Annotated in this window: 47 protein-coding genes (2 of these 47 cut by a window edge); 11 read left to right on the top strand and 36 right to left on the bottom strand. The window is 51.8% G+C overall.

What is annotated here, in order from left to right; translation table 11 throughout:
- From IPM31_06755 to IPM31_06600, 32 genes are all read right to left on the bottom strand, one after another.
- Window positions 1-442: the beginning of a hypothetical protein gene (locus tag IPM31_06755; GenBank protein ID MBK9006680.1), read on the bottom strand. It extends 1547 nt beyond the left edge of the window; only the first 442 of its 1989 coding nucleotides appear in the window; its start codon is at window positions 440-442; its stop codon lies beyond the left edge, outside the window.
- 99 nt (window positions 443-541) lie between these two features.
- Window positions 542-1357, bottom strand: a complete 816-nt coding sequence (locus IPM31_06750; GenBank protein ID MBK9006679.1) for a hypothetical protein — start codon at window positions 1355-1357, stop codon at window positions 542-544.
- Between the two features lie 197 nt (window positions 1358-1554).
- A complete protein-coding gene (rffA, locus tag IPM31_06745) occupies window positions 1555-2685 on the bottom strand; it encodes a dTDP-4-amino-4,6-dideoxygalactose transaminase (GenBank protein ID MBK9006678.1) in 1131 nt (376 codons plus the stop codon).
- A 121-nt stretch (window positions 2686-2806) separates the two neighbouring features.
- A complete protein-coding gene (locus IPM31_06740; GenBank protein ID MBK9006677.1) occupies window positions 2807-4993 on the bottom strand; it encodes a hypothetical protein in 2187 nt (728 codons plus the stop codon).
- Between the two features lie 247 nt (window positions 4994-5240).
- Window positions 5241-6359 (bottom strand): glycosyltransferase family 4 protein, encoded by a 1119-nt coding sequence (locus IPM31_06735; protein MBK9006676.1) that lies wholly within the window; start codon window positions 6357-6359, stop codon window positions 5241-5243.
- Window positions 6359-7510 carry an N-acetyl sugar amidotransferase gene (locus IPM31_06730; protein ID MBK9006675.1) on the bottom strand — a complete coding sequence of 384 codons (1152 nt, stop codon included), beginning with the start codon at window positions 7508-7510 and terminating at the stop codon, window positions 6359-6361. Before IPM31_06730 ends, IPM31_06735 begins: the two co-directional genes overlap by 1 nt.
- Window positions 7511-7603: 93 nt before the next feature.
- Window positions 7604-8362, bottom strand: coding sequence for an imidazole glycerol phosphate synthase subunit HisF (hisF, locus tag IPM31_06725; protein MBK9006674.1), 759 nt, complete (start codon window positions 8360-8362; stop codon window positions 7604-7606).
- On the bottom strand, window positions 8359-8979 hold the full coding sequence (hisH, locus tag IPM31_06720) for an imidazole glycerol phosphate synthase subunit HisH (GenBank protein ID MBK9006673.1): 621 nt from the start codon (window positions 8977-8979) through the stop codon (window positions 8359-8361). The genes hisF and hisH overlap by 4 nt, the downstream gene beginning before the upstream one ends.
- 55 nt (window positions 8980-9034) lie before the next feature.
- A complete protein-coding gene (locus IPM31_06715; protein MBK9006672.1) occupies window positions 9035-10486 on the bottom strand; it encodes a lipopolysaccharide biosynthesis protein in 1452 nt (483 codons plus the stop codon).
- A gap of 203 nt (window positions 10487-10689) precedes the next feature.
- Window positions 10690-11982 carry an oligosaccharide flippase family protein gene (locus IPM31_06710; protein ID MBK9006671.1) on the bottom strand — a complete coding sequence of 431 codons (1293 nt, stop codon included), beginning with the start codon at window positions 11980-11982 and terminating at the stop codon, window positions 10690-10692.
- A 188-nt stretch (window positions 11983-12170) separates the two neighbouring features.
- Entirely contained in the window at window positions 12171-14198 is a 2028-nt protein-coding gene (locus IPM31_06705) for a hypothetical protein (protein MBK9006670.1), read from the bottom strand.
- Window positions 14199-14311: 113 nt separating this feature from the next.
- Entirely contained in the window at window positions 14312-15550 is a 1239-nt protein-coding gene (locus IPM31_06700; protein ID MBK9006669.1) for a hypothetical protein, read from the bottom strand.
- A gap of 22 nt (window positions 15551-15572) precedes the next feature.
- Window positions 15573-20204, bottom strand: coding sequence for a hypothetical protein (locus tag IPM31_06695; GenBank protein ID MBK9006668.1), 4632 nt, complete (start codon window positions 20202-20204; stop codon window positions 15573-15575).
- Window positions 20205-20282: 78 nt separating this feature from the next.
- Window positions 20283-21236, bottom strand: coding sequence for a glycosyltransferase family 2 protein (locus IPM31_06690; protein ID MBK9006667.1), 954 nt, complete (start codon window positions 21234-21236; stop codon window positions 20283-20285).
- Window positions 21237-21580: 344 nt separating this feature from the next.
- Entirely contained in the window at window positions 21581-23932 is a 2352-nt protein-coding gene (locus tag IPM31_06685; GenBank protein MBK9006666.1) for a fused MFS/spermidine synthase, read from the bottom strand.
- A 323-nt stretch (window positions 23933-24255) separates the two neighbouring features.
- Window positions 24256-25578: a nucleotide sugar dehydrogenase gene (locus IPM31_06680; protein ID MBK9006665.1), complete on the bottom strand. Its 1323-nt coding sequence runs from the start codon at window positions 25576-25578 to the stop codon at window positions 24256-24258.
- On the bottom strand, window positions 25575-26570 hold the full coding sequence (locus IPM31_06675; GenBank protein MBK9006664.1) for a Gfo/Idh/MocA family oxidoreductase: 996 nt from the start codon (window positions 26568-26570) through the stop codon (window positions 25575-25577). Before IPM31_06675 ends, IPM31_06680 begins: the two co-directional genes overlap by 4 nt.
- Window positions 26567-27652, bottom strand: a complete 1086-nt coding sequence (locus IPM31_06670; GenBank protein MBK9006663.1) for a DegT/DnrJ/EryC1/StrS family aminotransferase — start codon at window positions 27650-27652, stop codon at window positions 26567-26569. The genes IPM31_06675 and IPM31_06670 overlap by 4 nt, the downstream gene beginning before the upstream one ends.
- The gene (locus IPM31_06665) at window positions 27649-28254 is read right to left on the bottom strand and encodes an N-acetyltransferase (protein ID MBK9006662.1); all 606 of its coding nucleotides are present in this window, start codon (window positions 28252-28254) and stop codon (window positions 27649-27651) included. The genes IPM31_06670 and IPM31_06665 overlap by 4 nt, the downstream gene beginning before the upstream one ends.
- The gene (locus IPM31_06660; protein ID MBK9006661.1) at window positions 28254-28733 is read right to left on the bottom strand and encodes a winged helix-turn-helix transcriptional regulator; all 480 of its coding nucleotides are present in this window, start codon (window positions 28731-28733) and stop codon (window positions 28254-28256) included. Before IPM31_06660 ends, IPM31_06665 begins: the two co-directional genes overlap by 1 nt.
- A 120-nt stretch (window positions 28734-28853) precedes the next feature.
- The gene (gene wecB, locus IPM31_06655) at window positions 28854-29918 is read right to left on the bottom strand and encodes a UDP-N-acetylglucosamine 2-epimerase (non-hydrolyzing) (GenBank protein ID MBK9006660.1); all 1065 of its coding nucleotides are present in this window, start codon (window positions 29916-29918) and stop codon (window positions 28854-28856) included.
- Between the two features lie 3 nt (window positions 29919-29921).
- Window positions 29922-30329: a MaoC family dehydratase gene (locus IPM31_06650; protein MBK9006659.1), complete on the bottom strand. Its 408-nt coding sequence runs from the start codon at window positions 30327-30329 to the stop codon at window positions 29922-29924.
- Window positions 30329-31201 carry a glucose-1-phosphate thymidylyltransferase RfbA gene (gene rfbA, locus IPM31_06645; GenBank protein ID MBK9006658.1) on the bottom strand — a complete coding sequence of 291 codons (873 nt, stop codon included), beginning with the start codon at window positions 31199-31201 and terminating at the stop codon, window positions 30329-30331. Before rfbA ends, IPM31_06650 begins: the two co-directional genes overlap by 1 nt.
- Complete coding sequence (rfbB, locus tag IPM31_06640) at window positions 31198-32313, bottom strand: dTDP-glucose 4,6-dehydratase (protein MBK9006657.1); 1116 nt, start codon at window positions 32311-32313, stop codon at window positions 31198-31200. The genes rfbA and rfbB overlap by 4 nt, the downstream gene beginning before the upstream one ends.
- A 224-nt stretch (window positions 32314-32537) precedes the next feature.
- Complete coding sequence (locus IPM31_06635; protein ID MBK9006656.1) at window positions 32538-33665, bottom strand: glycosyltransferase family 4 protein; 1128 nt, start codon at window positions 33663-33665, stop codon at window positions 32538-32540.
- A 2-nt stretch (window positions 33666-33667) separates the two neighbouring features.
- Window positions 33668-34588 (bottom strand): flippase-like domain-containing protein, encoded by a 921-nt coding sequence (locus IPM31_06630; GenBank protein ID MBK9006655.1) that lies wholly within the window; start codon window positions 34586-34588, stop codon window positions 33668-33670.
- Window positions 34585-35544, bottom strand: coding sequence for a glycosyltransferase family 2 protein (locus IPM31_06625; GenBank protein ID MBK9006654.1), 960 nt, complete (start codon window positions 35542-35544; stop codon window positions 34585-34587). Before IPM31_06625 ends, IPM31_06630 begins: the two co-directional genes overlap by 4 nt.
- Complete coding sequence (locus IPM31_06620) at window positions 35541-37379, bottom strand: hypothetical protein (protein ID MBK9006653.1); 1839 nt, start codon at window positions 37377-37379, stop codon at window positions 35541-35543. Before IPM31_06620 ends, IPM31_06625 begins: the two co-directional genes overlap by 4 nt.
- 6 nt (window positions 37380-37385) lie before the next feature.
- Entirely contained in the window at window positions 37386-38348 is a 963-nt protein-coding gene (gene gmd, locus IPM31_06615) for a GDP-mannose 4,6-dehydratase (GenBank protein MBK9006652.1), read from the bottom strand.
- 66 nt (window positions 38349-38414) lie between these two features.
- Window positions 38415-40040, bottom strand: a complete 1626-nt coding sequence (locus IPM31_06610) for a hypothetical protein (protein MBK9006651.1) — start codon at window positions 40038-40040, stop codon at window positions 38415-38417.
- A 35-nt stretch (window positions 40041-40075) separates the two neighbouring features.
- A complete protein-coding gene (locus tag IPM31_06605) occupies window positions 40076-40498 on the bottom strand; it encodes a CoA-binding protein (protein MBK9006650.1) in 423 nt (140 codons plus the stop codon).
- Window positions 40499-40708: 210 nt separating this feature from the next.
- A complete protein-coding gene (locus tag IPM31_06600; protein ID MBK9006649.1) occupies window positions 40709-42088 on the bottom strand; it encodes a cyclic nucleotide-binding domain-containing protein in 1380 nt (459 codons plus the stop codon).
- Window positions 42089-42132: 44 nt separating this feature from the next.
- On the opposite strand from IPM31_06600, the gene IPM31_06595 reads away from it, so the two are divergent.
- Window positions 42133-42426 (top strand): BrnT family toxin, encoded by a 294-nt coding sequence (locus IPM31_06595; GenBank protein MBK9006648.1) that lies wholly within the window; start codon window positions 42133-42135, stop codon window positions 42424-42426.
- Window positions 42374-42640, top strand: coding sequence for a BrnA antitoxin family protein (locus tag IPM31_06590; protein ID MBK9006647.1), 267 nt, complete (start codon window positions 42374-42376; stop codon window positions 42638-42640). The genes IPM31_06595 and IPM31_06590 overlap by 53 nt, the downstream gene beginning before the upstream one ends.
- A gap of 189 nt (window positions 42641-42829) precedes the next feature.
- On the opposite strand, the gene IPM31_06585 is transcribed toward IPM31_06590, so the two are convergent.
- Window positions 42830-44482, bottom strand: a complete 1653-nt coding sequence (locus tag IPM31_06585; GenBank protein MBK9006646.1) for an FAD-dependent oxidoreductase — start codon at window positions 44480-44482, stop codon at window positions 42830-42832.
- A 170-nt stretch (window positions 44483-44652) separates the two neighbouring features.
- On the opposite strand from IPM31_06585, the gene IPM31_06580 reads away from it, so the two are divergent.
- A complete protein-coding gene (locus IPM31_06580) occupies window positions 44653-45567 on the top strand; it encodes a VOC family protein (GenBank protein ID MBK9006645.1) in 915 nt (304 codons plus the stop codon).
- A gap of 108 nt (window positions 45568-45675) precedes the next feature.
- On the opposite strand, the gene IPM31_06575 is transcribed toward IPM31_06580, so the two are convergent.
- Window positions 45676-47268: an NAD(P)/FAD-dependent oxidoreductase gene (locus tag IPM31_06575; GenBank protein MBK9006644.1), complete on the bottom strand. Its 1593-nt coding sequence runs from the start codon at window positions 47266-47268 to the stop codon at window positions 45676-45678.
- A gap of 306 nt (window positions 47269-47574) precedes the next feature.
- Here IPM31_06575 and IPM31_06570 point away from each other — a divergent pair, with 306 nt between their 5' ends.
- Window positions 47575-48120 carry a hypothetical protein gene (locus IPM31_06570; GenBank protein ID MBK9006643.1) on the top strand — a complete coding sequence of 182 codons (546 nt, stop codon included), beginning with the start codon at window positions 47575-47577 and terminating at the stop codon, window positions 48118-48120.
- 168 nt (window positions 48121-48288) lie between these two features.
- Here IPM31_06570 and IPM31_06565 read toward each other — a convergent pair whose 3' ends face one another.
- The gene (locus IPM31_06565; protein MBK9006642.1) at window positions 48289-49884 is read right to left on the bottom strand and encodes an NAD(P)/FAD-dependent oxidoreductase; all 1596 of its coding nucleotides are present in this window, start codon (window positions 49882-49884) and stop codon (window positions 48289-48291) included.
- Window positions 49885-50651: 767 nt separating this feature from the next.
- Window positions 50652-51413, bottom strand: a complete 762-nt coding sequence (gene pstB / locus IPM31_06560) for a phosphate ABC transporter ATP-binding protein (GenBank protein MBK9006641.1) — start codon at window positions 51411-51413, stop codon at window positions 50652-50654.
- 435 nt (window positions 51414-51848) lie between these two features.
- On the opposite strand from pstB, the gene IPM31_06555 reads away from it, so the two are divergent.
- The 7 genes from IPM31_06555 to IPM31_06525 all read left to right on the top strand — a co-directional run.
- The gene (locus IPM31_06555; GenBank protein ID MBK9006640.1) at window positions 51849-52718 is read left to right on the top strand and encodes a phosphate ABC transporter substrate-binding protein; all 870 of its coding nucleotides are present in this window, start codon (window positions 51849-51851) and stop codon (window positions 52716-52718) included.
- A 172-nt stretch (window positions 52719-52890) separates the two neighbouring features.
- The gene (gene pstC, locus IPM31_06550) at window positions 52891-53787 is read left to right on the top strand and encodes a phosphate ABC transporter permease subunit PstC (GenBank protein ID MBK9006639.1); all 897 of its coding nucleotides are present in this window, start codon (window positions 52891-52893) and stop codon (window positions 53785-53787) included.
- A 159-nt stretch (window positions 53788-53946) separates the two neighbouring features.
- Complete coding sequence (locus IPM31_06545) at window positions 53947-55113, top strand: ATP-binding protein (GenBank protein ID MBK9006638.1); 1167 nt, start codon at window positions 53947-53949, stop codon at window positions 55111-55113.
- Window positions 55110-55982 carry a phosphate ABC transporter permease PstA gene (gene pstA, locus IPM31_06540; protein MBK9006637.1) on the top strand — a complete coding sequence of 291 codons (873 nt, stop codon included), beginning with the start codon at window positions 55110-55112 and terminating at the stop codon, window positions 55980-55982. The genes IPM31_06545 and pstA overlap by 4 nt, the downstream gene beginning before the upstream one ends.
- Before the next feature lie 59 nt (window positions 55983-56041).
- Entirely contained in the window at window positions 56042-56797 is a 756-nt protein-coding gene (locus IPM31_06535; protein MBK9006636.1) for a phosphate ABC transporter ATP-binding protein, read from the top strand.
- A gap of 350 nt (window positions 56798-57147) precedes the next feature.
- Window positions 57148-57378 (top strand): DUF433 domain-containing protein, encoded by a 231-nt coding sequence (locus IPM31_06530; GenBank protein ID MBK9006635.1) that lies wholly within the window; start codon window positions 57148-57150, stop codon window positions 57376-57378.
- Window positions 57375-57671 carry the 5' portion of a DUF5615 family PIN-like protein gene (locus tag IPM31_06525; protein ID MBK9006634.1) on the top strand. Its footprint extends 66 nt past the window's final position, so only the first 297 of its 363 coding nucleotides appear in the window; the start codon lies at window positions 57375-57377; its stop codon lies beyond the right edge, outside the window. The genes IPM31_06530 and IPM31_06525 overlap by 4 nt, the downstream gene beginning before the upstream one ends.

Raw genomic sequence — 57671 nt, 5'->3', positions numbered from 1 at the left:
ACCAATCGATTTCTTTGCGAAAAATTTTTACGCCCCACATGCCCGCGAGCGCGCACATCCAAAAGACGAGCAGTCGCACCCACGCCTCGCCGCCGAGAATTTGTTGAAAAAAAGAATTTGCGATGACAAGCGGGAAGCCCGCCAATGCGACGACGATGATAACGATGCCAAACTTTTTTTGGATGAAACCCAACGCTTCGACTCGACCCCATAGCTGGTCGCCCGCTTTCGTGAAACTGACTCCCAGCCCCAACAGCGCCAGCAACGCGAGAATCGCAAGCGCGGCGATCCCCGCCTGCCATGAGGTTTGTGTTGAAAGATTTACATCCAACTTCGCGGCGAGATTAATGAGATTCCAAATCGAAAGGAGAGGAAGCGCGGCGGTGATGATGAGGATCACGCGCCAGAATGTTGAACGGGAGGGAGGGGTGATGAGGTTCATAAATTCTTGGGCATGTCACCCTGAGCGTTAGCGAAGGGTCTCCAAGATTATCGTGGAGATTCTTCGCCGCAAAAACCAAGAGCGCGGCTCAGAATGACATTACCTTGAAGCAATCACCCGAATCGTTGCGGCGGTGTCTTCGTCCATGTTTCCGCTGACGAACTCGGGTTTGACGTGCGGCTGAAGTTTGATGAACGCATCTTTTTCACTGGTGAGGATCTCGATCTCGACATTGGCAAAACAATCCTCGAACGCTTTGCGATAATTCCACAAGCGATAGCGGTTGTGATTGCTGGACGGGTTCAGCCAATTCCTCCACACACTTTCGGAGAACCTCAGCATCTCGAAAGGATATTTGAAGAAGTGGTCGCGCAAGTCCACAAAATGGATGTGCAGACCGTTGGGCTTGGTCAACGCGGCGAGGGCGCGCGTGATGCCTTCCACATCGTCCACGTGTTCGTAGACCGAACTGCTCAACACAAAATCCACTGGCGGGATGTCGCCGCGTTTCTGCAGATCGCGGATGTCATCTTCGAGCAAGGTCATCCACTCAGGGCGCGGACGCCATCCGCTTTTGTCGGCGAAGAAATATTTATCTTCTGCGCCATACAAACGACGGTTGTGCGGTTCATCGGGCGGCGCGTACTTGTCGCACAGAATGACATGTTCCGCGCCTTCTTTCAGCAAGCCGAAGCCCATGTCGAAGCGACCGCCGTAGCCGAAGACGAGGACGCGTTTATCTTTGAACGAGAGTCCGCGCGCCGACAGCACATCCGCGTAACGTTGGACGGCGGCGAACGGGTTGCTCGTTTCAAGCCCAGGGCGGATGATGATGCTCCGCAACAACAATGCCCGCACAAGTTTTTCGGGCATGAAGTGACGGATGAGGCGAGGGAGGAGGTAGGAGAGGTTCAATGAAAAAACCAAAAATTATTTTCAATCGTACTTCGGTAGTTGAGTAGGGCGAAGCCCGTATCGAGACCACCACGCCGTAAAGTAATTTCGTAACAAAAGTTTGTATGCATACTTGTGGTTTCGATACGTCCTTCGACTTCGTGGCGCGAACATCACGCGCCACTCCGCTCAGGACTACTCAACCACCGAGGTAGGAATCAAACGGAAAATTCTTTCAACGCGGCGATGACGGTCTTCTGTTCATCTTCGGTCATGTTCGTATAAAACGGCAGGCGGATCAATTGGTCGCTGACCTGTTCGGTGACGGGACAATCGCCTGCTTTGCCGCCGTACTTCTCACCCATCGGCGAGAGATGCAACGGCAAATAATGGAACACCGCTTGAATGCCGCGTTCTTTGAGGTGAGCGATGGCTTTTGTCCGCGCTTCGAGGTTGGGGAAGAGCATGTAGAACATGTGATAGGTCTGTTCGCAATGCGCGGGGACGAACGGCATCTGCACGTGGTTCTCCTCCGCCCAGTCGGCGAGTTCCTTGTAGTACGTTTCCCAAATCCGTTTTCGCGCGGACTGAATCTCCTCGCGCTTCTCGAGTTGCGCCAGCAAATGCGCCGCGAGAATTTCGGAGGGCAGATAACTCGAACCGAGATTCACCCACGTGTATTTATCCACCTGTCCGCGGAAGAAGCGACTGCGGTTCGTCCCTTTTTCGCGCAGGATTTCGGCGTCCTCAAAATATTTCTCGTCGTTGATCAGCAACGCGCCTCCCTCTCCCGACGTGAGATTCTTCGTCTCGTGGAAGGACTGCGTCGCCATCACGCCGAACGTGCCGAGGTCTTTGCCTTTGTACTTGCCGAACAGTCCGTGCGCGTTGTCTTCGATGACGGGGATGTTGTGACGGTTCGCGATCTCCATGATCGCGTCCATTTCACAGCCGACGCCTGCGTAATGGACGACAACGATGGCGCGCGTCTGCGGCGTGATCAACGCCTCCAGCTTGGATTCGTCGAGGTTGAGCGTGTCAGGTCGAACGTCGGCAAAGACCGCTTTCGCGCCGCGCAGGACGAACGCGTTGATCGTCGAAACGAATGTGAACGAAGGGACGATGACTTCATCCCCTTCTTTTAAATCCAACAACAGCGCGGACATTTCCAGCGCATGCGTGCAGGAGGTGGTGAGCAACGCTTTGGGAACGTTCATCGCTTCTTCGAGGATCGCGTGCGACTTTTTAGTGAAGTTCCCATCGCCCGCAAGATGCGACGATTGAACGGCTTGCTGAATGTATTCGAGTTCGTTGCCGACGTTGGTGGGTCGGTTGAATGGAATGGGCATTAACTGATCTCCTTGAACTATTTGATCTATTCCTCAGCCACAGAGTCCACAGAGACCTTTGAGAAAAAACTCTTGTTTTCTCTGCGCGCTCTGTGGCGAAAAGACTTTGGCAAAAGGTCTATTATTCCAAATATTTCGCGCACGCTGAAATATCTTCTTTCGGCACGAGCAATTGGATTCTAACTTTTTTCAGCGTGTTCACAGGTTCATAAAAACACAACACAGGCGCGGAAACCCACTCGACCCAGGCATTATTTTCCTCGCCGAAATTATCTTCTTCGGTTTGAATCCGTTCGTGGAGGGGGTTGGTGATGATGAGCGAGAAACGATGCGCGGCGAGGTCGCGATAAAAATTTTGAAAATACGATTCGCTCGCGCTCATCGCTTCGTTGATCAGCACCTTTTTATCATACTCTGGCACAAGCGGAACGCCCGTGACGTATTTGAACGTGAGCAGTTGCCGCTGGTCAATAAAAAGAATGTCGCCGTTCGGCGCGGCTTCCTCGATCGCGTTGCGGATATCTTTCAACGCCTTATCTGAATCATTTTCATACGGAAGCAATTCAGGGAACGGACCTTGCGGCGGGATGTCGGCGAGAGTCATCACCCACGTCATATCTTCCTCCGCCACGCGATTCGGCGCGAGAAATTTCATCGGGTAATATGCGGGGTACACAACCATGAAGAGCAACACGAGTCGCATCCACACAGGCGAGGCGGCGCTTTCGAGAATCCATTTCGCGCCCGACTGATGCCACGCCATCGCGCCCGCGAATAGCAAGCCGATGATAAACATGTCCATGTTGTGCAGGTCGCCGCCGCCGCCGATCTTCACGCTGACGATCAAGCCGACGACGAGAAACGCAAGCAACGGCAGGATGACCGCGAGTTTCTGCAAAAAGGTCAACGCCCAGCGCCGCGTCACAGATAAATAAACGAGAACCGCGATCAACGGCACCACCGCGAACAGTAAGCCGAGCAAAATCCCTTCGGGGTATGTGGCATTCGGGAATAGGCGATACCATAACAACTCTTGCGAACCCGCCTCCGAACTAACGCCCGACAACGTCACACCCGAACCAAGACTGGAGACATCTGTCGATTCTGTCCCACCTGCGATTAACGTCGTTATTCGAGTAATCCACGCGGGGATAAAGAACGGCGCGGCATATCCGCCGAGTATGCCTGCCACGCCGACTGAAATTGCGCGCGCCCAGACGGTACGATCCGTCGAACCGCTAAGCCCGCTAAGCGCGCGAAGTTTTAAATCTTTCTTTGCGCTCTTCGCGCTCTTAGCGGTTAATTTTGACGCACTGCTGAACTCCAGCATCGCCGCCCACATGCCTGGCGCGAACATCCATGTGTAGCGACTCACTTCCGCAAAATAACTTGTGACAAAGATCAACGGAACTGCCAGCCACAACGGTTTGCCCCACGCGAACGCGACGAAGATCGCGCACCACAACAACGGCGGGTGGATGGGACCTTGAAGCACAAAGATCATCGTCCACAACGAAACGAGAATCCATTGCCAGCGTTTAAATTGCGCGGACTTGAACGCGACGAGACCGAGGATGAAATATGGAACAGCGTTTACCAGTCCCGTCCACAAACGGGCTTGCATGATGGTGACGTTCGGGAGCAGGAACGGAATCCCGCCGATGAACTGCCTGCCCACATCGAGCAACACAGGGATGGACTTGTCTTCGGGGTAGATATAAATGTCGCGCCCGAACATGATCGAATAATCCCACCAGCGATTTCCCTCCGACCAGCCCAGCGAGAACGGATAACTTGTCACGTTACCCAGCGAGAGGATAAAGACCGCCGCACCTGAGATCAGCGTCAACGCGGAGACTATCCCAAGCCATTCAATCGCGTTTTCATCAGAGCGAGTCAACAAGAAGCCGAGCAGAATCGCAGAGACCGCCCACAACAGCCAGCGGAGATATTGTCCGTGCAGGACGAGTCCCCAGGCGGTGTATTGCAGGATCCAAATGGGAAGGACGAGCACGACCGCACTCAACACCCAGCGCAACGCGCCAAGTTTGTTACGGAGTTTCGCAACGCGGGCGAGCGCAGAATTGAATTTTTCATTGCGCCAAGCCGCGAGGATCGTCCCTTCGAGGCAGAGTATGCAGAACAACTCGAACAGCACAAACGCGACAAACCACTTAAGCGAAAACAAGCCCAGCCATTCGCCTGTCCCCCATGTGATGTTATAGAATTCAAGGCTGGCGGCGGTTAATAAAAATGTGGCAAGCGCGATGACGAGCAATCGCAAATACAGTTCACGGGTGTTTGGCATTCGTTTCTCAAATCCATTTTTGTACACGGATAACACGGGTTTCACAGATTCTCATGAAAAAAATTCATTGTGTACGCGTTTGATTTTCTGCTTTGTATCGGCGGGCTAAAGCCCTGCCTCAGTTCGTGAAAGTCCGCTAAAGCGGACTCTTTGCGCCAGCCCCGAAGGGCTTCCATTCGCTGAGCCTTGGATTGAGCCTGTCGAAATTAGGCGGCTTCAGCTCCGCTCATTGCAAATAGTTCAGTAATTAAAAATCCGTGTTTGTCCGCGCGATCCGTGTACCAGAAAGAATCTCTTCAAAAAATTTCAGGCGGAGTTCTTCCTTGCGGGTCGAGTCAATTCTTTCTTTCAGCGCGGCGCGATCCGCGCGGACGCCGCGCATGCGATACGCAAACTCGCGGATGGCTTCTCCGTGGGTCTGAATGTTATCCTCTTTATTGGGAATCTTCAACAGGAAATCGAAACCCGCGTCGTCGAGGTCGGTGTCGGTGTATGCCGCCACGAGCGGAAGCCCCAACGCGAGACATTCGCGGCTCTTCAACGTGGATGCCTCATTCAATTGAATGCGATGCAACGCCAGCGAACTGATCGCAACGTCGGCACGAGCAAGCACTTTCAAATATTCATCCGATGAAAGATAACCATGCAGATATAAATTCGGCGGCAATGGTTCATGTTCAGGCAACGTATCATAACCGACGATGTCAAGTTGCACATCCGAGAAGCGACGCGCGAATTCAACGAGTTTGTCCACACCATGCCAGATATACCCAGGGCTTCCGATAAAAACCAATCGCGGCAATTCATTCGATGGCGCGGGCAATGGAGTAAACGAATCAACGTCAATGCCGTTGGCAATGACGCGCGTGGGCTTGCGATACAAAGCAAAGGCGGGAGAAACTTCCAATTCGCGCGAGACAGCCACAAGTCCGCGCACGAGGCGCAGAAAAATTCCGCGCGTGAGTCGGTTGTACAAACTATACATCCCGCCCAAATCTTCGTGCTGGGTCAAATCGTTCGTGTTGATCTCTTCGATCACGGGCGCGATCCGCATCAGGCGATGCGCGGGGTACACATAAATTCCGTAACGCAAATAGATGATGTCGGGCTTGAACTTTTTCACAGCATCGACAAGTTGACGCGCGGCGCGGATGCGATCGATCTCGGTGAAAATTTTTCCGCGCGATTCATACGGGATGACCTCCGCTTCGATCAACCTTTCGGCTGGTTCGCCCGTGGACGCGTGCATGAACAGCCGAGCCTCGTGCCCCATGCCGCGCCACGTTTCCAGTTGACTTTGCATCTTCTTCCCCACACCCGAATTTTTTGTGCGCGCCCAATGCAAACTGACATACGCGATGCGCATCACGCCTCAGCCTGATGCGCGCGTTTTTGGCGCGCGCGATACCAATCGCGCCCGATGTTGTACAACCCCTTCAACAGCGGACCTTCGACGACGCGCCCGTACGACGGATAATCCCAAAATGTTTTCTTCGGCGCATTGAGGATCAACTCGAACTCGTCATCGGTGAGACCGAGTTTCTTGACGACATACTCGCGGTCTTCCTCTTGCATCGTGGGTTGATACGTCGGCTTATCGAGTTCCTTCAACGCGGCGTCGCGTGTCGTTTCGCCTGAGCAGATCAAACTTGAAAGATGCGAGCGGCGTTTGTCGTAGCCGAACTTCGTGGGCAGAATGTATCCCTGATAAAAGCGCGTGTAAATCGATTCATAATGCTTGCCGCCGTAATATCGCCAGCCCAACTCTTGTTCGAGGATTTTCATGGCTTCGGTCTTGTTGAAATCAATATAATTCAAAATGTCCACGCGGCGATGCGTAAGCAAGCGGCGATAATACGTGAAGAAACCAATGTGCGGAAAAGTCTTGAGCCTGCCGCGCCCGAAGAGTTGATTTACACTGCGGATGTATTTCCAATCGAAATGTCCCTGCGACCAGGCGCGCGGCAAATGTGTTTCAGTGCGGACGTTGAATCCCGACACGATGTACTTCACGTTGAGTTTGTCCGCGAGGTCGCCCAACACCGCCCAGATGGCATGATCGCTGGGAATCTCCGAATCAGGCGTGGATGATCTGAGGAACGCAACTTGCAAACCTTTAAACTCTTCCCAGTCCAGCACTTCGGTGTGGAGGTCAATGCCGAGGCGTTTCAACGTCTCTTCGATATTTTTGACGGCGAGTTCCGAATCCCAGCCGTTGTCCATGTGCACCGCCAGCGGACGCAGTCCCATCTTCTTGACGAGATACGCCACGTACGTGCTGTCCACGCCGCCGCTCACACCGATGAGACAGTCATACGGTTTGCCGCGCCCGTCGCGCTTCATCTGCTCCACAAGTTTTTGCAGATGCTCCTCGCCCGCCTTACCCGCGATCACTTTTTGTTTCATCAAACGGTCATGGTCGTGGCAATGATTACACACACCGTTCTCATCGAAAACGATGTTAGGGTCGGTCGTGTCCATCAAACAGCGCGTGCAGATACGATACTTAGAACTCATTCGATCTCCCAAAACATCAGCCACGGATTTCACGAATTTTCACGGATTGTTTTTTTCCTTTGTGTTCTTCGTGTCCTTCGTGGTGAAAAATTATTACGGAATTGCTTTCTTCAACTCTTCCTGCGTGGGATAACTGATCAACACGCCTCGCAGCGGACCTTGGAACACGAACATGCTCCCCGCCGCCGCGGCGGACGCGCCAGCCTTTACCGCCTCCGCCAGATGTTGAACATTCCCCGCGCCGCCGCACGCGACGACTGGCACAGTCACCGCTTCTGCCACGCGCGTGATGAGGTCGAGGTCGTAGCCTTGCATCGTGCCGTCGCGGTCAATCGAGTTGACAAAAATTTCGCCCGCGCCTTGCTTCTCCATGTCCACGGCAAACTTCACGGGGTCGAGACCCGTGCCTTTCTTGCCCGCGCGCGTGAAGACTTCGTATTTGCCGAACAGCGTTTTCTTCACGTCAATCGAAATGACCACCGCCTGACTCCCCGCGTGATCTGCCGCGGCGCGGACGAGCGACGGGTTCTCCACCGCCGACGTGTTCAACACAAATTTCTCCACGCCGATGGACAGCAACTGCTTCACATCGTCCATGTCGCGGATGCCACCGCCGTACCCCAACGGCATAAAACATTCGCTCGTGATCTTTTTTAGCAACTCGAAATTCGGGCGGCGGTTTTCGGTGGTGGCGAGGATGTCGAGGAAGATCAACTCGTCCACTTCTTTGTCGTTGAAGATGCGCACGATGTTGATCGGGTCGCCGAGATATTTCGGGTCTTTGAACTTGACCGTCTTGACGAGTCCTTCGCCCTTCAACAACATGCACGGAATGACACGCGGGCGGATCATGACACACGCTCCGCAAAATTTTTCAGCAACTGCAACCCGAACTTGTGACTCTTCTCAGGGTGAAACTGCGCGCCGACGATGTTGCCCTTGCCCAGAATCGAATGGATGGTCACGCCGTACTCGGTCTCGGCAAGCACCGCGTCGGTGTCTTTCGCAACCACATGATACGAGTGGACGAAATAAAAACGCGAATCGGCAGGCAGACCATCCACGAGCGGATGTTGCCGCCGCACGTGAATCTCGTTCCATCCCATGTGCGGGATTTTGAGATTCGCGTGTTCTCCGTCGAATTTGAAGCGGATGGTCTCCGCATCGAACCACCCCAAGCCTGCTTCAGTTCCCTCTTCGGACCCTCTCGTCATCAGTTGAAGCCCCACGCATAAACCAAGCACGGGAATTTTCTTCTCCAACACAAGTTCACCGACTACTGGAACCAACCCCGTCTCGCGGAATTTTTTCATCGCCGCATCGAACGCGCCTACGCCAGGCAGGATCAACTTCTCGGCATCTCGAATCACCGCAGGGTCAGACGACGGCTCCGCTTTGAAGCCCGCCTTCTTGAACATATTTTTGATCGAGCCGAGGTTGCCGACTCCATAATCTACGATGACGATCATTGTTTCCTTTTGTGATCCGCGCAAACCAGACAGCCAGAATAATTCCTTACAAGAATCATAGCCATTTGCCAAACCCGCCAACCATCGAAAAAAGCTTCGATCGAAGAGTAGGCTTTGTAAGAACTAAAACGACATAATAGAGCGCAAGCAAAATCAAACTTGCCAGGACTACCAACGCAGGCGACTCGGCCCAAAACATTTTCGCCGGTAGCAGCGCCACCAGGATCATTGCGCTCAAATATATCATCTCAAAAAGCCAACCGGTGATTTTCTTCACAGAGACATTGCAAGCCTTGAGTATCCAAAGAGCAATCGCGGCATAGCAAATTACGCCTGTGATGGAAAATAAAGCAATGGCAATTCGGGCATCCTTTACCATCACGCCCACAATAATTGAAAGGATACGAGTTCCCAAAAGCGCAACATTAAAGCCCAGTCCAACCTCCTGCCTGCCCAACGTATTGAGAATACCATGTAAAGGCGAACTGATAAAAACAAACAAAGTCCATAACCCGAGAAGTTGTGCGTAGCGACCGGCTTCAACCCAGTTGGAGCCAAAAATCACCGTAAATATTTCCTGCCCGGAAACCATCAACACCACAACCGGGCAAACAGCAACGAGTATTAAAGTATATGTAACGTCTTCCACCATCGGAGCGAGAAGCCCGTCTTTTTTTTTCTGCTCCGCCTCCTGAAAAAACACTTGCGCGACAGATGTGCCAATCAATGAAAACGGCGAAAATACAACCCTCATCGCGAGTCCAAAATATCCAACCGCTTCAACAGAAAAATAGCGGGCAAGCACAAACGAAGGGAGTTGCCAGGATAACGTATTGAGCAAACCAGATGGAATATCGAAAAGCGGGTATTTTTTAAAGTATCGAATACCGAACCACATTCTTTTCCAATGCAAGGTAGGGAGTAGATCATGTATCCCCCAAAACCTCAACATTAATAATAGCGCAAACATGAAGCTTCCGGCGACTGTAGAAGCAATAAGAACAACTCCCCCAGCCTCTGTCAACCAACCCAGAATTAATATACTCCCCACCAGAACCCCAGAGGATACTATTCTCGCAATTGCTATTTTGCCAAAATTGCCGGCCCGTGATGTCCAAAAATATAATCCGTTCCCGACCCCTGAAAACAATACGACCAAAGGAACCAGATACAGAAAACTTTCAAATTCGGGAAGGTTGATCCAGTTCGCAAAAACACCGCCCCAGATCTTGACCGCAATCAAGGTCACGATGGACGAGAAGAATGAAAAAAATATACTGATGCCCAACTGCGACATCGCCTGTTCTTCATCATCAGCATTAATGATGGAAAATTCATACCGAAAACTGGCTATGCTCCCTAACACGGTTTGAATGGCAATAAAGACGGACCAAAAACCGAATTCATCGACGCTAAACATCCGGGTTATGAGAGGGGTTGCCAGAATAAGAAATGCCTGGCTAATACCAGCGCCAGCCATCAACTTGACCACATTCTTGGAAAACATTGGACCAGTCCTCAGAAATCGATGAAATCGCCATATCGCATACCACAGGGTTCAAAAAAAAGATCTCGTTGTAAGCCGGCTCACCTTGTAACCCTACGATCTATACAACTCTTGGTTTTATTGATTTGTGGTCGCTCAAGACGCCCGCACGGGGGTGGCGCGGGAAGTTGTCCGCGCCGTGAGTGATTCATTCACTCCTAGACTCAGACTCGGATACCAATGACACGGTAAGTCAACCATCGCATAAAAACAATTTGCAAAGCGAACGTCAAGCCGGTGCCAACTGCCGATCCAATCATCCCAAATGGGGGAACCAGTAGAATATTCAGGATTAGATTCGTAAGGAAAATAAGGAATATCAACAACGTCTGACTGGCAGGGTAACCCGTTTGATTAAATATCATTAGGAGCGGCAAATATCCCCCACCCAGTATCGCGCCTACCATAAGAATATACAGAGGCGCCTGCGAGGCGACGATATCCGGGTTTGGAAAAACCATATACAGCAACGGATATCCCAAACAGACAAGAACGCCCAATGGAACCAGGGCGAGATACGACAAATTCCTGATCTTCCAAAGAAACTTTTGAAAAACTTCTCGGCTCTGAGAGAAATAGTTTTGGGTGATGAGCGGATTCACAACCGTTCGAATCACGGTTGGGAGCTGTGAAAATCCTTCTACGACCAGGGCGGCGAAACTGTAGATTCCCACCACCCGATCAGTCGCGAACAAGCCCAATATAATCACATCGATACGCGTGTTGACATCCAATAAGATGTTTCCGCCCGCGGCTTTTAAGCCAAACACCGCATGCGAATGGTAGAGATCCCGGTACGATAAACATTGACGAAGATCCAGGTAATTGCGCGCAGGAACCAGCATGATGAATAACAACAAACCCTCCGCGCAAGAGAAAATAACAGGCACATAATAACCCGGGGCATCCAACCAAACGAGAAGCAGAAGAAAAAATAGCATGAAAATGAACCGTAACGCCTGAAAAATTGCGTATGCTTTCATCTTGCTTAATCCATTGAACAAGGCAAGCATGGTCTTGTTCAGGGAGAAAAACATCAGCCCCGGAGCAATGCATGCGACACCGATACTCACCTCCGGGCTTCCCAGAGCGGAACCGAAATAATCGCTCAATGCAAAAGCGAGCATTGCAAAAAGCATGGATGTCAAAAACGTAAGGATAAAACCTGATGAGAAGATTTTCTTTACATCATCCATCTCGTTGTGCGATTGCGAAACCGATTTAAGCACCGAAAGGTGAACGCCCCCCACCGCCACCTGCGACAGCAAAATGTATATCGCATACACCTGATTAAAGATCCCCAAAACGGCAACGTCATAGAAAAAGGCTACAACAAAATTCAGACCGAGCCCAACGCCGGCGATGATCCCAAAACTCGCCATATTCCACAAAATACCGTTTAGCTGTTGAGGAGATTTGACAATACCAGGAGGTAATACAAAAAACAATTTATTCACAAGATAGCGAATCCGTCCATACGGGTGAGTTTTAACGCGTCGAGGCTTTATTCACCAAAGCAGGTTCGTCTCCCTTCGCAAAATTCGCGGCTGTAGCGGGGAGGTCAACCAAAACGGCAAGCAAACTTCAGGGCATATTGCCATGCTTGAAGATGTATCTTCCACTTCGGTCAGCATCCATGCCAGGGTTAGCCATCATGTTTTTTATATAGCTTTTGAGCGGAGTTTATCTTTCGCATGGCAAAATCAAAATCGATCCCGAGAATATCGCAGTACCATTGAATACTGTCATAGCGGGGTTGGTTTTCTTCCCGCGACCGCGCCAACGCGTCTTCTCGAGAGAGCATCCCCTCGCGGATCTGGTTGCTTCGGAAGGTGTCATTCTCCGTGAGCCCGGCCATCGTATAGTAGATATAGTTGTAGAAAGAAGCCGTGCCGTCCCCAATGCGCCAGGTTGTTTTTGTATCTGCGGCCCGTTCCCAGTTGTACTCTTCGAGAATAGTCCGATCCACTTCCTGTTCGTTCCACTCGATGTATTGAAAAATATTCAGGTAGTTGTGCGGGATGAAATAATACGAAAGGTACGCGCCAAAGGTATCTAGAAGCGATGAATTCAAATATCTCGGATTCCCAAGGAACTGTCTCGCATAATACGCCGCCAGTTTGAATTTGTTGGACAACGACAAGGTATAGGTATGCTCGCTTTCAAAGCGAGGCGCTATGCCGCAGAAGCCCGACTTGAACTGCGTGGTTTCATATAAATTCTCACACAGAATGACGATCTTGTTTTCCGTTTGCTGCCTGACCTTGTTGGCATAATAAAAATATTGTTTGTCGCCAGCCATGAACAGCGGGACGGTCCCCAAATCGGGGGTCTCCAGCCAAGCCAGCACATTTTTGCGAATATTGCTTCGCTTTCGAACGATATCCGCCGATACCAGAATATTTTCAACGCCAAGTTTGCCGCAGATTCGCATTTGATTCCGGCGCCCAAGATCGGTGATCATACCCCAATCGTACGTGTAGGTTACAGGGTTCATACCCAAAACCTTCTTGAGCAGGTGAACGCCATAACTCGAGTCGCGCCCGCCGCTAAAAGCGACAAGACAATCGGGCTCTCCGTTCGTTTTTCGGTGGGGTTCCAAGATCGCCCGGAGCGCATCCATACCCAACACAGAGATCGGCTGGTAACTTCGGCAATAATTACAAACGCCATCTTCATCAAACTGGATAAAGGGCATTGTTTCCGGGAGGATGCATCGCGCACAGCGACGCAACGAGTCGATGATTTCCCGATTCCGCGGAAATTCATCAACAAAATGAGCGGGGAGTATGTATGGTCCTTCTCCGGGCGCGCGCGTATTCGTGGAACTTGCCTGCTCAGGGGCAGAGACGTCCTTTATCTCGCGCGAGGAAGCCATTGCAGGCAAGTTAAGATCGTCTCCCTGGTCAGCGTCAAAACCAAACCTGCTGATCTTCATGGAATTCAAGTCAACCAAAAGCGCTGTCCCCGCTTCGATGTGCTGAATGGAAAGTTCCCGCAGGGCGGAAGGAATATGGCTCGAGCGTTGGAAGGTCTTTAGGATATGCTTTTCGGAGGCGAAGACAATCGCCGTTTCAGCCTGATTCGTCCCGAAGTATAGCGAGCCATTATTGGTAGTCAGAAGGACGCTGTTCAGGTCTTCGAAGAAGATGGACATGGAGGCAACGCCTTCGATCACTGCAAAGGTCGAGCGCAGAGCCTGGATCAAATCGCCGCTTTGTGTAAAATTTTTACGCAGCACTTTGAGAAACGCTTCGGTATCCAACTGGGAGGAGCGAATCAGATCCGGATGGTTCGTCCACAGTTCATCCACATTGCACACGATGCCATTATGAATTGCCACCATGCCACCGGCAATGACCGGCTGATTGTTCGCGTGGAACTGCCGTCCGCCATTGGTGACCAGGCGCGAATGCCCCATGATGCACACCGGATACTCTTTATCAACGCCGTGTTGGTCAAACATCTCCCGGTAGGCGTTTCGCTTAATTACGTTCGACGCCGGTTCCGGGTATTTCGCAACCTGAATGGCGCCGGGCCGCATGTAGGCAATCCCAGCCGCCTCCTTGCCCCGCGACTCAGAGAGGAGAAATAATCTATCCATGGTCTTTCTGGCTTGTTCGCCAGAGAGGTTCAACTTGCCATCGGCAATCACGCCAAAGATTCCGCACATTTTTGGTCTCCTGAAATTTACTGTTGAGCGGTTCAAACCGCGCTATTTGCGCGCTCGAAAGAGATAATAGCGATATCCACAAGCCGACTCGCGCGCGCACGAAGCGATGATTTCTACCCCGGATTGCAATAAGTCGTCAAGTGAATAATACGGGTACAGCACTTCTCCGCCGCCATAGATCGTAAAATGAAGTTGCCCATCAAACCCAAGCAGGTTTTTTTCGAACAATTGCGCGTCCATGAGAAGATACTCCGCGCCCAACTCGCGCAGAGCAGAAGCCGATATCTCAGCCGGGGCTGGGTATTGTGGAAGCAGGCGGCGGGTATACGCGGGACCGAATAACGGGGATACCGGATATTTGCGGGGTAAATAATGGCAAGCCCCGCATCGGGGGGAACAAAACGGTTGACATCTCGCGCCATTTGTTCAAACCTTTTCCACTCGCTAAACTGATAATCGTAACGATCTTTGGCGATGGCATACCCGCTAGCCACTGGAAACAGCATGAAGTAAATCAAATTTATGGGGTGCAGCAATAGAACTAATAGCCCAAACCCATTCGGATTGACAGGCAGGCGGCTGACAACTAACACACTTAAGAGAGTTAATACCGTCACCATTGAGATAAGATCAAAACACTTAAGGAACAAGAAAAAACTACTCAATGGAACCAATAGTTTATAAGTTTCGTGTTCGCGTTGAGGAGAATATAAATCAAAGCTAACGCTGTCGCCCGGCTCATTTTTTGGATGAAGCGAGACCTTTACATATCCGCTCTCCGGCGCTTGTATAAATACCAGTCTCACCTCACTGCCGGGCTGGGCAATAAACGAACATTGAAGCCCGGCGCCGGGGCGTATCTCGGTAAAACGACTCTCATCATTTGGCTCGGTCAACTCAATGTTGCAGGTTTGAGAGCCTATGAAAATCGCTTCCGCGCTGTCTTTTTCAGCCAGCATGATGCGCATTAATTTTACAGAATCGTCTACTGCCTCTGGATTCTGTTTTTCTTCGGCGGCAAGAGTTAGCGTAACTTCAGGAACGACGCCCGGCGGGAGACCGAAGCGCTCGAAGCGCTCGGAGACCGCCCACACTTCGTATACTACGATAAGAAACAACAACACATAAACGCCTTTGAGAAATTTGGCGGGTTTCTTAATCAAGAGCAGTATGAACCCCAACAATACCGTCAGCAGGGGTATCATAACCACAAGAATCAGCGTTTTCACCTCAGGTCGGCGCAGCCAAAATCGCAGGAAATGACCAGATACGCTTAGAGCAAGCGGCAACCCTAGGATTCCTCCAACAAGGAAGGCGTTGAGATTTTGGCGAGACAAATGAAACTTCGGCATGAAAACTCGGCGGTTCATCAGATTAGACAGGCGGATTGGATCGCCGCTGAGATTTCATCTCTTCCGCAATGCGAGCCAGCCCTGCGATACCTAAAGGCACAAACAAGATCATCGAAATCATCAAATACCTGGAAAGCGAGCCGGTAAAATCGCGCACAAGCAGGAGGATCAAAGCATTGGACACTGCCAGCGTCATCAGGGAGTACGCGGTCAGGTCCATTTCGCGCGATCGGACGCGACTGCCAACATATAAGAGAGAACAAAGGATCAAAACAAACAAAGCGGGGCCGGGCCAAACTGTCCCGTCGAAATTCCAGCCCATTAAATCAACTTTGAAAAGCACGCCAAGCAATGCCGCTCCATTGGCAAGAAAGCGGTCAAGGTATTCGATAAGCGATAAAGCCGCCCCTCTTTGGGTAAAGCCCTGATAGGTCACATCGGGTCCCAAGGGGCTTCCCCAATAAACAAAATTAGAAATATAAATATACGCGCCTGCAAGCAGGAAGGCGGCAAGGGACACTCCCGTCCATTTCAACAAGAGGGACCAGAGAGATTTTCTCGTGATCGCCAGATACATCAGGACTAGAAACAAGCCGGGGAGCGCGAACAGGATGGTCTGCTTCGTCCCCACAGCAAGACCAAGCGCCACTCCGGAGAGGATCGAGAGTCTTTCTTCCCGTACCATCAGGAAAAATAAATAGATGGCGCACAGAAACAGGGCGGCGCTGATCAGGTCGGTCATTGCCGTCAAGCCCTGCAAATATACGTTTGGGATAGAGAAACAGACCAAAGCGGCGATCACGGACCAATACCGATCCAATTGCAATAAGCGCGCAAACCCATACACCGCCAAAAAAACGATGGGAAGGGCGATCCATTGGGAGATGCCCGCGAGTTGATCGCTCCGCAGGAAAAGCAAACTCCATAAGATCTGACTCTGAGCATTGAGCGGATAGATGACTTGGGCAAGTTGGTACGTATCGGCGGGCCAGGGGCGGAGATTTCCATGCTGTAGCCAATACCCAACCCGCGCCAGATGGGCGGTGACCACATCGTCAATTTTTTGAGGAAGGATTAAATTCGAATAGCCAAGAAAGGCAAAGCCAGCCGCGCAAATCGCGGCAAATATCCAAATCTCCCAATGCGCCTTGAGCGAACTTAAGAGCGCCGACCGTTCGGGCAGGCTCGCCTGAAACAGAATCAGTCGGGGGTAGGCTACGCTCCGCGACCAGATGGCTATGAGAGCAAACAAGATCAATAGATGGAAAACGATGAAATATGCTGTGCTGTTCAAGAGAGAGAGCAACCCGCCCACTTCCACCGTCACAACGATCATCGCATACCCGATCAAGAAGATACCCATCAACCAAGGGATGGGTTTATCCACTTTCCAAATCGCGGATAAAACGATTGCCCCGCCCAAAACAAGTAGAACGTCCAGCAAATACAGACCCACCTGTGTCGCGCGAGGAGAGTCAGATTGGGTTAAGGATGCGGGGGTATTCATCTGATCGAACATATAGCGATAAGCCCAGAGCGAATCGCGCAGATCCGGTTGACCGGCAAAGCGCAAATATTTCCCGGCTAATTCCGACGAGACTTCGGGCATTTTGCCGTAACGCGCCAGATAGGGGCTGAGAAATAACTCCAACCCATCCATCTCGACCCCGCGCCGGTAATATTCTACAATGCCGCCGGGCAAGATGCCGGGTGAATGTTCGCCCGCGATCAACACCGCCATTGCGTCGAAGGTTCGATAGACGGGGATGGCGACATTGTTTCCATCGCCCGCCCAGTGGGGCGTGTTTACAGAAATCGCGTCGCTTTTCTTCCAGCCCGCCTTTCCCCAGCCCCACCAGTAATACCATTCAAAGTATTCGGGAGACTTCGAGTTCCAAACGCCATGTTTTGCAGGAAAACCGGAAAATCCTTCCAGATCGAGAACCTGTTGGGGAATATCCATGACAGCTTGCCGGGTTTTGGGGGGAAATTTAGATTGCTGGTCGTTATACAACAAGCCCGCCGCCCACATATTTTGATGGTTGTAAGGAATCCCCGCGCCATCTGCCCAAAAGGGCGAGCCTTTGGGCCACATCAAGTAGTACTTGTCTTCATCCAGCCAGCGGTCCGATGGGTCTGCCTGCGCCAGGACCTCGATATGCCCTTCCAATCCCATAACCTGCTTGCGGAATTTGGGATAGCTTTCCAATGGCAATGAATTCGGCAGGCTTTGATAGCGCTTCATCAACAGAAGCATCTTGCCGGTTTGTACCGCGTGAAGCACAGGGCTGCGGTCCACTGTAAAGGCTTTGCACAACAAACCGGAGCCTTCGATCATTAATCGATCGATCAACGCCATTTCAAAATCGAGACGCCGTTTGATCTGGGGCTTTAGATCGCTCAGCGGGAACAGCGTTCGCGGGTCCGAGTTCTCTTCAAGAAAATCAACGAAAGCGTTCAAGTAGTACGATTGGGTCCATATCACTTCGCCTTCGAGGTTATTCACGCCCGCGCTCATCATGCCCGAGGCAGGCATGTTACGCATGTCGATGAGAAATACCTCTTGCAAATCTTCGGGCGTTTCGAGCAACTGTACCCGCGGCTTTCCATCTTCCACCGTCAACCCATAGGGGACAAACCCGTTAAAATCCGTCTGCGCGACTGTTTGAGTTGCAAGATCATACAATACAAAGGGAAAGTTTTGTTCTGTCTGCGGTTGCGCGGCGGAATAATCCACATTGCGATATAACGCAAATATCCCGGTGTGATCGGCGGCAATTTCAAGCGCGTTAAACTGATTGGAAAGGCTGAAGTTTGTCAGGCTTGTCGCCGTTTCGCGACCGGGTAAGTAGCGATATTCATATACAACCGAATCGGAAGCAAGATAAAGCCGCTCTTGAAATTCCACGGCAAGAATGTGGGGTTGTTGACGGTAGCCATATCGTTGATCGATGTAATATTCTTCCTGGAACGACCGGTCAAATTGAAGCGCCTGCCCCGCTTCTTTGCCCGGCAGTAAACGATACAGGAAGTTTGTTTTTCTAACGGGGTCGAACAAAATAAATACGATGTGATGTTGATATAAGACCGCCTGACGGAATATGAGCAGGCTTGTTTCTGCAGGGAGGGGAATCTCGCGGTTTTCTCCCGTTGTTAAATCGAGACTCCAAATTTGAGTTTGGTTCGACCACAACCGCCGCGTAAACACGACCAGAGTTTGCGGGTCCCATTCGATTATTTTTAAGGGCAACGTTTGCTCTGGAAGAGAGAACCTCTTCTCATTGACGAGGAGTTTCCCCGCCATTTGATTCACATCGAATTCCAGTTGAATATCATAGTCTTCGACATCCAGGAAAGTAAAAGGAACGAGGATGGGCTGTTTCAAATCTGTGACGGGCAGGACTTCATCGACAGCGGGGTCATTCCCCGCAAGATTGGAAGGTTCCGACAAGACGATCAGCGGGGGTTGAAAGAGCAGTGAACTCCAACCATACAACAGATAGGACATATATTCGTTGATCACCAGCGGTTGTTCGCCGTCCGAGGCAGAAACAGGAAATTTTGCATACAAGCCGTCTGGCGTCCGATAGTCCAGAGAGTATTGATAGAGCGAAAGTCCTTCTTTGTGTTTGCCGGCCATCGCCATGAAGCGCAGTAACATCCCAATCTCGTACAAACGCGGGGGGTCTTGCGGCGAGTCGGGCGAGAGTTGAGGGAAACGCATCCAACGCTCATTCGATGACGAATAAAAAAGATCGATGTGTTTGACGATATTACTCCAGTCAAATTCATCGGCAAACTTGCCTTGATGCGCGATATATTGATAGATACCGTCCACAATATAAATGGCATGAGCGGCATCGTTGGGGCTAGATTCGCCAACGCCATATAACCAATACCAACCTCCATGCGGATCCACCAGCCGCGCATCCAACAAGACGGTCATGGTTTGGTCCGCTGTCGAGCGAAGCCGGTTCTGCTCTTCCGGGTCGCCTGTTAACGCGCTGAAGCGCTGCATCTGCCCCGCCATGTATGCCGCCGGATTGTAAGTGACGTAAGGCCGGTCATTCGCAGACAAAGAATATAACAGGAGTCCTTCGGGAGTCTTTGCTTCAGGCTCTAAAAATGGTTGAAAGGCGGCGCTGACAGTGGACATGATCCGATCCGCCGGCGCGTTCGGATCAACTTCCAGCCAATCCAAAAGACCATTAATGGCAATCGCGGTGGTGATTGTATACACGGTGTTTGGCGGATTTAGCGTGCCATCCCCGTAGGCATCCCAGGCTACCGGAAGTCCCCACCCGATCACGCCGTCCTGGTCTTCATCCGCATGGTCTAACAACCAATATCCCGCATTTTTCGCGGCGGATGATAACTCAAACGACGACTCGCTCCGCGCTCTGATCAAATCGGCGCTGAGGAACATGGCGTACGATTTGGCATAGTCTGCCGAGATGTTTTCCGGATAATCCAAAGTTCCGCGGCCCGGATGCTCCACCGAAAACTCCGCAAACAAACGGTCGTAGTCGTTCCGCAGAGATGCTTGCCCCCCTGTTTCTGGATTCTTCTTCCCATAGAAGATTATAAACGCCGCAATCAGCAAAACCAGGATAACGCCTGCCGCGGCAAAGAGAGGTTTGCGTCTCTGGCTCATTTGGCCGACCCGCAGAAAGACGCCCACAGCAAGGATAATCGCAATACCGTACCGGAAAATACCATCATTCCGTTCAAGTTACCCTTTCAAGGAAAGGTTATATTCCATGTCGAACAGCATGGCGAACAGAACGAATAACAGGCTGGAGAACGAACAAAACACGATCAACAGCATGGTAATCTCAGGAACCGCGCCTTGCAACATCCATAGCCTGAAAAAGCGAAACAGGAATAACGCATCGAGTACAAAAAAGAAGAAGCCTGTCAGGTAAAAAAGCACCAAGGGATGAAAATCGCGAATAATATACTTTTGGACCATACGGAATAAGAATAGTTTAAACATCAACAGCGCCAGCTTGGGCATGATGCGAAACGGACGAATACCGCTTTTTTCGCCGATGTTGTAGACCGGCTTCACCATCACATCGCTCACGCGCAGACTGTAAATGTTCAACCGCACCAGAAGGTCGTTGGGCTGTCCGTAGCGTTTATACATTTTGTCCCAATCGATCAAATGCAACGCTTTTTTGTTGATGGCGGTATAGCCTGTTTGCGAATCGGCGATATGCCAATACCCCGAGGCGATTTTCGTCAACAGCGAAAGCGCCGAGTTCCCCAGGTAACGAATCTTGGGAATCGTGTTCCATGCGTCTCCGGTTACCAAACGGTTCCCCTTCGAGTAATCCGCGCGATCCGCAAGAATTGGTTCTATTACGGCTGGCAAATCGTCGGGATCCATTTGCGCGTCTCCCGCCATGACCACCGCAATATCAATATCATGATCCCGGCACCACTTATACCCGCTGGCAATAGCGCCCCCAACGCCCTGGTTGATTTCATGACGGATCAACACGACCTTTTTCGGTTTTCGTTTCGCGTACCCTTCCACAATTTCCGCCGTCTTATCCGCGCTGCAATCATCCACCACAACGATCTTGTCAACAAAACCGGGCATGGTTTCGATGACGCGACCAATGAGCAGTTCTTCCTGGTACGCGGGGACAACGACAGCGATTTTTTTCTTCTTGACCATTCTGGACTCCATTACCTTGCTTCAACAAGAGACTCTTACGAACCATAATTATACGGCTTTAAAACCAGGTTTGAGAGCAAAGAAAGATCGAAAATTCTCGCTTGCTCTTGCGCCTGATCCTATCAGGAGCATCGTACTCAGAGTTATTCACCGATGTTACGCGCCGTCTTGAGGGTTTAGGTAAAGACCCAACCTGATTCACGAGAACCTTCGGGGCGCTCGGCGTAAAGCGAGTTATTCAGGATCAGCGCTTCACGAAAGTTCATGCGCCAGTTCGATTGGGCAAGCAAATCGTGTCGCATGCCTTGACGCAGCGCGACCGCGTCAAGAACCTCGTTTCGGAGTTATTCAGTATACCTGACAGGGATCTTAAGATAATCGCTATCATCAAGCGGAAGTTCAGATATATCAACTCGCGGATCCAAAAATTCGCGCGTAAGATCGTTGATCCAATAATATTCAAAGACGGGATGATCGTCCGTATTGTACCGGTAACCTTTCAAATCGTCCGCGTGAAGGGTCACGAGGGAGATTTCGCGATAACGAAGATCATCTTGATCGACCTCAACATTCCCGGGGGTTGTGGCAAAATACTCGGAATAGATATCGTTGGTGATCAACGCTTCCTGAAAATCGATATCCGCATTACGTCCAAAATACATGTGATAATCGCCTGAGGGCCAGATCGCGGTTTCAAACACGGTTAACGCATCCACCGCATGGCCAACTTTCGGGCGAACAGCAACGTAGCCATTCGGCGATAACAGATCATGCAAAACGCCAAAGAATTCCACCGTGAACAAACTCGCCGACCCGCTATGCCAGGGTTCGTTCACCTTGTTCTGAATCAAATCGAACTTTTCGCCGGCAATCAGCGCCCGTTGCGCATATCGCCTTCCGTCGTCAATGACAATTTTTACACGCGGGTCTTGAAACATTCTCTGATACGGCGGGGCTGTATGTTCCTTGACGGCGTCGATAATTTCATCCGAAATGTCCACGATTACGATCTCTTCGACAAAATCATAATCAAGCAATGCGTTAACCAAATAACCATGTCCCAACCCTATGATCAAAACCCGTTTAGGTCGAAATTCAGGGTCCAACGCCATCATGAGAGACATATTCCACCGCCAAGCTTCGTACTGCTCATAAGGTTCCGGGTCTCTTACAATGGCAGATGCGGACGCCGTTCTATACATGTCGACAATTGTATAGAATCGATCCGTGGGGACGACTGTCACTACGCCATTTCGTCCCTCATAAATTTCAACCGGCTTATAACGACCCAAACTAAACCGCATAAAATAATCTCGCGGGATTAAAGTCATGCAGATCGCAAAAATCATCACCAATAACAGCATTCGCCTACCATTGACCCGAAACGGTTTTTTCTCCTGTGACGCCAAAAGAACAGATACGCCTATGAGGATCAATGCCAGTACGATAATCAATGAACCAACGGCGCCAAACCATTCAAAGAAAAACAGCCCGGCAAAAAACGAGCCCAGTATGTTTCCTACGGTATACCAGAAAAGTAACAAAGCAAAGCGGCTGCCAGCCATCCCAATGGTGGTCGTTGCAATTCGCGCAATCAGCGGGAAAAAACCCGCCAAGGGGACAATACCTATCATGAAAACCAGCGAAAAAACAAATGAAATAACAGGGTTGGGATCTCCAACTCGCGCATAGGTCACTTCGCTGACCAATTGTCCGTTGAACGACGTGAATACGAGGGCGCCCAATCGCGCAAACAAACTCGGGGACAGAAGAAATGGAATTGTCAATAAGATTATTGCGCCCGCGCCTAAGCGGAGAATCAAATTTGATCGATTGGAAAAATTGCGGTCAACCCACAACCCGCCGATATAGTTTCCAGCCGCCATCAACACAAGAAAACCAGACAACATCACCGGATAGACCAACGACGCCATAGTGAGGTAATTGCTCAGCACGCGAAACAATATCATTTCCAAAGCCAGGCTGGAAAACCCGAGCAAAAAAGACGGGACAATTAACTCTACTGGGAATTTTAGGGGATTTTGCCTAAACGGCTCTTCGGCTTCCTGGGAACCCGGCAGAAGCGCCTCTTTTTTGTATACAACATAAACCACGAATGAAACGATCAGATATAAAACCGAAGACAATTGAACCACGCCCGTAAAACCCACGCTTTCGATCAACAAGAAATTAGTAATCAAAGCGCCGATTGCCGACCCAAATGTATTAATCCCGTAGAAGAATCCTTCTGTTTTTCCAAGCGTCCCCAGATCCTTTTTCATTAATTCAATCACAATGGGCGTCGTCATTCCCATAAAAAAAACGGGGAGAAACATCAATACTAAATTGATCAACAAGTCAGAAAGGATCGAAGTGGGAACGACCGGGATCAACCACTTGTTTACAGCGCGTAAAATCCAAAGCGAGAAGAAACCGTACACGCCGATAAAACAATTGATAAGACTATAATTACGGAGCAGGTTATCTTTATAACGATAGACAAAGTATCCCGCATAAAGAGACCCAAAACCAAGTCCGCTCATAAAAATAACCACGATAATGGCAACCGATATCGAATCAACCCCCACTACTTGAGCAAGAACTTTCTGCCAAATTACCTGAAACGAGATTGCGGCAAATCCTGACAGAAAGAATAATACGGTAAATATTGATTGAATTGTGAAGTTTCTTTTCATGTAAAGCGCCTCATTTCTTTAGAGAATTACTTTGACGATCTGGCTTAATCGGAAGAAAACATGAGGGATCAATCTAAAACAACCAGGCGCTTCGCACGTCGATCATCAAGCGACGCGCTGGCGCATGTGAAATAAATTCCTTTTCACTCGCAGTGAGCGGAACGCCCTCTTGTCTTATTCCTGAAATGCTACCCAAGCCGAGGACATTTCCAATCCAGGCGCGGATATTAAGAACCTATCAGAGGTCCGCTTTGCCTCAAGTCGAAAACGGACACCTATCGATACTTCATGTCTGTTGTTTCGTCTCACCGGGAAGAATTCTTTCACCCTGCGCCCAGTTTGTGATAAACAAGCCCGGCAGATTGCGCGCCTTCCAAACTGTAAACCCGCCTCCCATCCACCAGCACAGGCGAGCTCAGCGCAGACTTCAACTTACTCAAATCCATCGTCTTGTATTCGCTATGCGCCACCATCACCACCGCTGCGTCGCAGCCTTTGACCTTTTCATAGACATCACCGTTATATTCCGCGATCCATGGGTCGTGGATGACCGGCTCCGCGCCGAGTTCATAGAGACGCGCGACAAGCGAACGAGTCGGGCTATTGCGGGTATCGTCACTGTCTTCGAGATAGGCATATCCCAGCACGGCAATGCGAGCATCAAGGATAGGCTTGCCAACACCCGCGAGCGCGTCTTCCAGCAGTTTAACCATGTGAAGGGGCATCGAGTCGTTTACCGAACGCGCGGCAGGGATCAAACGTAACTGGACTCCTTTTTCCTCCACACCGTGGACGAGAAGCCACGGGTCTTTCGGGATGCAGTGCCCGCCGACTCCCGCGCCGGGCAGGTGCATCTGTCGTTGCGGGCTTTTATTCACCAGTTCGCGCACTTTCCACACGTCGCCGCCCGCCGCTTCGGCAACCAGCGCCACTTCATTTGCAAACGCGATCTGCACGTCGCGATAGGCATTCTCCACCGTTTTCACCAGTTCAGCGGTAATGCAATCTGCCGGGTCGAGATCAGCTTCGACAAAATTCTTGTACAGCGCGATCATCGTCTCCGAGGTTTCAGGCGTCATGCCGCCCACTACGCGACTCATCTTGCGCAGATTGTTCAATAGTTTGCCGGGCATCACACGTTCGGGACAATTGCCGAGGAAGAAGCCTTCGTTCACTTTCTTTCCGCTTTGTTTTTCGAGCAACGGCAGAACAAGGTCGTTCATCGTGCGCGGCGCGATCGTGGATTCGATAATGACCAGCGCGCCATGCTTCATCACCGACGCGAGGCTGGTCAATGCCGCGCGTAACGCGTTATAACGCGGAATATGGTTATCGTCCACCGGCGTTTCGACGGCTACGATAAAAACGTCACGGTCAGCCAGTTCTTTATAATCAGCGGTGGCGCGCAAACGACCGGAGGAAATCCCTTCCTGCAAGAGTTCCGCCAACCCCGGCTCAAAACCTTCAATAGGGTTAATGCCGGCGTTGATCTTCTCAGCCAGCCCAGGTTTAATATCCACACCGAGAACGTCCAGCCCCTGACCGGCAAACAGCGCGGCAACCGGTAAGCCGACATATCCCTGCCCGATGACAGCCAGTTTCGCAGTCTTGGTTTCGATGCGCGCGCGAAGTTCATTGAGATTCATTGTAAATCAACCACCTGATGCGTGTGCCCCGATTCCACAAGGGCGAGAGAAATTTTCAAGGCGGCGAGGCCATCTTCCCCGGTGATGGGAACGGGGTTTCCATCCTGTAATGCTTTGAGGAACGATTGCAACTCCGCTTTCAACGGCTCGAAGCGCGGGATGGCGTAACGGGTCATACTGCCTTCGCTCACGCCCTTGATGGTCTGGAGCGTTGCCCATTGCACCGTGTTGACAAGGGAATTCTCGTAAAAATACAGATCCTGCGTGAGCGCGTCGGCGCGGAACATGCCGCGCTCGCCCAGCACGCAGACTTCGCGGATCTTCGTCGGCGTGAGCCAGTTGATCTCAAGCCCGCCAATGATCCCGTCGGGGAAACGAAGCGTCGCCCACAGCAGGTCTTCATGATCGGTGTGAATCCGCTGTTCGATCTCGGAGTAGACGCGCGTGGGATTCGTGCCGGCGAGGAAACGCATAATATCCACATCGTGCGGCGCGAGGTCAATGACCACGCCCACATCCTGAATGCGCGCGGGGAACGGACCCGCGCGGCGGCAGAAAATTTGATAGATGCGCCCGAGTTCGCCCGCGTCCAATTTTTGTTTGAGCGCTTGCAAGGCTGGGTCGAAACGCACCACATGACCCACCATCAATTGTTTGTTCATCGCGCGCGCTTTGTCGATGAGGCGCGCGCCTTCTTCCACCGTTGCGGCAATCGGTTTTTCGATCAGAACATTCACGCCAGCGTCAAGCGCGTCCATGCCCACTTTTTCGTGCAATGCTGTGGGAACAACGACCGAGACCGCATCGGGTTTTTCTTTGTCAAGCATTTCGCGATGGTCGGTATACGCGCGGATTCCAAATTTCTCCGCAGTCGAATCGGCGCGGATCGAATCGGAATCGGAGATCGCAACCAGGTCCGCTTCGGGGAGTTCGCTGTACACGCGGGCGTGATGCCGTCCCATCGTGCCAACGCCGATGACTGCTACTTTCATCCGCTCTTCTCCATGAAATCATTGACCGTGCTCACGATGGTCTCAAGATCGGAGGGACTCAACGCGGGATGCACAGGCAGAGATAAAACTTCGGTTGTTGCAAATTCTGTTTCAGGCAAACTTTGGTTATAGCCCAAATCTTTCACGTAAAAATTTTGCTTATGGATCGGCACCGGATAATAGACTTCGGAACCAACTCCGTTTTCGTTCAGGTAGGCGCGGAGCGTGTCGCGTTTGCCGTTCGGAACGCGGATCGTGTATTGATGGAAGACATGCGTCTGCCCTTCGGGGGCGAAAGGCGTTCGGACGCCCTTCAAGTTGGCGCTCAAGAATTCGGCATTCGCGCGCCGTTGGGCATTGAACTTCTCGAGCTTCTGCAATTGCGCCAGCCCGATCGCGGCATGGATGTCGGTCATGCGGAAGTTGTACCCGAGCATATCGTGATAGTAACGCACGCGCATTCCATGCTGGCGGAAGACGCGGCACAACTCGTCAATAGTCGAATCGTTGGTCGTGATCATGCCGCCCTCGGCGGAGGTCATATTTTTGGTCGGGTACAACGAGAATGTTCCCGTCCCCATCGAACCGACCTTTTTGCCTTTGTACTCCGCGCTGTGACTCTGACACGCGTCTTCGATGACCGCCAGTCCGTGTTTTTCGGCGATCTTCATGATCGGGTCCATGTCGCAGGACAAGCCGTAGAGGTGCACAGGCAGGATCGCTTTTGTTTTTTTCGTGATCGCGGCTTCGATCTTTGCCGGGTCCATGTTGAACGTGCGCGGGTCAATATCCACGAACACAGGTCTGGCGCCGGTGAACAACGCGCTGTTGGCGGAGGCAATGAACGTGAACGCGGAAGTGATCACCTCGTCGCCTTCGCCGATCCCGTGCGCGAGCATGGCGAGATGCAATGCGGTTGTGCCGGAGGATGCGGCGATGGCATGCTTCACGCCGCACATCGCGGCGAACCCTTCCTCGAAGGCTTTCACGCGCGGTCCCTGCGCAATGATGCCCGAATCCAAAACTTCCATTACCGCTTGTTTTTCTTCCGCCCCCATTTGAGGTTTCGCCATGTGGATCATTGAGTCATCTCCCATTCCTTTATGGATACTTCATGCGCGCGCCCGCATTTCGGGCATTTTAATTTCACAGCATTACCAGCCTGTGAATCTTTTTCAAACATCTCGCCGCACGCGCAGACGAATCCGCGCAAACGCGCCGGGTTGCCGAAGACCAGTCCATGCGCGGGGACATCTTTCGTCACCACGCTTCCAGAGCCGACCATTGCCCACTCGCCGATGGTGATCCCGCATCGAATTGTAGAGTTAGCCCCGAGCGCCGCGCCTTTTTGGATGCGCGTTTCACTCAGCACCCAATCGTCCGCGGCTTTGAGCGAACCATCTGGGTTAACCGCGCGCGGGCGCATATCATTGGTGAAGCAGACGTGAGGTCCCACAAAGACGCCGTCTTCGATTGCCACGCCATGATAAACCGAAACATAGTTTTGGATCTTCACGTTATCCCCAATCGGCACGCCGGCATCCACATACACGCCTTTACCGATGATCGAATTGGTTCCGATCTTCACGCCCTCGCGTACCTGCGCGTGATGCCAGATGCTCGAGCCTTCGCCGATCTCTGCTTTGTCTGAAACTTCTGCGGTTGGATGAATGCGGACTCCCATTATTGGTTTCCCTTCTTGGTTTTTTCGATCAAACGATAATCTTGTCCTACTACTTTCAACAATATGCCATTCGGCGAATCGAGCAGGCGGATTCCTGCTTCGATGCAGGTCAGCCGCAAAATATCTACAAGTTCATCCTCGCCTTGAATGTAGGCTTGGGTGATTCCCTTGTGTTGGAGGTCGCCGACAAAAGACTTTGCCTTGTTGCGAAAATCGCCATAGACTTTGAGCGAGTCGCGGGCGTAGTTCAAGGCGCGTTGGGTGAACACAGCCATCCCGTCGGGGGTGAGATCGTACTTCAGCCGCGTGCGGTCAAGATGCGAAACCTTGATCCAGCCGCGAACGATCAGCCGCTTCACGTACCAGTTGACGCTTCCGACGGCGATGCCGAGGCGGTCCGAAAGATTCGACTGTGTGACCATCGAATCCTGGGCGATTTCATTGAGCAGGGAGTATTCGTGAGGTTTGATTTCGGTCATGCGAGCATTCAGTTTCTGAATTCTCACACAGAAATTTGTCCCTGTCAAGTCAAAACAAACCGTCCAGCAGGTTTCTACTCAGGAGTTATTCCTTAAATCAAACCTGCGGGAAATTCTCCGTTAATTCAATTCGTCTCGCAAAATTTGAGCAATCTTCTCCGCCGCGTGACCATCCCCATACAACAGCGGACGCTCCCTTGCCGGCTTCCATGTTCCATATAAAGCACGGATACGCTTCGCGTCCACGCCCGCGAGGCTGTTCCAACCAGCGGAGACCGTTTCCACCCATTCGGTTTCATCGCGCAACGTGATGCACCGCGCACCGAGCAAATATGCTTCCTTTTGCATCCCGCCGGAATCAGTGAGAATGCAATCCGCGTTTTCTTGCAATTGCAAAATATCCAACGGACCCAGCGGCTCGATCAACGACACATTCTCGTTGATGGCAAACTTCCACTCTTCGATTCTCTTCCGCGTACGCGGATGCACTGGGAAGATCACCCGCGTCGGCAGTGAGCCAAGCGCGTCTAAAATGGATTGCATGTTGGTTCGATCATCCGTATTCCCCGCGCGATGCACGGTCGCCAGCGCGTACTCCCCTTTCTTCAAACTCATCCGCTCCAAGATCTGCGACTTCGCGCGCGCGATCTCAAGATTACGCAACAGCGCGTCATATATCACATCGCCGATCTGATGGACACCTTTCGTGATTCCCTCTTTTTGCAAATTTTTGATCGCCGCGTCGGTGGGACAAAACAACCAACTGGATACGTGATCGGTCAGCACGCGGTTGACCTCTTCCGGCATTGCTCGGTTATAGGACCTCAAGCCTGCCTCCACATGCGCGAGTGGAATCCCCGCCTTTGCCGCCGTCAACGCGCCCGCCAGCGTGGAATTTGTATCGCCATAGACCAGCACACAATCAGGCTTGACCGCTGAAATTACTTTTTCCAACTCGATCAGCATCATACCGGTTTGCGCGCCGTGAGTCCCGCCGCCGATGCCGAGATTGAAATCGGGCTGGCGCATGTCCATCTCTTTGAAGAAGAGGTCAGACATCTCGTAATCATAGTGTTGACCTGTATGGATCATCACTTCATTAAAATGCGAAGTCAGCGCGCGCGACACCGGCGCGGCTTTGATGAATTGAGGTCGTGCGCCAACAATGGAGGCAATTGTTTTCATTAGCTATTCCGGCAGCCACACTTCCGCTGAACCGGCAAGGCAGATCTTCCCGTCTGAGTTGAGAATCGTTGTATCTAACACCAATCTCCGTTTTTCTACATTGACTTGCGTTACTTTCACTTCCACCTTCACCGTCGAATCAACAAAGACCGGGCGTTTGAACGAAGAGTTTTGCGAAATGTACACCGTGCCTTCGCCGGGAAAATCCATGCCCAGCGCTTTCGAGATCAACCCGCCGAGGAACGCGCCGTGAACAATTCTCTTTTTAAAGAACGAGTTCTCGGCAAAACTTTCATCGAGATGGATCGGATTCGAATCGCCGACCACCTCGGCGAAACGATTCACATCATCCGCCGAAATGAACCGCTCGAACGAAAAGCCGTCGCCTTCTTTGAAATTGAATTCTCGCATCACTTCTCTTTTTCGACGATTTCAAGCAGATAGTCGCCGTAGCTATTGCCGCGCAACGCTTCGCCGAGTTTTCGCAACTGCTCGCGATTGATGAAACTCATTCGATAGGCGATCTCTTCCGGGCACGAGATCATCAATCCCTGCCGGTTCTGGATCGCTTCGATGAACATCGCCGCCTGCAACAACGAGTCGTGTGTGCCGGCGTCGAGCCAAGCCACGCCGCGCCCGAACACGCGCACTTTCAGATTCCCTTGTTCAAGATAAAGTTTGTTCAGATCCGTGATCTCGATCTCGCCGCGCGCCGAGGGCTTGACCTTCTCAGCCAATTGCACCACTTGATTATCGTAAAAATAAATGCCCGGCACAGCAAAATTGGACTTCGGCGATGCGGGTTTCTCTTCGATGCTGATCACATTCTCGTCAGCATCGAACTCGACAATACCGTAGCGCTCCGGGTCGGTGACGCGATAGCCGAAGATGAACGCGCCCTCGGTCAACGACGCGCACTTTTGCAACAGCGAGATCATCCCTTCGCCGTAAAAAATATTGTCGCCCAAAATTAAACACACCGGGCTGTCGCCGATAAACTCGCGCCCAACCAAAAACGCATCCGCAAGTCCGCGCGGCTCGGCTTGTTCTTTGTATTCGAATTTCATTCCCCAGTGCGAGCCATCTTTCAACAATTCACGAAACGCGGGCAGCGCGTCCGGTGTGCTGATGATCAACACCTCGCGTATCCCCGCCAGCATCAACATCGAAAGCGGATAATACACCATCGGTTTGTCGTACACGGGCAACAACTGTTTGCTCATGGCGATCGTCAACGGATAGAGCCGCGTGCCTTTGCCGCCCGCCAAAATGATTCCCTTCATTTCGACTCCTTCTCGGCGCGCCACGCATAATTTTTCTTGATCCACTCGCCGTACGCGCCGCCGCTTACTTGATCCACCCACTCTGGATTTTGCAAATACCATTCAATCGTTTGACGTAAACCCGCTTCAAACCGGACCTCAGCCTGCCACCCCAATTGACGCTGAATCTTCCCCGCGTCGATCGCGTAGCGGCGGTCGTGCCCCGGGCGGTCGGTCACAAAACGGATCAGCTCTTTGTAGCTCTTCAATCCCTGCTCACGGAGTTGATTCACTTCCTCCGGCGGCGCGACCTCATCGAGGATACTGCAAATTTGATTCACAAGATCGAGATTCTTCTGCTCGTTGCTCCCGCCCACAACATACACTTCGCCCGGCGCTCCTTTTTCAAACGCGAGTCGAATCGCCTTGCAATGATCCTCCACGTACAACCAGTCGCGCACATTTGAGCCGTCGCCATAGACTGGAAGTTGCTTGCCCGAGAGCGCATTCAGGATCATTAAGGGGATCATCTTCTCGGGGAATTGATACGGACCATAATTGTTCGAACAATTCGTAATGACTGTCGGCAAGCCATACGTGTGATGGAACGCGCGGACGAAATGATCGCTCGAGGCTTTGGATGCGGAGTAAGGCGAGTTCGGCGCGTAGGGCGTCTCTTCGGTGAAATAACCGTCCGCGCCCAGCGAGCCAAAGACTTCATCTGTCGAAACGTGCAAAAAGCGGAATGATTCCTTTGCTTCGTCAGTCAACTTGTTCCAATACGCGCGCGCGGCTTCGAGCAGGGTGAACGTGCCGATCACATTCGTTTGCAGGAAATCCTCCGCGTTGACGATGGAACGATCCACGTGCGATTCAGCCGCGAGGTGGAAAACGCCTATGGGTTGATATTTTTCAAACAACGAGGCGACAAGTTCGCGGTCGGTGATGCTCCCCTTCACAAACACATAATCAGGGTTGCCATCCAAGTCTGCCAGCGACAGCGGGTTGGCGGCGTACGTCAGCGCGTCGAGGTTGACGACGCGGTATTGTTTGCTCTTCATCAGCAGGCGCGCGAGGTTCGCGCCGATGAATCCGTTGCCGCCTGTGAGGAGAATGGTTTGTTTCCCGGTCATGGTTATCCTTTCAAGATTACGTGAACAATCCGTACCGCAAGATTTATCTTGTGATTTGCCTTTTTGTTGTCATCCGCAAGCGCAAAGTGAACTTTGCGGTACGAGCCTTTAACTGTGGTTGTCCTTTCAATAGTGCTTGAGCACTCCGTACCGCAAGATTTATCTTGCGATTTGCCTTTTTGTTGTCATCCGCAAGCGCAAAGTGAACTTTGCGGTACGAGCCTTCAATTCACGATCTCTTCAAATATCTTTTCGTATTGCCCCGCGATCTGGGTGATTTCGAATGAATTTGCCTTTTTCAAACTGGCTTGGCGCAATGATAACAGGCGGCTGGGGTTTGTGAGCAATTCTTGTAACCTGATTTTGAAACCTTCTTTATTCCCCACTTCGATCAGGTAGCCATTTTGATTTTCATCCACCAGGTCAACAAACCCGCCGACGCGGCTGGCGACGATGGCGAGTCCCTTCGACAATGCCTGCACCCCGACGACGGGAAGTCCCTCTGAAAGCGAGGGCATGAAAAGGATGTCACTCTGCTCGAACTGTTTCATCACTTCGTCGGGCGTGATCCAGCCTGTTAATACGAAACGATTCCCTAACTCAAGTTCTGAAATGGATTTTTTCACTTCAGGCATTAAAGGTCCGTCGCCGATCATCACGCATTTCCATGGGAGGTCTTTTATTTCGTTCAGGATTTGGACGATCATCAACGGAGATTTTTGTTCCATGAAGCGACCGGCGAAGACGATCACGGGAGGATTGTTGATTCGAATCGAAGATTGGCTTTCACCATCCACATCTATTCCGTTGGGGATGACGAGAACTTCTTCGTTGTAGTGTTTGAGCGCGAGGCTCCGCGTGAACTCACTGACTGCAACTCTCGCGCTTGCGTCGTGCCAGATCCAGCGCGTGGTGGGAAAAATCCAGCGGAACCAGTCGCCCGTTTTTTCGGGGACGCCGCCTGGCACATCGCCGAGGTGAGCGGTCAACACGTAAGGGACTTTTGTGAGCCGCGAAAGCATCCACGCGAGCGCGCCTGCTGGAACGGCGAAGTGGACGTGGATCACGTCGGGGTGAAAAAGGCGGACAAGGCGGAGCCCAGCCCAAAGTCCCGAAAGAACGTAGACGACCATCGAGAGAAAACTCGCGCGGAAGGCTTGAGTCCGCAGTGTGGGAATCCGAAGGATGTCGTATCCATCCCGTTGTTCTTCGCGCGGCAGGTCTTTGAAGTGTGAAGTTAACACTTTGATGTTGTGACCGCGCCTCGCGAGAGTTTGGCAAATGCTTTCCGCCGCGCGTCCACCCCCGCCACCGACTGGAGGAAACTCGTGATTCAAAACGAGGATGCGCATGGTTACGATGACCCTTTGGAGGAGTTTGCGTTGGGGTCAGACATGGCGGATAACACGGAGGGGAGAAACGCCGCGCCGGGCAAACTTGCTACAAGGAAGACGATGCGAATCAACACAGCAACAGCCAAACTCGCAGCAGGACTGACGCCAGCAACCCGCGAAAGCAAAAAGGCAAGCGTAAGTTCTTGTACGCCAAAACCATTGATTGAAACTGGGATGATGGTAACAAAATAGGTGAGACTCCAGATACCCGCGACGAGCGAATAGGAAACGTGTTCGCCCAAGCCTTCGATGATTATGTACAACGAGGCAAAGATAAAGATCATGTTGCCCCACGTGTACAAGAGGGACGAGATCAGCGCGGCGGGTTGTTTGAGCCAGATGGAAAATGAATGAAGTGTGCGGCGGATGAAGTCGGTGACTTTTGCGACGAACGGAGGCATGGCGCTGAGTTGCAGAGGCGTCGCGTGCAGCATACCCCACGCGGGGATGAGTCCGAATGGCACGGCGCAGAACATGCCCGCCATGCCGATGACGCGGTCTGCGGCAATGGAGGCGAGGCAAACCGCGCGGTCATAGCCGAGGCGCATGGCTCCGCCCAAACGCACCACGTCGCCGCCGATGGTGGTGGGTAGATAGTTGGACGCGAACAAACCTGTGAGAGTTAATTGAGCGGTTCTTGAAAATGGAATATCTACGCCGCCCGAACGAAGCAGAACATGCCAGCGCAAAATAACGAACAGGCGCGAGACCAACAAGGAAAGCAATGCCAATGCAAAAACAGGGAGTGAAATTTCTTTCAACGAACTTGTGATCTCGTTCCACCCTTCGCGTTCGATGAGCAGGACGATCAAAAGGATCGCCAACGCGGTGCCAAACACGCGCAGAATCAGATTCTTGTTTTTTGAAAACCAGCCGATCATTTTTTCTTCTTTTTCCCCTGAATGATCTCCCTCAGGGTGTACGTCGGTTTTTGTTGCGACTCGTGATACGTTCGCGCGAGCAATTCGGCGATCAAGCCCATGAGAATGGATTGAAAGCCCAGAATGAACAACATCACGCCGATCAACAACAACGGCGACGTGGATGCTGGCACGCCAAAAAATGTGCGGCGGATGAACACATACGCAAGATCGAGCATGCCCAACAGCATGAGTCCCACACCCGCGCCGCCGAACAAGCGAATGGGTTTGTGCGAATATTCAAGCAGGAATTTCACTGTGAACAGGTCAAGGATGACTTTCGCGGTTCTGTCCAAGCCGTAGTTTGCTTTGCCAAATTGACGCGGGTGGTGACTGACGGGAATCTCGGTGATGCGCGCGCCAACGGAATGCGCAAACACGGGGATGAAGCGGTGCATCTCGCCGTACAAACGGAATCCGCCCAGCACTTCGCGGCGATAGGCTTTCAGCGTGCATCCGTAATCGTGCAGGTGAACGCCCGTTACGGTGGAGATCAATCCGTTGGCGATGTTCGATGGGATGGTGCGCGTGAGGCGATTGTCTTTACGATCCTTGCGCCAGCCGCTGACGAGATCGTAGCCTTCGTCCAGTTTTGCCAACAGACGCGGAATATCAGCGGGATCGTTTTGCAGGTCGGAATCCATCAACACGATGGTCTCGCCTTGCGCGTGGTCAATGCCTGCCGAGATGGCGGCGGTCTGCCCGAAGTTGCGGCGGAAGACCAGCACACACACATGATTCGGATTCTTCTCGGCGAGCGATCGTAACACGTCGAGACTATTGTCGCGGCTTCCATCGTCAACGAAGATAACCTCCCATTGTTGTTTGAGAGGCTTCAACGCTTTTTCGATCGCGTCGTACAACAAGGGGAGGCTTGCCGCTTCATTGTAGACGGGGATCACAAGGGAGAGATTCATGGACGTTTCCTAAATAAGTACAGCACATCTTCACACTGGTCGAGGTTTTCCATATCGAACGGGACAGGCTCGTAGCGCGGGTCGTTTTGAAAATCGTCCAGATTCGTATTTGGATAGCCTTTCCAAATAATAAAGTAATCGGCAGATTCCCGCCACTGCAAATCCATTTCATCGTTGAACAAGCCGAAGCGGAGCAACCGCTCGGGGTCGCCCGCGCGGACGTAGCCCGCTCCCGCCGTGATCTGCGGAGGAAAGAAGCGAACATCGTCCATGTACAACAGCATGGCAATGTGCCTGCCGCTTCCCTTCCAGTAGATCAAACTATCTGGCGGAATCGCGTCTGCGAGAGCATGCCCTGCCTGCTCGTAATACGTTAGAAAGTTCGTTGAGCATGGAGTGGCGTACGTCCCTGCGTTTGCGGCGGGGGGGAGAATCACGCCGACGAGGAGAAACAGGTTGAGGGTCGCGAGAGAAGCGTTTTGTCCCGTCCAGATTTTGAGGAGGGAGAATCGTTGGACGATCCAGTAGAGGATCAGGAGAATGATTCCAGCATGCGCGCCTGTGAATGCCGCGCCGACGCGTTTTTGAACATCGAGCGGCAAATTGAAAATGTATGTGAGGATTTCGCCAAGCGATGCAAATGTGAATTGACCCGCGCTATTCACGCGCGGAAATTGAATCGTTGCGAGCGACCATTCGCCGATCCGTTGAAAATAATATGATGCAAGCCCTGCGGAGAAGAGCAACAGCATAACGATGAGAAGTGCACGGCGGAAGGTCGAGTCGTAGATGCCGTTGGAAAAGACAATGACAATGAATAACAACCCCGCAACCGAATAAAACATTTGATACGGCGAAAAACATTGGATGCAAAATTGATTGAACAACGACGCCCATGTGTGCATGAGGAACAATGCGATGAACGACAAGCCCAAAAATATCGCGATCTTGAATTGACTCGCACTCTTCCATTTTGATCTTGGTGGAAAAAGAATCAACGCACCTGCGAATCCGCACAAGAGGAAGAAGTGATGTTGAATGCCGATGGCAATCGATTGGATGCGACTCAGGTTTCCAATTTCAAAGGTATCGTATCCAAAGACTGCAAACGGGCGCGAATAGTTTAGGAAAGGAGTCAACGATTCGGGCAACCACAACGACCACAACTGCATGATGTTGGGCCAGTAGATGATGTGAAAGAGAATGAACAAAGCCGCGCTCGAAGCCAGCGACCATGCGCCCGCGTTCTTTCCATGTTGCCAAAAAATGTACAGCGCGAGCAGAGGAAGAAAAACAACCATGTTCTGCCGTGTCATCACAATCACAACGGAGAACAACGAGGCAAGGATCAATTGCCACAACGGACGTTTCTCGCCGAGCGCGCAAACGAATACCCACGTGAGCATACACGCGACGAGTCCTTGCGACAGCGCCTGACTATAAATCGATGTGTTCGCATCGGAGAGCGCAAAGACCCATATGACGACTGCCGTCCATTTTTTTCCGCCCAGGCGATTCGTCAGAATCCACACGCCTGCCAGCATGAAGAAACTGACGGCGAGCGCAAAGTAACGCGCCTCGCGCAAGCCAGCGCCGAGCCAATATTGAATCTCGCCAGGGATCAAAAAGGCGAGCGGCGCTTTGTTCGTCCAATAACCATAATCTTCAAAGGGAACAAATTCGCCGCGGGCGAAGACAAGTCCCTTGAAGAGATACGCGCCTTCATCGCCGATGGAGAGGGAGGAGTGAGCAAAATACAACGATCTCGCTACAAAGAGAATCACCCCCAGCAATGTGATGATCTCGATGAGCGGAAGTTTTCTTTCAGACTTCATTGAAGATTATTTGCCGTTCAAGCGCGCAAGATCTGCATCCACCATCATCGTGACGAGTTCCTTGAAGCTGACAGAAGGCTCCCAGCCCAACTTGGAGCGCGCCTTCGAGGGGTCGGAGATCAACAGGTCCACTTCGGCGGGGCGGTAGAAGCGTTCATCTTGCACGACGAATTCTTTGTAATCCAAGCCCACATGAGCGAAGGCGATCTCGCAAAACTCGCGCACGGCATGGGTCTCGCCCGTGCCGATGACAAAGTTGTCGGGTTCATCCAGTTGCAACATGCGCCACATGGCTTCGACGTAATCGCCCGCAAAGCCCCAATCGCGTTGGGCTTCAAGGTTGCCGAGGCGGAGTTCCTTCGCCAGTCCGAGTTTGATGCGGGCGACGCCGTCGGCGATCTTGCGCGTGACGAATTCCAATCCGCGGCGCGGACTCTCGTGATTGAACAGAATCCCCGAAACGGCGAACATATTGAACGACTCGCGATAGTTGACGGTGATCCAATGTCCGTACACTTTCGCCACACCATACGGACTGCGCGGATAGAACGGCGTCTCTTCGCTTTGCGGCACTTCAAGCACCTTGCCGTACATCTCGCTCGACGACGCCTGATAAAAACGGATCTTCGGGTTGATGAAGCGGATGGCTTCCAACATGCGCGTCACGCCAAGCGCGGTGATCTCGCCCGTCAACGCGGGCTGGTTCCACGAGGTCGGCACGAACGATTGCGCGGCGAGGTTATACACTTCGGTGGGTTTGTATTCTTCGAGGAACGAAAGCAATGAGCCTTGATCGTGCAAGTCGCCTTGAACAACGGTGATGTCGTCCAGTAAATGATTGATGCGTTCATAGGTCATCGTGCTGGAACGACGAGCCACGCCGATCACGCGATAGCCTTTGGCAAGCAATAGCTCGGCGAGGTACGAACCGTCTTGACCTGTGATGCCTGTAATGAGAGCGGTGGGCATAAATCTCCTAATCCAAAATTCAGTGACTGAATTATAACCGATAAAACGTCCCACAGGTTTTTTGAATCACTGAGTTTCGTTAGGAAACCTGTGGGACGATTCCATCGCGCGCCGTTTATCCAGCCACCAACCGCCGCCCAGAATAGCCCCCCACAAGCCAACGATCAACGCGATCATCACGGCAAACGGCAGTTGTCCGCCCACATAAAAATATCGGCTCGCGTACCATTGCGTGAAGATCAAAATGAAAATTACCTCGCACGCGACCACGCGCGCGAACCATGCATTGCGAGTCTCGCGCCACCACACCCAAACAATTCCCGCGATGAGAGCCTGCCACATGAACATGATCGTCCGATAGCGCGGATTATCCCACTGGTCGCCTCCACCTCGAAGAGCGGCGAGCAGGATCCACGTCCAGACAAGAAGCGAGAGCCAGATGAAGATGGCGCGGCTGTTCTCGCCACGCTTCGCTCCGACGGGGAGGCTTGCCCCGGCTAACGTCGAAAGGATCAACAGGGGAAGCAGGGCATACCATCCCAGCGCGCGCAACACGTAGATGATCTTCCAGATCGGGAGCGTCGGCACGACCAGCGCGGCGGGGAGCACGGGTTGAAGAATCCCGTAGACCGCGACGAACGGAAGTCGCACCCCCTCAGGCATCTCGTCGAACAGTTTTTGCACCCAGCCCGATTCGCGCTCGATCTGATAGACATTCCATTTGACCGAGAGTTGAATCCAATCGTTGAGCACAGATAACGGAGAGGTCGTGTCGAACACACCCTTCCGATTGAGCGACGACGATAGCGCGAACAAACCGATCAGAAACACAATCGCGAAGATGAGGATCGGCTTCCACGAGATGCTCGCGCGTTCGCGTGAGAAGAACATCCAGCCTGCGAAGATGAACAGCGTCGCTACGGCAACCGATGGAGAAAAGAGCAACATGCCGAGGAGGCTGAGACCAAGAGCAATTCGCGGCGCTTTGGAGTCAGACGGCTTGCCGTCCGATTGCGCTCCAAAAACGAATCCCCAAAACGCCACCGCAGATAAGGTCATCAAATATGGTTCGCGCATGGCAGAGCCGCCCAACAAAACGGATTCAGGGTACAGCGCGAAGATCCACACAGATGCCCATGCCGCTTTGTTGCCAAACGTCGCGCCTGCCGCCTTCCATAAAAATGGAAGTCCCAGCGCGGCAACGAACGCCGCCAGCAGGATCATCATCAATGGGCGGTGCGCGTCAGGTGAAAGGTAACGGTAGACAAACCCGCTCAACGCCAACAGCCCGCCATATTGATCGGAGGAATACTCCCGGCTGAACGCGTCGAAGACCGGCTCGTCTGAAACCGCCAACCTCCACGCCTGCTCATCGCGCCGGTGCGCGTCGGTGTAAGTGTAGCCAGCCAAACCATCTTTGGAATTTTGATACCCGTAGACAGGCAACAGTTCATACGCCGCGACACCGCCCGCCAAACGGATGGCAAACGCAAACGCCGCGATCCAAGCCAGGGTTCTTCCGCCTCCCGCCCATTTTGTGGAGGCGACAAGCGCTAGCAATGCCAGCAAAAAGAGGGCAGAGAAACCGAGCCAGCCCGGCAACCAATTTGCCCCCTGAAACCACGACAAAACTGCCCCCGAAACGAGGGCAGTCGGAAGTGTCCAAAAAACATCTTGCTTATTGAGATTCATCGGGGTAATTCTACCCCAATCTCCTTGCCCCGCTTCTACAAGCCGAGCGGCTTTGCCCGGAATAATCTGCGATGGGCAGATCGCATGCAGGCGTCCATCACCACTTGCAATCCCGCCTCGCGCGCTTTCTGCGCGGCTTCTTCGTTGACGATGCCCTCCTGCATCCACACCACCTTTGCGCGAATCTTGATGGCTTCCTCCACAACAGGCGGCACATCCTCGGGCTTGCGAAAGACCTGCACCACGTCCACCGCTTCGGGGATGGAAGATAGATCGGGATACGCCTTCTCGCCCATGATCTCGTTTGCGGACGGATTCACAGGAATGATTTTATATCCCTGATCTTTGAGATATTGCACAATTCCAAAACTTTCCTTTGCGGGGTTCGACGATAATCCCACCGCCGCAACCGTCTTTGCCGATAAAAGGATATCTTTCATTTCTTTTTCGCTGTTCATTGTTTAATTCTCCTTTTCATTCATATTTCGGTGGTCGAGTAGTCCTGAGCGAAGCCGCCGCGCTGAGCCTGTCGATGCGGCAGCGGAGACGAAGAACGTATCGAGATCACCATGCCGTAACATAATTCTTGTTGCAAAAGTTTGTATGCGTACCTGTGATCTCGATACGTCCCGCGAATTGCACGCGGGACTACTCGACCACCTATGTGTTTATGAAATTTTAATCGGCAACACTGCCTTGAACACGGTCTCGCCTGGCTTCGACTTCACCAGCAACTGCCCGCGATGATGATTGGCGATGATGTCGTGCGAGATGTGCAAGCCGAGTCCCGTTCCGCTCCCTGGCGGCTTGGTGGTGAAGAACGGCTCATAGATTCGCATCAGAATATCCTCAGGAATACCGGGACCGTTATCCATGATTTCAACGACTACATTATGGTCTTCAATATATGTTCGCAAAATGATCACACCGCTTCCATCCATCGCGTCCACAGCGTTATCAATAATATTCGTCCACACTTGATTTAACTCGCTGGCGTACGCTTCGATGCGCGGCAGGTTGGGCGCATACTCGCGCTTCACCGTTACGCCTTGTTTCAATTTGTGTTGCATGATGACCAGCGTGTTTTCGAGTCCCTCATGCACGTCCACTTCCAACAGCGGCGCCTGATCGAGATAGGAATATGATTTCATCGCGCGCACGATCCCCGCAACACGCGCGGCGGTCAACTGCACTTCCGAAAGCAATTCCATCATCAAGCAACTTGCGCCAAGCCACTGAACGGACAACTGGAATGATACGGATGTCTTCAACTCTTTCAGCGATTCGATCGTCCACCCACAGTTGACCATTGCAGGCGCAAGTTCCCACGCAGATTCAACTCCACTCGCTTCCAACCACGCTTGAAGCTGGTCCACCAAGTCAATTTTTTCCAACGCCTCAAGTTTGACCCGCGACTCGAATCGCCGCGCCGACTCGCTCATCAATTGATTCAACCAGTCCGTTTGATTCTCTTTGAACGCGACCGATTCGATCTCGTGAGTCAACGCCTGCCACTTGACGAGCGTCCTCTGCAACTCAGCCGCGCTCCTCTGCGCCGCCGCGGCGGGATTGTTCAACTCGTGCGCCAGTCCCGCGCTCAATGTTCCCAGCGCCGCCATCCGTTCCTGTTGATGAAGCAAGGCATCGTTCTGGCTGAGACGGTTCATCACCCAATGCAAAACAGCCAACGCCGCCGTCGAACTCGTGGACAGTAAATTTTCGAAGGCTTCGGGTGAAATTCGCAACACTTCACAATCGGTGATCGCCTGGACGCTTGCCGAACGCGGCGAGCGCGAGAGCAACGCCATCTCGCCCAACACATCGCCTGGATTCCGCACGTCAATTTTGATGAGCGACTGCCCCGATTGTTTGCTGACCTCAAACTCGCCGCTCACCACCACGAACGCCGCGTCGCCGTCATCTCCCTGCCTCATCAGAAACTCCCCCGCGCGCAAAGAGACAGGCTTGGCATCCTCCATGAGTTGTTGCAACTCCTGGTCGGTCAAGCCTTCGAAGAGGGCGGATTTGCGGAGGTCGGAGAGGTTCATGCCTTATTGTCTCACGCTGAATTGAATCGTGCTATACTTTCCTCATGAAGTACATTTGGGATCGGCAGAAAAACGAAACCAATGTCAAAAAGCATGAACTTGATTTTGCCGATGCCTACAAAGTGTTCGAATCGCCGATGCTGGTTGACCTCGACAAAAGAGAAGAGTACGGCGAGGACCGCTGGATCGGCGTTGGACTAATGGAAAATCGTGTTGTTGTGGTTGTGTTCACCGAGCCAGACGAGGATACCATTCGCATCATCTCATTTAGAAAAGCAACTTTGAGTGAGAGAGAATATTATGAACAAGAACATAAAAACCAATTTGGATCGCTTTGATGCCCTGACCGACGATATGATTGACACGTCGGATATTCCGCCATTGACTGAAGAGTTCTTCCAGTCTGCAAAATGGCGGATCCCGAAAGACAAGGTCAAGGTTCTGGTAGAAGTCGAACCCGATGTTGCGCAATGGTTCAAGGCGCAAGGCAAGAACTATCAACAACTCTTAGCAGATGCGTTGCGCCGTTTTGCGCAAGAACATCGAAAATAGTTTGATCAAGCCCTCGTGAAAGCGGGGGCTTTTTTATTCTATATCGGTGGTTGAGTAGACACGAGCGAAGCGGGTGTCGTACACCTGCACCCACCGCAGGTGCGGTGTCGAAACCACCGTGCCACATGTGAACAATCATATAACTTGAATACTGCTGGTTTCGACTGCTTGCGCTCAACCAGCGAAGTATTATAGACTCTTCAAATACTCCTTCATCAACGCGTAAGCAATTGCGCCCTCGCCAACCGCGGAGGCGACGCGGTGATTGGTTCCGTAGCGCACATCGCCTGCCGCGAAAATTCCAGGCGTGGAGGTTTCCAAAAGAAACGGATCCCGTTCGAGGGTCCAGCCTTGAGGCGTTTTCTTATCCTTCATCAAATCGGGACCTGTGTAAATATATCCTTTGTCGCTGCGTAGAGTTAAATCCGCCACCAGTTGACTTTGCGGGCGCACGCCGATGAACACGAACAACGCCGAGGCGTTGCATGTTTGCGTTTCATCCGTCTTCGTGTTTTTGATGACGATCGCTTCGAGCGTGTTGCTTCCCTGCACTTCGAGCAGATCGGTGTCGGTGAGAATTTCGATTTTCGCGTTGCCGCGCATCGCGTCCACGAGATGTTTCGACGCGGTGGGTTCGTGCCCGCGCACCAGCACCGTGACCTTGCGCGCGAATTGACTCAAATAGATCGCGCCCTGCGCGGCAGAGTTCGCGCCGCCCACCACGAACACATCGCCGTCTTTGTAATTCATCGCCTCGGTGTATGCCGCGCCGTAATAAATTCCCGCGCCTGTGAGCGCATCCGCGCCTGGCATCTTCAACATGTGGAACGACGCGCCCGTTGCGATCAACACCGCGTGACAGGATATCTCAGCCCCATCTTTTAACTTGACGATGCGATACGATTCCTTCACGACGATCTGGCTTGCCTCCTGCGCCGACAGAATCTCGACCCCGAATTTTTTTGCCTGCGTGACCGCGCGGCGCGTGAGATCGTCGCCAGAGATTCCCGTTGGGAAGCCGAGATAATTTTCGATCCGTGGGCTTGAGCCTGCCTGCCCGCCTGGCGCGGCTTTCTCGATGACCAAGCATTTGTATCCCTCTGAGCCTGCATACACCGCCGCGGCGAGACCCGCAGGTCCACTGCCGATGATGATGATATCGTAAAACGGAAGCGCAGCGCGCGTTTGCAAACCGACTTTGTCTGCGAGTTCTTGCAGGTTGGGTTCGATCAACGTTTTGCCATCGGGGAAAAAGACGACGGGAAGTTTCGTCTCAGCCGAAACGCCCTCGACTAACTTTTGCGCGTTGGAATCTTTTTCAATGTCGAGCCATTGATAGGGAATCTGGTGCCGCGTGAGAAAATCTTTTACTTGATGACTGCCCAGCGACCACAACGTCCCCGCCACGCGGATTCCCTCGTACGGCATCCGCACATGCGCTTTCCAGTCTTCAAGCAATTCATCCAGAATCGGATACAGCCGTTCGCTTGGCGGATGCCACGGCTTCATCAGATAATAGTCGAGCCGCACCTCGTTGATCGAGTCAATCGCGGCTTGGGTGTCGGCGTAGGCGGTGAGCAGGACTCGTTTGGCTTGCGGATAGGTCTTCATCGCTTCGGCGAGAAACTCAGTGCCGCTCATTTCGGGCATACGCTGGTCAACCAAAAACAGCGCGACGGTCTCGTTGCGCTGTTCCATCTTCTTCAAATAATCGAGAGCCGCTTTGCCAGAATTAATAGGGAGGATGCGATAATCCTGCCCGTAGTGCGAGCGCAGGTCACGTTCGATGGAGTTTAAAACGGAGGGGTCGTCGTCTATCGAAAATATGACAGGCTTGGGCATGAAGCGGATTTTATCACCATCGTCCTTGCGAAAGTAAATCTGGCTTAGCCACAGAGCGCACAGAGTTCTCAGAGAAAATCTCAAAATCTCTGTGTTCTCTGTGGCTGAAATTTCTCCACGTGGGGAAAGTTTGTCGGTTGCGAAGTCGTCTCAATTGCGCTGGAGAAAATATGAACCAAACACAAACAGAAACAAAATCAGAGTTCTCAATCCACCCGAAAACCAAGATTGGGCATATCTCGCTCACGGTGGCGAACCTCGACAACCAGATCGCTTTCTATCAACAGGCGATGGGATTCAAACTGCACTGGAAGGAAAACGGAAAAGCGGGGCTGGGCGCTGGAGGGGCGGACATGCTGAGGTTGGTGGAGCAGGCAGACGTCAAGAAATACCGAGGCGTGACGGGGTTGTATCACGTCGCGTACCTGTTTCCGAATCGCCGCGAGTTGGCGATCGCGGTCGGTCGTCTGTTCGCGTTGAAATATCCCAACTCGCCCACCGATCATATTATGACGAAGACCACGTATCTCGATGATCTTGAACACAACGGTATCGAACTATACGCCGAGTCGCCCGAAGACGGCACGTGGACGATGAAAGATGGAAAATACATCACGCTCCGCAAAGACGGTTCCCTCAGCGATGGGCGCGAGCCGCTCGATGTGGACGCGCTGTTCGAGAATTTGAACGAAGGCGACAAGCTGGACGCGCCCATCCCGCCCGACGCGCGAATCGGTCACGTCCATTTGCATGTGCGCAATTTGGATGAAGCGGTGGATTTCTATCACGGCGTTCTTGGATTCGATGTGATGGGCAACGTCAAAGATTTTCAAATGGCGTTCGTTTCCGCGGGCGGATATCATCACCATCTCGGACTCAACACGTGGCAGGGACGCGGCGCGCCGCCGCCTCCGCCCGACGCGGTGGGTCTGCGTTTCTTCACCATCGAGTTGCCGAATCAACAAGCGTACGACGATGTCGTCGCGCGCGTGGACAAGGCTGGCATCCCGTCGAATCAAATTGATGAAGGGTTGTTGATCTACGATCCTTCGCAGAATGGCATAGTGTTGACGGTGGCAAAGTAAAAAAGTGACTGTCACGTTTAACGTGACAGTCACTTCGGCAAAAAGGCGGGATGGCATCCCGCCCCACGGAAAACATCCGAAGTCTTCGCGGCTTCGGATGTTTTGATTCTAATTCAACACCTTCACTACATTCCTTCCGCTCACCCCGCTGACCCCGCCTCCGCCGTGGACTCCGCTTCCGCACAGATATAAATTATCAATCGGCGTTTTGTGATTCGACCAGCCTGGAATCGGACGCATGAATAAAAATTGGTCAAGTTGTAATTGTCCGTGGTTGATGTCGCCTTCGGTGAGACCGTACGTGGTTTCCAAATCAAGAGGCGTAATTACATGAGAATTAGAGATTAGAGAATTGAGATTGGGGAAGTATTCCGCCAGAGTGTCTATTGCAAGTTTCTCAACTTTTTTGGTCTCCAGTCTCCAGTCTCCAGTTTTTAACTGATATGGCGCGAATTGGAAATGAATCGAAACCACATTCCCCGAAGTTGTGATTTCAAGATAGGGCTTTTCTGAAATTTCGCCGTATTTCGCCGCGTCGTAAGCCTTTTCCAAATATTTTATGGAAGGTGCGACGCACAATGTTCCCTGTGGGGGAAATCCTGTGTGATTGCCCTGCTCTGGGCGGACACGCAGGTCCGCCCCTACGGGTTCATTCAATAACAAATGAATCTTCGCCACCGATCCGCGCATTTTGATGGATTGTGTGTGCCAGACAAATTCAGGCGGCAGATCCTGCGCGCCGACGAGTTTGAGCAAGGTGTGCTTCGGGTTTGCGGAGGAGAGAATCACATCCGCAGAAATTTCTTCGTCGTTTGCAAGAACTACTCCTTTGGCGATTTGATTTTTGATTTTGATTTTGGCAACTTCGGAATCGGTTCGTATCTCGCCGCCAAAAAATTTGACTGCATTTGCAAGCGCTTGGGTGATTGCGCCAATTCCCCTCACCCCTAGCCCCTCTCCCGCAGGGAGAGGGGGATTCGCCAGCCCGCCACGATTCAACCAATTATGGATTAACGTGTATCCCGTCCCAGCAGACATCGGTCCCAGCGTGGAGCCGTGAATCGCCACCGAAGCAATCGCGGCGCGGATAATTTCCGATTCAAAATATTCCTCCACTAACTCTTGAGCAGACATGGGCAAGGCGCGGATAAAGTTGAGCATGTCTTTTCTGCCAGCCAAACGAAGTTCGAGACCCAATTCCAAAAGTCCATAGCCATCGCGTAGACTCATATTCTTCGGCAAGCGCGGCATGATGGTGGCGTATGCGACATCGAGAATGCTCGCGGCTTTATCCATAAAGCGGACGAATTCATTCCATCTACTCGCATCTTTTTCAGAGAATCTCTTTATCGCTTCGGCGGCTTTGACGGGGTCAGGGTCGAGAACCAGATGATCCGCGTAGGTCACGCTTGAAGCGTGACTTGCAGATTGGAGCGCAATAAAAGGCTGATGGACAGAGTCAACTTGAAGTTCGTGTGAGGCGAGTTTTAGGTCTTTGATTATGTCAGGTCGCAGACTTCCGCCCGCGTGGATCGAATCCGCTTGAAAATTTTCGCCGAAGGATTCAGTCACCACCGAACCGCCGATGATGGAACGGCGTTCGAGGACCAAAACTTTTTTGCCTTGCTTGGCTAGATACGCGGCGGCGACTAATCCGTTATGCCCCGCGCCGATGATGATGTAGTCATAAATGTTTGACATAAAATTCCTTTTTATTGCAATGTACTTTGCTTGCTTTGTCCGTCGGGCTGAAGCCCTGCCTCAATTCGTGGAAGTCCGCTGAAGCGGACTTGCTCGAAGCCCGAAGGGCTTCCATGTACTGAGCGGGCGGCTTTAGCCCCGCTCACCCCGCCCCGCGCCGATGACGATGGTGTCGTAGTAATTTGTCATGAATGATTCCTTTGTTAAGAATTGAAGGATAACATTGTTGATTCAGTCGATTTAGTCTATACTATTAATCGGAATATCTAAGCTACAATTAATTAGAAATCATGCAGGAGAATTAATATGGAAGCAACTATTATTACGGGAATTATTGGTGCTATTGCTACAATTCTTGCCGCATTGATTACTGCTCGCACTAAAGATAAAGCCAATGACCAATTGAAACAGGAATGGGTTAATTATAAAAATGCAGCTGTTTCTCAAGATTCATACCTCACTGTTGATTATGGTATCAAAATTATTTATCCAAAGAATGAAACTGTATCAGGAACCACAACAGAAGTAAAAGGTACATACCAAGTGATGCCTCCTCCTGGAACATTAAGACTTTATTGTGTATTTCATGAAAGAACACTTTTAGGTGAAAGATTCTGGCCTCAGGAAATTGTTCAAGAATTCTTTCCAGAAACAAAAACATGGCGTGCAAAAGTTAATATTGTAGGATTGCCTCAAGCAGGTGGCGCAATTATTGCAGCTATCGTGAGTCAACCAGCCATTATCCTATGGGATTATTATTACAAGGTTGGACCTCAAGTAGGCTGGTGGGATTTTGAGGGATGGCCAAATGATTCCATGGTATGTGATAGGGTGTCAGTGTTAAGAACTTAGTCCAAAGACTTGACTAAACTCCACTCAACAGAACCAACTTCCAGTCAAGACCGAAGCGGCTCTTTATCCTCAAACCAATTCTCCAATCCTCTAATTCTCAATCTCCAGTCTCTAGTCTCCAATTACCAATTACCAATCTCCAATTCTCCAATCTCCAATTACCACTTACTAATTACCATCCTTCAAAATCTCCTTCGCCGCCAACATCCCCGCCGCGCCCATGACTCCGCCGCCAGGATGCGCGCCGCTGGCGCCGAAATAATATCCTTTGAGCGGCGTGCGGAAATCTGCCCATTGCGGCGTGGGGCGCAGGAAAAAGATTTGATGCAGCAACAACTCGCCGTGAAAAATATTTCCGCCCGTGATGCCCGCGATGCGTTCGATATCTTTCGGCGAAATGACTTGCATGCCCACAATACATTTGCGAATGTTTGGCGCATATTGCTCGATGGTTGAGATCACGGCTTCACCGAGTTCGTTTCGTTTTTCATCGTTCCATCCGCCCTCCAAATCATACGGCGCATATTGCACAAAACACGACATCACATGCTGACCAGGCGGCGCCATATCGGGGTCAATCATCGAAGGGAAAATCATATCGAGATACGGTCGCTTCGAAATCTGACCATACTTCGCGTCGTCATACGCGCGCTCGATATAGTCAATGCTCGGGCTGATCGAAACCGCGCCGCGATGCAGGATCGATTCGTGTCCCTTTTCAAACGGCATCGCCGTAAAGTTTGGCAGTTCGCTCAACGCGATATTAACTTTTCCCGACGAACCGCGCGTGCGAAAATTTTGAATGGACGTGACAAAATCATCGGGCAAATATTTTTGTTCAACAAATTGCAGGAACGTCCGTTTTGGATCGGCGGCAGACATGACGACTTTGGATTGAATCTCGTCGCCATTTTCAAGGATGACGCCCACTGCGCTTCCATTCTTGACCTTGACCTGACTCACCGAACAACCAACTCTGATCTCCACCCCGAGCGCTTGCGCCGCGTTAAGAATGGAGCCGCTGACTCCGCCAGAGCCGTTCTTGGCAAAACCCCACGCGCGGAAGGCGCCGTCAATTTCGCCCATGTAATGATGGAGCAGAACATACGCCGTCCCAGGCGAGCGCGGACCTAAAAATGTACCGATGATTCCGCTGGCGGCTTTTGTCCCTTTGAGCGCGTCGGTCTCGAACCACTCTTCAAGCAAATCCGCGGATGATTGTGTGGCGAGTTTGGCAATCGTATAAAGTTCTTTTTCTTTTAAACTTGCCGCATATTGACCGACTTTCAATAATCCCAGCATGTCACGAATACTTAACGAGGATGGGTCGGGCGGAATCAAATTGATGATCGGCTTGATCGCCTTTGCCGCACGCGCCATCACACGCGCATACTCATCATACGCTTCTGCATCTTTCGGCGAGTGACGATAAATCTCACGGCGGGTTAGATCATGGTCATCCCACGCGGCGAGATAATCTCCGTTTTCCATCGGCGTGAATGTGCTTGGTAACGGCAGGATTTTGAGTCCATGCTTAGGCAATTCCAAATCACGGATGATCTCTGGGCGCAACAGACTCACCACATACGAAAACTCGGTGAACTTGAACCCAGGAAAAATCTCCTCCGTCACCGCCGCCCCACCGACGATGTGTCTGCGCTCCAGCACGACAACTTTCTTGCCCGCTTTGGCTAGGTAAGCGGCGGCGACAAGTCCGTTATGTCCCCCGCCGATGATGATTGCGTCGTATTGATTGGATGTCATGAACAATTCCTTCTCCATGTTTTCAACAATAATGAAATGTCGATATTAATCCACGCGCCAAATAGGTCAAGAAAAAAGCGAAAATATAGGCTCAAAAAACACCTCCCATAAATTTTACCCGAGAGCGACAAAGTCGCCACTGCTAAAGACGCGCTCCTTTTATGTCAAACCTCGAACGAGTTGACGTCTTCCGATCTGCGTCCAGCCAGATCAAAATTTCTTAAGGCTTGCGAAATCCCTTCCTTTCGATTCCGTTAGGTCGACCATTGCATAATTGTTGTGCGTCCGCAAACCTATTGCAAAGCACAAGTGGATGACTCCGTGCTATCCTGTGCGCATGGAAATATTCCTGTTCGCCGCGACATCAATGCTCATCGCAGTTTTCATCACCGATACATTTCAAAAGCGGCGCGCCTTCCTGTGCCAGCAGGTTGAGGTCGCAAAGCAACAGCCGACGATCAGGAAATAGTTTCATTCTCTCCTCAGCGCACAAGAGCCGGGTCTCCTCCCCGGCTCTTGTGCCGTTAAATGATAGGTGAAGCCCAATCTCCACCGCGTGACGAATATCTGCGAACGGACGGTGTTCATTGTGACGGGTGACATGAAAGAGATCAAAGCGACGGATGATGAGTTCTGGAAGGGACAGCATTCGTGAGGCGGTAAGTGGTAATTGGTAAATAGTAATTGAACAGCGCGGACATTGAATATTGTCCGCGCTGTTCCTTGTTTACGTGTTTATTTTTTTACCTGTCTACTTGGTTTACCCCTCATCCCATCCTCCCTGTGATGTATGCCTCCGTCAATTCTTGCTTCGGCTTCGTGAACATGGAGTTGGTTTCTGAAAACTCCACCAGCTCCCCCAGCCAGAACAGACCTGTGTAATCGGACACGCGCGCGGCTTGTTGCATGTTGTGCGTGACGATGACGATGGTGTAATCCTGTTTCAGTTCGGCGATGAGTTCCTCCACGCGCAGGGTGGCGATCGGGTCGAGCGCGGACGTGGACTCGTCCATCAGGATCACTTCGGGTTGCACGGCGATGACACGCGCGATGCACAGTCGTTGTTGCTGACCCAGCGCGAGACTCAACGCGTCGGCTTTGAGGTCGTCTTTCACATCGTCCCACAGCGCGGCGCGTTCGAGGCTTTCGCGGACGACCTTGTCCATGTCCACATCCATACCCATCACGCGCGGACCGAACGCCACGTTGTCGTAAATGGACTGTGGAAACGGATTCGGCTTCTGAAACACCATGCCCACGCGCTGACGTAAATTGACCACGTCCATTTTCTCGCCGTAAATGTCTTCACCGTTGAGGAAAATCTTCCCATCCACGCGCGTGCCTGCGATAGTGTCGTTCATCCGATTGAGACAGCGCAAAAACGTGGACTTGCCGCATCCCGACGGACCGATGAGCGCGGTCACTTTGCGCGGCTGGATCTCGATGTTGATGTTCGAAAGAGTCTTCGCGTTGGTGTTGTAGTAAAAGTCCAAGTTTTGGACGGAGAAGGCGGATTGAGTCGAACTCATGGGGAGATTTTATCAGAACAAGGCTTGCGTTGAGTTCATCGAAACGATGAAAGCTTGCCCTGAGCCGCGTCGAAGGGATGAAGCCCACTTTTGCAAACTGATAAATGATACTAGCGATAAACCCGATATGAATTTTGCCACAGAACCAATCCCGAAGGGATGACAAGATTCTAAACACAGCGAAATGAGTATCCAAATCCCGAAGGGATGACATAAATTTGCCGCCTCTGACACCCCTTCGGGGTCTGTGGCTGATTGATGTATTGCTCAGTTTAATTGTTGACCTGCAATAGCGGGCTTGGTAGGAATAGCGTGGACATTTACGTCCATGTGGGACTGAAGCGGAGAAAAATGTTGAAGAAACAGAATCAGCCCGAAGGGAGTCTGAAGCGCAGTTCTTCATCCAGTGAATGCTTTCGACTATAATTCGTCTCAATGAAGCGCATCTTTATTTTCTTTCTTCTTTCCTCTTTCATTATTGTCTCTTGTAGTTCATCGTCACAATCCCCATCCAACCCGTCAACAAAATATATCGAAAACAAAGGCTCGGATACGATCGTGAATCTCGCGCTCGCGTGGGCGGAACGATACCAAAACGAACACGCCGATGTGCGCATTTCGGTGACGGGCGGAGGCTCTGGCACGGGTATCGCCGCGCTCATCAACAACACCGTGGACATTGCGAGCGCGTCGCGCAGTATCAAAGAGGAAGAGATCGAAGCGGCGAAGGCGAACGGCGTGAATCCTGTGGAGCATGTCATTGCGCGTGATGCGATTGCGGTGATCGTGAATCCTGAAAATCCTGTTTCAGAATTGACGCTCCAACAGATCGCCGATATTTACAGCGGCAAAATCAACAACTGGATCGAAGTCGGCGGCGAAGACAGACCCATCGTGCGGCTTTCGCGCGAGACCAACTCTGGCACGCATGTCTATTTTTTAGAAACGGTCTTGCGGTTGGGTGAGAAAGAAAATAAAACATTGTTTTCAACGGATACATTGCTATTGCCTTCATCGGAGGGTATCATTCTCGAAGTGCGTCAAAACCCGAACGCGATCGGCTATGATGGCTTGGGCTACGTGCCGCATGATTTGAAAATGATCGCCATCGCAAAAGAAGACGGCGTGCCATACGTTTTGCCCGCCATTGCAACCGTCAACGATAAAAGTTATCCGATTGCGCGCGATCTGTACATGTACACGGACGGCGAACCGACGGGCGTCGTCAAGGAATATCTCGATTGGATTCTTTCGGACGAAGCGCAGGAAATCGTGGCGGAACTTGGCTTTGTGCCTGTGGAATAAATCTTTAAACACAAAGGACACGAAGTACACAAAGTTGTGTTTAAGCGATGGTTGTGAAGCCTTACCCTAGACCAGCTCGAAAGATGATCGAAAAGAAATCCTCAAGTTGCGCTGACCATTAAACCTTAGTGACCTTAGTGACCTTCGTGTCCTTCGTGGTAGGAAAAAGAAAATGGAAAAATCTTTGAACTGGCGTGAACACGTCATCACGCGACTCATCCAAGCCTCGGGCTACTCAGCCATCGTGTTCGTCGCGCTGATCTTTTTCTTCCTCATCCGCGAGGGTAGCCCGACTCTCGGCGAAGTAAATCTCTCCAACCTCTTCAGCGCGCGCTGGTATCCCATCGAAAATTATTTCGGCATCTTGCCGCTCATCACAGGTTCGCTCGTCGTCACCATCGGTGCAATGCTCATCGCATTTCCATTGGGCATCGGCACCGCAGTCTACATCGCGGAGATCGCCCCGCGATGGATGCGCGAGATTCTCAAACCTCTTGTGGAATTGCTTGGCGGACTCCCCTCGGTCGTGTTGGGATTTCTTGGGATTCTGCTCGTCTCCCCATTCTTACGCGTCTTTCTCGACCTTCCAACTGGTCTCACAGCGTTTACTGGGTCCATCCTCCTCGGCGGGATCGCCGTGCCGACAATCGTGTCCGTGGCAGAGGACGCGCTCGACGCAGTCCCGCGTTCGTATCGTGAAGGCGCGTGGGCGCTCGGCGCGACTCGCTGGCAGACGATCTGGCGCGTGACATTGCCCGCCGCGAAATCGGGCGTGCTCACCGCCGTCATGCTCGGCATCGGACGCGCCATCGGCGAAACAATGACCGTGATGATGGTGACGGGCAACGCGCCTGTGCTGGCGGTCAAACTCGGCAGTTGGTTCTCCCCCGTCCGCACGATGACGGCGACCATCGCCGCGGAAATGGGCGAGGTCGCAAATGGAAGCGTCCACTATCACACGTTGTTCTTCATCGGTATGGTGTTGTTCCTGATCTCGTTAGGCGTAAATATCGCCGCCTCGTCGGTTGTCTTCCGCGCCAAGAAACGGGCGGAGAGGATCCTTTCCTGAACGGGACTTACGCAGTTGGCGGGCAGTTCGATTTGCCAAGCAAATCGTGCCGCCGCCGCAGTGCAACTACGGCGGTACAGGTTAACTGCGTAAATCTACGGAAAATACTTTCTGTTAACCATGCTTGACAAAAAGTATGGCATTGTGTAAAGTATAGATATGATTATCGAGAGAGACATCTACAAATCGATTGCTCCTGTGCTTCAATCTCCTGAAGCAATTGTTATTACAGGAATGAGGCGGGTCGGGAAAACCACCCTGCTTAACTATATCTATGAACAAATACCTTCCCAAAACAAACTATATCTCGACCTTGAAAATCCTCGCAACCAACTCTATTTTCAAGAAGTGGACTATAACGCCGTAAAAAAGAATCTGGAGTTGCTTGGCTTGCAAAAAGATTCACGCGCGTATGTGTTTCTGGATGAGATCCAATGGGTAAAACAACTGCCCTCCGTTGTGAAATACCTCATTGATACCTATCAAATCAAATTCATTTTGAGCGGGTCTTCCAGTTTTTACCTGAAGAATCAGTTTTCCGAATCGTTGTCAGGACGCAAATTTATTTTCGAACTCTATCCCCTGAACTTTTCCGAGTTCTTGCGAATTCAACAGGCGCCCGTGCCTCAGGAAAAATATACGCAGGCGTCGCCCGCCCTGTACGCCACCTATAAATCCTATGTGGATGAATACTTGAAGTTTGGCGGATTCCCAGGCGTTGTGGTGAAAACGACCGAGGCTGAAAAACGCGCCGCGCTCGATGATATTTTCACTTCCTATTATCAATTGGAGGTGTTGCAATTTAGCGATTTTCGCAAGAGTCATAAATTAAGAGATTTGCTTTTCCTGGTCATGGAGCGGACGGGCTCCAAATTCGACGCCCAGAAACTTGCGACCGTTTTGGGGGTCGCGCGACAGACGTTGATGGAATACATGGCTTTTCTGGAAGGCACGTATTTCATCAAAATCATCAAGCCTCATACGGTTAATAAAGACGTGGAGATCCGCAAGTCGGGAAAGATCTATGTGTGCGACCCTGGTCTCGTTCGTCAATTCTCCCAAGTGGACGAGGGCGCCTTGTTTGAAAATGCTGTTTTTTGGAATTTGCCGCAGACGGAAAGAGTGCAATACTATCAACGAAAGAACGGCGCGGAGATCGATTTTGTCGTCAATGGCAGTCATGCGTATGAAGCAAAACTTCACGCTAGTCGGGAAGATTTTAATAAACTGCAAAATCTCGCGCGAAATATCGGCATCGAAACTGCCAGCATCGTCAGTCGCGAATATGTTTCCATACAAAATGCTTTGTACCTGTTCAATTTATGAAATCCATCGCCAAACTCTTCACCCTCAACCGCCACCTCACCGAACGAATCGGATTCACCGCCATCACCCTTATGGCGATGGTCACTGTGTTGCCCATTGTGGGCACGGTCATCTACATCCTCGTCCAGGGCGCGCCCGCGATCTCGTTGGAATTCATCACAGGCTTTCCGCGTGACGGGATGCGCGAAGGCGGAATCCTGCCTGCCATCATCGGCACGCTGTATCTCGCACTTGGCACAGCCATATTTTCTGTTCCGTTGGGGATTGCGGCGGCGATCTATCTTTCAGAATATGCCTCCGACACGCCGTTGACTCGCACGATTCGAATCGCCATCATCAACCTCGCAGGGATTCCATCCGTCGTCTACGGCTTGTTCGGGCTGGGACTGTTCGTGCTCTTCCTCAACTTCGGCACATCCATCCTCGCCGCCTCGTTGACACTTTCGATCATGACCCTGCCTGTCATCATCAGCACAGCGGAGGAGGCGTTACGCGCCGTGCCGCAATCGTTCCGCACCGTGAGCATCTCCCTCGGCGCGACACGCTGGCAGACCATCCGTCGAATCGTGTTGAAAGAAGCGTTGCCTGGAATTCTCACAGGAGTCATCCTCGGTCTCAACCGCGCTGTTGGTGAAACCGCGCCAATTTTGTTCACAGGCGCGGCGTTCTTTTTGCCGCGTCTCCCCAACTCACCCTTCGACGCGACGATGGCATTGCCATATCACCTCTTTGTGATCTCAACGCAAGTCCCTGAGATGCCAGTAAAAATTCAATACGGCACTGCGCTTGTGTTGCTTGCCTTTGTGTTGACCATGAATCTTATCGCCACCGTCATCCGTTCGCGGGCGAGGGCGAGGAGACAATGGTGAATTCGTTACGCAATACGCAGTACGGAGTATCGTATTGCGTATTGCGTACTGCGTAAACAATGAACAAGATAATTGTCGAATCCCTCTCCCTCCAATACTCCGACGGCACCGAGTCGCTACGGGATGTCAGCCTCAACATCCGTCAGAACGCGGTGACGGTGTTGTTCGGTCCCGCGGGCGGAGGCAAATCCACCCTGCTCCGTTGTTTGAATCGACTCAACGATCTCGCCGAAGTCAAAGCCTCGTCGGGGCGTATCCTCATTGACGGGGAAAATATCCTCGACCCAAAATTGGACGTGATCGCGTTGCGTCGCAAAGTGGGCATGGTCTTTGCGCGACCTGTGCCTCTGCCGATGAGCATCCGCGAGAATGTCACGTATGCGCTGGAACTCGCGGGCGAAAAACGCCGCGTCAAATTGGATGAAGCGGTGGAGCGCAGTCTCAAACTCGCCGCGATCTGGGATGAAGTGAAAGACCGCCTCGACGCCCCCGCCATCGCCCTCTCAGGCGGACAGCAGCAACGCGTCTGCCTCGCCCGCGTGCTGGCTCTACAACCCGAAATTATCCTCCTCGACGAGCCGACATCGGGACTTGACCCGATCTCCACAGGAAAAGTCGAAGCCGCGTTGCAGGAATTAAAAAAGGATTACACCATCATCCTCGTGCCGCATTCCGTGCAACAGGCGGGACGCACCGCCGATTACGCCGCGTTCTTTTTGCAAGGCGAGTTAGTTGAATACGGCGAAGGCAAGTCGCTATTCACCGCGCCGAAGCAGAAAAAAACAGAGGATTATGTGACGGGGAGGTTTGGGTGATGAAATTTATCAGAAGAGGAAACGACCAAAGAAACGCTATTGATGATGGAGAGGGGCTAACGGACACGCCGATCAATCGTCGCAATCGAGGTGAGGTCCAAAACCCCTCTCCCATCTGCCCCTAACCCTAAAGGGCGCTTCGCGAGGGGGAGATGCCCAAACATCTCAAACAAAACTTTTCCTTGGAAACCCAACGACCTCATCAGCCAGAAAAGAAATCAAGCCCATGCCATCTCCTTTAGGAGAGGGGCAAGCCGTCGTGCCGAGTATTACGGTTATCTGGGTGAGGTCCAAAAGGACGGATAAGAAAGAATATCAGGTTGGGGTAAAATACAAGCAGGAGCACGAATATGAAAAACCTGAAACGCATAACCTTTGATCCCAACGTAATGGGCGGCAAGCCAACCATTCGCGGTCTGCGCGTGACGGTAGGGACGATTATCGGTCTCATTGCTGCTGGACGAGATTTCAAAGAGATTCTCAAGGCTTATCCATATCTTGAAGAAGAGGATATTCGCGAAGCCTTGACTTATGCCGCGTGGCGCGTGGAAGAAATTGAGTTGCCGCTGGCGAGCGCATGAAGATCGTCATTGACATGAACCTTTCGCCCGATTGGGTGAAAGTGTTGAAAGATGCAGGTTGGGAATCAGTTCATTGGTCAACAGTGGGGGATATGCGCGCCACAGACGATGTCATCATGTCATGGGCGCGTGAAAATGGTTATGTCGTTTTCACTCACGATTTGGATTTTGGCGTTCTGTTGGCATTGACACAGGCAGAAAGCCCAAGCGTGATTCAAGTTCGCACGCAGGATGTGTTTCCCGAAGCTCTAGGCAAACGATTGGTAAAAGTTTTGCAGGAACATCAGGCGACT

The sequence above is a fragment of the Candidatus Defluviilinea gracilis genome, from assembly GCA_016716235.1.
GTDB classification, from domain to species: domain Bacteria; phylum Chloroflexota; class Anaerolineae; order Anaerolineales; family Villigracilaceae; genus Defluviilinea; species Defluviilinea gracilis.
The sequence above is the reverse complement of the archived record's forward strand: the minus strand, read 5'-3'. Positions and strand labels throughout refer to the sequence as shown.

What these genes read in the sequence shown, in the direction of transcription:
- rffA (MBK9006678.1), bottom strand. Translation starts at nt 2,685, where the DNA reads ATGCCCATTCCATTCAACCGACCCACCAACGTCGGCAACGAACTCGAA.
- IPM31_06740 (MBK9006677.1), bottom strand. Translation starts at nt 4,993, where the DNA reads ATGCCAAACACCCGTGAACTGTATTTGCGATTGCTCGTCATCGCGCTT.
- IPM31_06735 (MBK9006676.1), bottom strand. Translation starts at nt 6,359, where the DNA reads ATGCGCATCGCGTATGTCAGTTTGCATTGGGCGCGCACAAAAAATTCG.
- IPM31_06730 (MBK9006675.1), bottom strand. Translation starts at nt 7,510, where the DNA reads ATGAGTTCTAAGTATCGTATCTGCACGCGCTGTTTGATGGACACGACC.
- hisF (MBK9006674.1), bottom strand. Translation starts at nt 8,362, where the DNA reads ATGATCCGCCCGCGTGTCATTCCGTGCATGTTGTTGAAGGGCGAAGGA.
- hisH (MBK9006673.1), bottom strand. Translation starts at nt 8,979, where the DNA reads ATGATCGTCATCGTAGATTATGGAGTCGGCAACCTCGGCTCGATCAAA.
- IPM31_06715 (MBK9006672.1), bottom strand. Translation starts at nt 10,486, where the DNA reads ATGTTTTCCAAGAATGTGGTCAAGTTGATGGCTGGCGCTGGTATTAGC.
- IPM31_06705 (MBK9006670.1), bottom strand. Translation starts at nt 14,198, where the DNA reads ATGTGCGGAATCTTTGGCGTGATTGCCGATGGCAAGTTGAACCTCTCT.
- IPM31_06700 (MBK9006669.1), bottom strand. Translation starts at nt 15,550, where the DNA reads ATGCCGAAGTTTCATTTGTCTCGCCAAAATCTCAACGCCTTCCTTGTT.
- IPM31_06695 (MBK9006668.1), bottom strand. Translation starts at nt 20,204, where the DNA reads ATGAGCCAGAGACGCAAACCTCTCTTTGCCGCGGCAGGCGTTATCCTG.
- IPM31_06690 (MBK9006667.1), bottom strand. Translation starts at nt 21,236, where the DNA reads ATGGTCAAGAAGAAAAAAATCGCTGTCGTTGTCCCCGCGTACCAGGAA.
- IPM31_06685 (MBK9006666.1), bottom strand. Translation starts at nt 23,932, where the DNA reads ATGAAAAGAAACTTCACAATTCAATCAATATTTACCGTATTATTCTTT.
- IPM31_06680 (MBK9006665.1), bottom strand. Translation starts at nt 25,578, where the DNA reads ATGAATCTCAATGAACTTCGCGCGCGCATCGAAACCAAGACTGCGAAA.
- IPM31_06675 (MBK9006664.1), bottom strand. Translation starts at nt 26,570, where the DNA reads ATGAAAGTAGCAGTCATCGGCGTTGGCACGATGGGACGGCATCACGCC.
- IPM31_06670 (MBK9006663.1), bottom strand. Translation starts at nt 27,652, where the DNA reads ATGATCCACATGGCGAAACCTCAAATGGGGGCGGAAGAAAAACAAGCG.
- IPM31_06665 (MBK9006662.1), bottom strand. Translation starts at nt 28,254, where the DNA reads ATGGGAGTCCGCATTCATCCAACCGCAGAAGTTTCAGACAAAGCAGAG.
- IPM31_06660 (MBK9006661.1), bottom strand. Translation starts at nt 28,733, where the DNA reads ATGACCGAAATCAAACCTCACGAATACTCCCTGCTCAATGAAATCGCC.
- wecB (MBK9006660.1), bottom strand. Translation starts at nt 29,918, where the DNA reads ATGAAAACAATTGCCTCCATTGTTGGCGCACGACCTCAATTCATCAAA.
- IPM31_06650 (MBK9006659.1), bottom strand. Translation starts at nt 30,329, where the DNA reads ATGCGAGAATTCAATTTCAAAGAAGGCGACGGCTTTTCGTTCGAGCGG.
- rfbA (MBK9006658.1), bottom strand. Translation starts at nt 31,201, where the DNA reads ATGAAGGGAATCATTTTGGCGGGCGGCAAAGGCACGCGGCTCTATCCG.
- rfbB (MBK9006657.1), bottom strand. Translation starts at nt 32,313, where the DNA reads ATGACCGGGAAACAAACCATTCTCCTCACAGGCGGCAACGGATTCATC.
- IPM31_06635 (MBK9006656.1), bottom strand. Translation starts at nt 33,665, where the DNA reads ATGCGCATCCTCGTTTTGAATCACGAGTTTCCTCCAGTCGGTGGCGGG.
- IPM31_06630 (MBK9006655.1), bottom strand. Translation starts at nt 34,588, where the DNA reads ATGATCGGCTGGTTTTCAAAAAACAAGAATCTGATTCTGCGCGTGTTT.
- IPM31_06625 (MBK9006654.1), bottom strand. Translation starts at nt 35,544, where the DNA reads ATGAATCTCTCCCTTGTGATCCCCGTCTACAATGAAGCGGCAAGCCTC.
- IPM31_06620 (MBK9006653.1), bottom strand. Translation starts at nt 37,379, where the DNA reads ATGAAGTCTGAAAGAAAACTTCCGCTCATCGAGATCATCACATTGCTG.
- gmd (MBK9006652.1), bottom strand. Translation starts at nt 38,348, where the DNA reads ATGCCCACCGCTCTCATTACAGGCATCACAGGTCAAGACGGTTCGTAC.
- IPM31_06610 (MBK9006651.1), bottom strand. Translation starts at nt 40,040, where the DNA reads ATGAATCTCAATAAGCAAGATGTTTTTTGGACACTTCCGACTGCCCTC.
- IPM31_06605 (MBK9006650.1), bottom strand. Translation starts at nt 40,498, where the DNA reads ATGAACAGCGAAAAAGAAATGAAAGATATCCTTTTATCGGCAAAGACG.
- IPM31_06600 (MBK9006649.1), bottom strand. Translation starts at nt 42,088, where the DNA reads ATGAACCTCTCCGACCTCCGCAAATCCGCCCTCTTCGAAGGCTTGACC.
- IPM31_06595 (MBK9006648.1), top strand. Translation starts at nt 42,133, where the DNA reads ATGAAGTACATTTGGGATCGGCAGAAAAACGAAACCAATGTCAAAAAG.
- IPM31_06585 (MBK9006646.1), bottom strand. Translation starts at nt 44,482, where the DNA reads ATGCCCAAGCCTGTCATATTTTCGATAGACGACGACCCCTCCGTTTTA.
- IPM31_06580 (MBK9006645.1), top strand. Translation starts at nt 44,653, where the DNA reads ATGAACCAAACACAAACAGAAACAAAATCAGAGTTCTCAATCCACCCG.
- IPM31_06575 (MBK9006644.1), bottom strand. Translation starts at nt 47,268, where the DNA reads ATGTCAAACATTTATGACTACATCATCATCGGCGCGGGGCATAACGGA.
- IPM31_06570 (MBK9006643.1), top strand. Translation starts at nt 47,575, where the DNA reads ATGGAAGCAACTATTATTACGGGAATTATTGGTGCTATTGCTACAATT.
- IPM31_06565 (MBK9006642.1), bottom strand. Translation starts at nt 49,884, where the DNA reads ATGACATCCAATCAATACGACGCAATCATCATCGGCGGGGGACATAAC.
- pstB (MBK9006641.1), bottom strand. Translation starts at nt 51,413, where the DNA reads ATGAGTTCGACTCAATCCGCCTTCTCCGTCCAAAACTTGGACTTTTAC.
- IPM31_06555 (MBK9006640.1), top strand. Translation starts at nt 51,849, where the DNA reads ATGAAGCGCATCTTTATTTTCTTTCTTCTTTCCTCTTTCATTATTGTC.
- pstC (MBK9006639.1), top strand. Translation starts at nt 52,891, where the DNA reads ATGGAAAAATCTTTGAACTGGCGTGAACACGTCATCACGCGACTCATC.
- IPM31_06545 (MBK9006638.1), top strand. Translation starts at nt 53,947, where the DNA reads ATGATTATCGAGAGAGACATCTACAAATCGATTGCTCCTGTGCTTCAA.
- pstA (MBK9006637.1), top strand. Translation starts at nt 55,110, where the DNA reads ATGAAATCCATCGCCAAACTCTTCACCCTCAACCGCCACCTCACCGAA.
- IPM31_06535 (MBK9006636.1), top strand. Translation starts at nt 56,042, where the DNA reads ATGAACAAGATAATTGTCGAATCCCTCTCCCTCCAATACTCCGACGGC.
- IPM31_06530 (MBK9006635.1), top strand. Translation starts at nt 57,148, where the DNA reads ATGAAAAACCTGAAACGCATAACCTTTGATCCCAACGTAATGGGCGGC.